The sequence below is a fragment of the Nonomuraea sp. NPDC003214 genome (assembly GCF_053590035.1).
This window is the reverse complement of record NZ_JBSFSX010000010.1, coordinates 225,359-281,589: the sequence shown is the minus strand read 5'-3', so window position 1 is coordinate 281,589 and position 56,231 is coordinate 225,359. Positions and strand designations below refer to the sequence as shown.

The window sequence follows — 56,231 nt, the reverse complement described above, 5'->3', positions numbered from 1 at the left end:
GCCTGCGCCGCGTGGTGGCCGTCGGCCACGCCGCCTCCGTCGACGAGCTCGTACGCCTGTTCCGCAAGGAGCGCTACCACGGCATGGACGTCGTGGCCGCCTGCCTGCCCGACGACGCCGCCCTCGACAGCGTGGCCGAGGTGCCCGTCGCCGGCCACTTCAGCGACGTGCCGCTGGTCGTCGAGCAGGCAGGCGCCGACACGGTCGCCGTGCTCGCCTGTCCCGAGATGGACGGCCTGGCGCTGCGCCGCCTCGCCTGGCGGCTGGAGGCCACCCAGACCGAGCTCGTCGTGGCCCCCGCGCTCATGGAGGTCGCCGGGCCGCGCACCATGATCAGACCGGCCGCCGGGCTGCCGCTGTTGCACGTCGAGCACCCGGAGCTGACCGGCGCCAGGCAGCTCGTCAAGAACGTCTTCGACCGGCTGGTGGCCGCCGTCCTGCTCGTGCTGCTGGCCCCGCTGCTGGCCGGGCTCGCGGTCGCCGTACGCGCCACCAGCCCCGGGCCCGCGCTGTTCCGCCAGGTCAGGATCGGCAGGGATGGCAGGCCGTTCACGATCGTGAAGTTCCGCACGATGCGGCGCGGCTCCGAGTATCAGAAGATCACCCTGGTCAGCGACGGCGACGGCCCGCTGTTCAAGATCCGCAACGATCCCCGGGTGACGCCGCTCGGCATGTTCCTGCGCCGCCACTCGCTCGACGAGCTGCCCCAGCTCCTCAACGTGCTGCTCGGCCACATGTCGCTGGTCGGCCCGCGCCCGCCGCTGCCGGAGGAGGTCGCCGGCTACGGCGACGACGTGCGCAGACGCCTGCTCGTCCGGCCGGGGCTGACCGGGCTGTGGCAGGTGAGCGGCCGGTCCGATCTGTCATGGGAGGAATCGGTCCGGCTCGACCTGCGTTACGTGGAGAACTGGTCCCTCATGTTGGACCTGCAGATCCTGTGGAAGACTTGGTCGGCCGTCGCACGCGGGCAAGGAGCTTACTGATGACGATTCGCGACGACCACGCCCTCGCCGCCGACCTGGCGACCGAGGCGGGCGAGCACCTGCTGGCGGTCCGGGACCGCGTCGGGTTCGCCGACCAGGCCGCGCTCAAGGCCGCCGGTGACCGGGCTTCCCACGAGTTCCTGATGGAGGCGCTGGCGAGGCTGCGGCCCAGCGACAGCGTGCTGTCGGAGGAGGCCACCCGCGAGGAGCGGCTCGACCCGCGCAGGCTGTCGGCCGACCGGGTGTGGATCGTCGACCCGCTCGACGGCACCCGCGAGTTCTCCGAGGAGGGCCGCGCCGACTGGGCCGTCCACGTCGCGCTGTGGGAGCGCGGCACGCTGAGCGCCGGGGCCGTGGCGCTGCCCGCCCAGGGCCGCACGCTCGGCACCGCCGAGCCGCCCAAGCTGCCCGCCCACGAGGGCGGCCGCTTCCGCATCGCGGTGAGCCGCACCAGGCCGCCGGAGTTCGTGCAGAAGCTCGCCTACCTCGCCGGGGCCGACCTGGTGCCGATCGGCTCGGCCGGGGCCAAGATCTGCGCGGTGCTCACCGGAGAGGTCGAGGCGTACGTCCACGCCGGCGGCCAGTACGAGTGGGACTCGGCCGCGCCGGTCGCCGTCGCGCTGGCCGCGGGAGTTCACGCCAGCCGCGTCGACGGCTCAACCCTGACCTACAACCAAGCCGACCCCTCCCTACCGGATATTCTGGTTTCCCTACCGGACTTGGCGTCTACCCTGCTCGCCGGGATTCGGGACCTGCACCGCTAAAAACGCCCCGAGGAGAGCGCTTATGCTCCAGCGCGACTACACGACGTCGCAGCTCGACGTACTCGAAGCCGAGGCCATCCACATCATGCGCGAGGTGGCTGCCGAGTTCGAGCGCCCCTGTCTGCTCTTCTCCGGCGGCAAAGACTCCATCGTCATGCTCCGCATCGCGGAGAAGGCGTTCTGGCCCGCGCCGATCCCGTTCCCGCTCATGCACGTCGACACCGGCCACAACTTCGACGAGGTCATCGAGTTCCGCGACCGCCGCGTCGAGGAGCTGGGCGCCAAGCTGATCGTGGCCTCCGTGCAGGAGTCCATCGACCAGGGGCGCGTCGCCGAGCAGACCGGCCGCCGCGCCTCCCGCAACCGCCTGCAGACCACGACGCTGCTCGACGCCATCGAGGCCAACCGCAACGACGCCGTCTTCGGCGGCGCCCGGCGCGACGAGGAGAAGGCCAGGGCCAAGGAGCGCGTCTTCTCCTTCCGCGACGAGTTCGGCCAGTGGGACCCGAAGAACCAGCGCCCCGAGCTGTGGAACCTCTACAACGGCCGCATCGCCCAGGGCGAGCACATCCGCGTCTTCCCGCTGTCCAACTGGACCGAGCTCGACGTGTGGGACTACATCCGGCGCGAGGGCATCGAGATCCCGTCGATCTACTTCGCCCACACCCGCAAGGTGTTCGAGCGTGACGGCATGCTGCTGCCCGACGCCGAGGTGGTCCAGCGAGGCGACGACGAGCCGCTGTTCGAGGCCGTCGTCCGCTACCGCACCGTGGGCGACATGACCTGCACCGGCGCCGTGCAGTCGACGGCCGCCACGGTCGAGGAGATCATCGAGGAGATCGCGGCCACCCGGATCACCGAGCGCGGGGCCACCAGGGCCGACGACCGCGCCTCGGAGGCCGCCATGGAGGACCGCAAGCGGGAAGGTTACTTCTAGACCGATGGACATTCTGCGTTTCGCCACGGCGGGAAGCGTCGACGACGGCAAGTCCACCCTCATCGGGCGGCTCCTGTTCGACTCCAAGGCGATCTTCGAAGACCAGCTCGAGGCCGTCGAGCGCACCTCGCGCGACCGCGGCACCGAATACACCGACCTGTCGCTGCTGACCGACGGCCTGCGCGCCGAGCGGGAGCAGGGCATCACGATCGACGTCGCCTACCGCTACTTCGCCACGCCCCGGCGCAAGTTCATCATCGCCGACACGCCGGGCCACATCCAGTACACCCGCAACATGGTCACCGGCGCCTCCACCGCCGACCTGGCCATCATCCTCATCGACGCGCGCAAGGGCGTGCTGGAGCAGTCGCGCAGGCACGCCTTCCTGACCTCGCTGCTGCGCGTCCCGCACCTGGTGCTCGCGGTCAACAAGATGGACCTGGTCGACTACTCCCAGGAGCGCTTCGAGGAGATCCGCGAGGAGTTCACCGCGTTCGCCTCCAAGCTCAACGTGGCCGACCTGACGTTCATCCCGATCTCCGCGCTCAACGGTGACAACGTGGTGTCCCGCTCCGAGAACATGCCCTGGTACCAGGGCACCTCGCTGCTCCACCACCTGGAGAACGTGCACATCGCCTCCGACCGCAACCTGACCGACGTGCGCTTCCCGGTCCAGTACGTGATCCGCCCGCAGCGGGCCACCGACCACGCCTTCCACGACTACCGCGGCTACGCCGGCCAGGTGGCGGGCGGCGTGCTCAAGCCCGGCGACGAGGTCGTCCACCTGCCGTCCGGGCTCACCACCCGGATCGCCTCCATCGACACCTTCGACGGGCCGGTGGAGGAGGCGTTCCCGCCCATGTCGGTGACGCTGCGCTTCGAGGACGACCTCGACATCTCGCGCGGCGACATGATCGCCAGGCCCAACAACCAGCCGCAGGCCGCCCAGGACCTGGAGGCGATGGTCTGCTGGATGGCCGACACCTCCAAGCTGACGCCGCGCTCCAAGCTGACGATCAAGCACACCACCCGCACCGCGCGGGCGCTGGTGCGCGACCTGCAATACCGGCTCGACGTCAACACCCTCCACCGTGACGAAGAGGCCACCGCGCTGGGCCTCAACGAGATCGGCCGGGTGACGCTGCGGGTCACGCAGCCGCTGTTCGTCGACGACTACGGGCGCAACCGGCTCACCGGCGGTTTCATCCTGATCGACGAGACCAGCAACAGCACCGTGGCGGCGGGCATGGTCATCGACTCCCGCTGAGCTTCGCTCCCGAAACGGCCGGTCGCGCTTCCCGCGGCCGGCCGTTCCGCGTTAGGTAGATCATTTCCGGTTCCTTGGCCGATTGATTACTCTCCGCGCTAGTGTCTCCACGTTCCGTGTTGGCGATGCGAGAGTCCATGCCCGTGAGCGAACCGCGCGTGATCTTCCTTGGCGGCCTCGGCCGCAGCGGCACGACACTGCTCGAACGGCTCCTCGGCGAGCTGCCCGGCGTCGTGCCCCTGGGCGAGGTCGTCCACCTGTGGGAGCGCGGCGTGCTGGCCGACGAGGCGTGTGGGTGCGGCCGGGCGTTCAGCGTCTGCCCTTTCTGGGTGCGCGTCGGCGACCGCGCGTTCAACGGCTGGACGGCCATGCTCGCCGAACGGGTCGTCGCCCTGCGCCACCGCGTCGACCGCACCCGGCGGGTGGCCCGCATCGCCCACGCCGACCTGGCCGAATACGTACGGGCCTACCGTCGCGTCTACCGCGCCGCCGCCGAGGCCGCCGGCGCCCGCGTGGTGATCGACTCCAGCAAGCACGCCTCCCTCGCCTACTGCCTGGTCGAGGCCGGGGTCGACGCCCAGGTCGTGCAGGTGGTGCGCGAGCCGCGCGCCGTCGCCCACTCCTGGAGCCGCAGCGTGGCCAGGCCCGAGGACGGGCAGCCGATGACCCGCTGGACCCCGCTGCGCACCGCCGTCCACTGGAACGCCCAGAACTTCGCCCTCGAAGTCCTCGCCCGGCGCGGCGCCCCCGTCACCCGCATCCGCTACGAGGACCTGCTGGCAGCGCCGGAGGCCACGCTGACCGGGCTCGCCGGGGTGCTCGGGCTCACCGGGTTCCGGCTGCCGTTCCTCGACGGCACCACCGCCTACCTGACCACCAGCCACACCTCCTCGGGCAACCCGATGCGCTTCAAAGTGGGCCGCGTCGAGCTGGCCCGCGACGACGCCTGGCGGCAGGGGCTGCCGCGCCACCACCGCGGGCTGGTCGCCGCGCTCACCTGGCCGCTCCGGGCCCGCTACGGCTACGGCAGGGCGACCGCATGACCGGTCCCGTCGGCGTGGTCGTCCCCACGCGCGGCGACCGGCCCGGCCTCCTGCGCGAGGCGGTGCTCGCCGCGCTCGCCCAGGACCACCCGGTCGACGTGGTCGTCGTCGCCGACGGCGTGCCGCCCGAGACCGTGCGGCGGCAGGTGCCCGACCAGGCGAGAGTGATCGGCAACCGGCTCAGCCCGGGGCTGCCCGGGGCGCGCAACACCGGCATCGCCGCCTGCGACACCGAGCTCGTCGCCTTCTGCGACGACGACGACCTCTGGCTGCCCGGCAAGCTCGCCGCCCAGGTGCGGCTCGCCGCCACCGGCGCCGAGTTCGTGAGCTGCGGCATCGAGATCGAGTACGGCGACCGCCGCGTCACCCGGCTGGCCGGGGCCGACCGGGTCACGGCCGCCGACCTGACCCGGTCGCGCATGGTCATGGTGCACTCCTCCACGTTCCTGTTCCGGCGCGGCGCGCTCTGGGTCGACGAAAGCGCCCCCGCCGGGCAGAACGAGGACTGGGACCTCGCGCTCCGCGCCGCCCGGCGCCACCCGATCGCCTGCGCCGACCGGCCCCTCGTCCGGGTCCGGTGGGGGGCCTCCCACTACGCCGCCCGCTGGGCCGACCGCATCGCCGGGCTGGAGTGGATGCTCGCCCGGCATCCCGAACTGGCCGTGGATCCACGCGGCGCGGCACGGATCTACGGCCAGCTCGCCTTCGCCCACGCGGCGCTCGGCCACCGCCTCGACGCGGCCCGCTGGGCTTCCCGCGCCCTGTCGGCCCGCCTCGGCGAACCCCGCGCCCCCATCGCGCTGGCCGTCGCCGCCGGCCTCATCCCCGCCCCCCGCGTCCTCGCCCTCCTCCACCGCCGAGGCCACGGCATCTGACCCCGCCCCACCGGACAACGGACCCCACCATGCCCTCACCCACCCACCCCTTCCCACCCCCTTCGGCCCCGCCAACCCCCGGCATCCACGACACCCCGAGCGCCCCACCGCCTCCCGGAGCCCTCCACCGCCTCCCGGACACGCTCACCCGACCACGCGACACCACCCCGGAGGCCGACTCCCCAACGGAGACACGCCCGCGTGCCGCCGTCCTGGACGCGGCGGGCTCTGGGGCGCTGGGGCGGGGCGCGGCTGTGGATGGACGTCGCCCGCAGGCGCCCCAGGAGGCGCTGCCCGGCAGGCGGCCTGCTCCCTCTGCGGAGGCCGACTCCCCAACGGAGGCCCGGCCGCGTGCCGCCGTTCTGGGTGGGCGTCGCCCGCTCGCGGCCGGGGAGCCGTTGGGCGGTGAGGCGCTGCCCGGCGGGCCGCCTGCCGCTGTCCTGGAGGGGGCGGGATCAGCGTCTGGGGTGCTGTCGGCTGGGCGGCGGCGGGTGGTGGTGGGCGGGGTGGGGGTGGATGCCGTCACCGAGGCCGAGGTGGTGGAGTGGGTGAGCGGGGAGGTGGAGGCGGGCCGCGGGGGCCAGATCGTGACGCCCAACGTGGACATCTGCCGGGCCGTGGCGCGGGATGCCGGGTTGCGGGAGCTGGTGCGGCGGGCCGAGGTGGTGGTGGCCGACGGGATGCCGCTGGTGTGGGCGTCACGGATCTCGGGGACACCGCTGCCGGATCGGGTCACGGGCGCGGACCTGATCTGGTCGCTGAGCGCGCGGGCGGCGCGGCGCGGCTGGCCGGTCTACCTGCTGGGCGGGCCGCCCGGGGCCGCCGAGGGCGCGGCGGGGGAGCTGGCGCGCCGCTGTCCTGGGCTCGACGTCCGGGGCGCGGTGTCGCCGCCGTACGGGTTCGACGCGCGCCCGGCGGAGCGCGAGCGGGTGGTGGGCGACGTGGCGCGGGCGCGGCCCCGGCTGGTGTTCGTGGGGCTGGGCTTCCCCCGGCAGGAGCTGCTGATCGGCGACCTGCGCCAGGAACTGCCCGGCGCCTGGTTCCTGGGCTGCGGGGCGGCGATCGCGTTCGCGGCCGGGATGGTGCCGCGCGCTCCGGGGTGGATGCGGCGCGCCGGGCTGGAGTGGGCGTTCCGGCTGGGGTCGGAGCCGGGCCGGTTGGCCAGGCGCTACCTGGTGGACGATCTGCCGTTCGCGGTGCGGCTGCTGCTGGAGGCCAGGCGCGGGGTCATGCGGCGGTGAGGGCGCGGACGCGGGCGATCTCCGCCGGGGTGAGGCCGCGGGCGGCGGTGCGCAGAGCCTGGCGGGAGTCCATCGGCCGGTAGGCGGTGCGGGAGAGCCCTGTCCAGGTGAAGCTCCGGGCGGGCCCGGTGGGGGCGGTGCAGGCGTGGGTGATGCGGCGTTCGGCGGCGGGGGTCCAGGTGAGCCCGGCGTGGTCGTACAGGGTCCGGAAGCCGGGCAAGGGGTCGGCGGCGAGGTCGTCGTACGAGGTCACGTGGATGCCGGGGAGGCGGGAGAGGATCGTGCGCGTCACCCGCCACAGCGCGGCGGCCTTGGCGAGCCGGTCCTGGGAGCCGATCAGCGGGCGCAGCAGCTCGACCTCGGGGTGGTCGCGGACGAGGAGGGGCTGTTCGAGCAGCTCGTGGAAGTAGACGGTCCAGCCGAGCCGCTGCCAGCTTGCCACGAAGGCGACGGGGTCGCGGACGAGTGCGATGACGCGGCAGCCGAGCCGGGTGGCGAACCAGCCGGCAGACAGCACCGCGAACGGGTCGTCGAGCAGGGCCCGCCGCCCGGTCAGCCGCCCGTACCCGAACGCGGCGCCGTAGCGGATCATGCGGGCCAGGTCGTACGGGGTGCGGTTGGCCCGCAGTTGGGTCGCCCAGCGGTAGCGCAGGGCGACGGTGTCGCGGAAGGCGGGCAGCCAGGCGTCGGCGTTGTCTTCGCAGATGTACTGGAACCGGTGGGTCACGTGGGCGCGCAGCACGCCGGGGGAGCGGCCGGGCGGGTGTTGCGGGTTGAGCGGTTCGTTGACGTAGACGAGTTCGCCGCCGGCGGCCAGCATCTTGCCGGTCCAGCTCGTACCGCTTCTGGGCAGCCCGGTGACGAGCACGGGCGGGTTCACGCGGCGGCCCAGGCGCGGAGGCGGAGGGCGCCGAGGCTGTGGCGGCCGAAGGGGCGCAGCCCGTAGCGGCGGTGGAGCTGCCAGAGCGGCAGGGCGTTCTTGACGAGCAGCCCGCCGGCCCAGCCGAGCGCGGCGCCGAGCGCGCCGTGGGCGGGGATGAGCGCGAGGTCGAGCAGCACGGTGACGCCGAGCGCGGCGAGCAGGTTGAGCAGGCTGCCGGTGGTGTGCCCGGCGGCGGTGAGGACGACGTCGACCATGCCGCACGCGGTGGCCGCCATCATGGCGGCGGCGAGCACCAGGGCGACGGGCGCGGCGGCGTCGTAGCCGGCGCCGAACAGGTCGAGCAGCCAGGGCGCGAGCGCGGCGTAGCCGAGCCAGACGGGCCAGGTGAGCAGCACCAGCCACATGGTGGTGACCTGGTAGAGCTCGCGGGCGCGGGCGAGGTCGCCGTCGGCGAGCGCGCTCACCAGGCGGGGTTGCGCGGCGCGGGAGAGTCCCTGGTTGGCGAGCTGCCCGACGACCTTGAACCGGGTGGCGGCGGTGTAGACGGCGGCCTGGACGGGCCCGCCGAGCGCGGCGACGAGCACGATGTCGAGCCGCTGGAACACGGCCTGGACGGCGCCCGCCGCCGACCGGGGCGCGGTGTGGCGCCACAGGTCGCGCCCGGTGCCGGGCAGGTACGGCGTGCGGGGCGCCCGCCCGCGCAGCGCCAGCCCGGCCAGCACGGCCACGATCAGGTACGGGGCGGCCCAGGCGAGGGGCAGCGCGGAGGCGTGGGCGAGGGCGGCGGCGACGAGGGTGAGCTGGCCGACGGGCAGCACGATCCCGTCGAGCAGCACGGTGGGCCGCATCGCCCCGAACCCGCGGGTGGCCGCGAGCAGCACGTCGGCCACGGCGATCGCGGGCAGCGCCCAGGCCAGCGGCCCGAGCTGCGGGTGGAGGACGATCCCGGCCGCGGCGGCGACCACGGCGACGGGCACCACCGCTGCCTTGACATATCCGGAAACGCCGAGATAGCCGTACGTCCCGGCCCGCGCGATGAAGTACACCAGCCCGTTCCCCGCGTCCAGCTTGGCCACCCCGGCGGCCAGCAACGCCAGCGCGGTCACCGCGAAGAACTCGCCCGCCTGGGCGGCAGGCAGCCCCCTGGTCACCACCACCACGAGCGCGAACTGCGCCAGCGCCCCCACCGCGGCCCCGGCCAGCCCTGCCGCGCCGCTGCGCGCCAGACCCGTCACCGCCACGACGGCGCCCCTCCCAGCCAGCGCACCAGCCGCGCGTCGTCCGCCTCGAACCGCTCGCGCAGCGCCCGCCGCAGCGACGCGGGCAGAGGCCTCGGCAGCGCCCGCCCGTTGTGCCGCTCGAACGCCGGGTATCCGAGCCGGGGCACGCCCAGGAAGTCCAGCACCCGGTCGTAGACCGGCTCGGGCTCGGCGAAGAACCGGTGGCTGTCGAGCACCAGGATCCGCTCCCGCCCGAACAGCGGCTCCAGCCGGTCGAGCTGCGCGGCGTAGCGGCCCCGCGCCACGTAGGCGTGATGCCGGTGTGAATGGTGCACCGAGTACGGTCGCGCCCGCAGGCTCTCCTCGGCCCCGGCCAGCCGGCGTTCCTCCAGTTCGAGCGCGTACTCGAAGCTGGACTCGGTCTCGTACCCGCGGGCGAGCTCGTGGGCGTGCGCCGAGCACGCCCGCTCGACGGGGTCGCGCACGAGCACGATCAGCTTGACCCCCGGCAGGTCGGCGGCGATGCGCTCGCCGGCCAGCGGGTGGAACAGGTAGTAGGGCGACGACTCGAACGCCTGCGCCGGGGCCCCGTGGCGGCGAGCCAGGAGCGCGGCCCCCACGCGCAGCGGGAAGTGCCCCCGGTACCACGGCAGCCCCCGCCGGTAGCCGGTGTCGAAGTAGTGGACGCCCTTGTGCAGCACTGGTTTGAGCAGCAGCGGGTGCTGGGCCAGCGCCCGGTAGAGCGAGGTGGTGCCGCACCGCTGAGCCCCGACGATGAGGAACGAAGGCAGCACGCGCGCTCCCGAGGTGAACCGCCCGGCCCCGCGCGAAACCGACAGCACGGGCCGCTTCATCGGCTTCACAGGATCGGCTCCTCGTGGTCGACGAGGGGGGACAGCCAGCGTTGCGGCGGCCCCAGCGGCTCGTGCCCGTCGGCGGCGTGCCGGTCGGCCAGCGCGACGAGGTAGAGCAGCGCCGTCCGCCTGGCCTGGGCCGCCGAGAGCCCGTAGGGCGCCAGCACCCGCAACGCCTGGGCGAGGCAGGCACGCGCCGCGGTGGGCGGGTCCATGCGCCGCAGCGCCCGCTGGAAGAAGTGGTGCATCGCGTCGAACCCGTGCGGCGCCCCGGTCGCGTAGCGCTCCCAGTCCCACACGAGCAGCCGCCCGTCGGCGGCGGGCGCGATGTTCCACGGCGCCAGGTCGCCGTGCCACGCGCCGTCGCCGGTGGCGGCGATCTCCTTGACGGCGCGGACGAGCAGCGGCTCGGGCACCCGGCCGCGCCGCGCGGGCAGCGGCGACAGCGCGAGCACGCCGAGCCCGCGCCAGGTGCCGTGGTAGAGCACGCTGGGCGCGACGACGCTCTTGAGCGGCCGGTCGGCCAGCCGTGCCAGCACGGCGGCCTCGTTGGCGACCAGCGCGCGCGCCCGCTCGCTGTCGCCGACCTTCACGTACGCCAGCCGCGCCCCCGCCGAGTACGCCTCCAGGACCGGTTTGCGGTTGGCCCGGCGGGCGGGCCGCACGTGCACGACGAGCTCGACCGGCGTGCCGAACACCTCGCCCAGGTGGTCGCCGATCGAGCCTTCGGCGGGCAGCATCACCCTCGGCCCGGGATGCCACCACCGGCGCGGAGCCAGCCGCCGGGGCAGGTAGGGGTGGGGCAGCACCGTGTAGGGGCGCGGTGACCCGGTGCCGGGAAAGAGCAGGTCGAGCGTGTCGCCGAGATAGCGCAGCCGGATCCTATGGTCGTGCATGCGTGTTCCTCCACAGGAGGGCGAAGGAGATGAAGTAGAGGCTCAGCGGCGTGACCAGCCCGTCGTAGACGAACATGTAGAGCAGCACCAGGCACATCACGAGCACCCCGGCCAGCCCGATCGGCGTCCGGTCGGGCCAGTGGCGGCGGATCGCCCCGGCGAAGAACGCCACGTAGAGCACGGCCCCGGTGAACCCCTGGGTGATCATCAGCAGCCAGAGCTGCCCGTCGGCGCCCAGCGGCGGATGGCCGCAGCCCGCGCACCAGCCGGTCTTGCCGGTGGTGATCGTGCGATGGTTGCCGAGCGCGTTGCGCGTGTTGCCGTAGCCGGCGACGGGGGAGTGGGTGGCGGCCTCGATCGTGGCCGACACGGTGAACGCCCGGATGTCGTTGGAGTGCGGTTTGTCCAGGCGTTGCATGACGAGCCCGGCCAGCGGGCTGAGCGCGAACACCAGCGCCGCCGCGACCGCCCCGGCGCACAGCATGAGCCTGGTCCGGCCGCCCACCCGGACGATCAGGTACGCGACGGCCAGCCCGAGCCCGATCCACAGGCCGCGGTTGAGCGAGTAGACGATCGGCACGGCGGCCAGCGCGACCAGCGCCACGGCGAGCACCCGGCGGCGGCGCGACCCGTACACCCACCAGCCGACCACGAACCAGATCAGCAGCACCGACACGTTGCTGCCCCACGCGTTGGCCCATTCGTAGGGGGCCTCCGGGCGCGGCATGGAGTAGCCGAGCACCTTCTGCGTCTGGGAGGCGGTCGGGTGGATGAGGTTCTGCACGAACGGGTTGCCCGCCAGCCAGTCGGGCAGCAGCATCTCCACCGGCGAGGTGAAGGAGAACCCGGGCGCGAGCAGCCCGAGCAGCCCGCCCGCCACGGTCGTCACGAACAGCACGCCGAGCATCCGCACCAGCCGGAGCTGCGGCAGCTCCCGCTCGGTGAGGTTGCCCAGGTAGAGCACCATGACCATGAGCGACAGGTAGAGCGCCAGCCGCATCGCGTAGCCGGCCAGCCGGCCCGCGCCGAGCTCGCCGTAGGTGCCGGGCGGCATCTCGCCCAGCATCAGCGCGCTGATCAGGTAGCCGCCGATGAGCAGCGCCCACAGCCCGAACCCGCGCGGCACCCGCACCGGCCGCCGCCGGAACAGGATGACGGCCATGGGCACGGCCAGCACGACCACCGACAGCCCGCCGAAGCCGAGCGCCCACCAGACCGGATAGCCGAGCAGCAGCGCGCCGATGGGCCAGGCGGGCCCTTTCACGTCGGCTTGCCCAGCGAGCCCACCGGGCGGTTCACGGGCTTGTGCGCGGGGGTGTGCACAGGCGTGCTCATCGGCGTCGTCAGGGCGCCGCTCTCGGCGAGCTCGCCGCTCGCGACCAGCTTGCCGAGCGTGTTGGGCCGGCGCGGCTCGGGCACGGGCGCGGGCGTCAGGTCCGTCGTCGTCACCACGCCGATGACGGGCACGCGGTGCCGGCCGACCTGCCGTACGGCGGCCGCGACCTGCTCGGCGGTGGCCTCGCCCAGCCCCACGAGCAGCACCGCCGCGTCGGCCCGGCCGAGGTCGCCCACCTCGGCGCCGTTGAGCACCGACAGCGGGGCGCTGGCGGCCAGCGGCGCGATCACGGACGCGGTGCCGAGCTCGGCGGGCACGGCCTTGACCAGCAGCCACTTGCCGGGGCAGGCGGAGACGACGGAGGTGGCGAGCTCGGCCGGGCGCGCCAGGTCGGCCAGGACGGGCAGCCCGGTCAGCCGTTCGACGTCGGCGGCGGTGCGCAGCCGGGTGTCGAGCCGGTCGCGCAGGCTCGCCGCGCCGGCCCCGGCCAGCAGCCCGGCGACGAGCCCGGAGGCCAGGTGGAGCGGCAGGCTGGGCGAGCTGGGCGCGGACGGCGGCTCGGCCGGGCTGATGACCGAGCCGGGCGTCACCGGGACCGTCTTGAGCGCGTCGTACTTGAGCGTGAGGCTGTTGGCCTGCCGGTTGAGCACGCCCTGCCGGTGGAGCGCGAGCGTGTGCTCGGCGGTGCCGCGGCGCAGCCCGCCGAGCTGTGTGACGGCCTTGGCGAGCGCGGCGTTGACCTGCTTGAGCTTGGCCAGGATGAGCTTCTGCTGGGAGGTGATGGCGGCCTGCGCGCCGTCGGCCCGGTGGGCCAGGTAGGCGTCGGCGTAGGCGCGCGACTGGGTGGCGGCGGCGACGGGGTCGGGCGCGGTGACGGTCATGAGCAGGACCGCCGAGTTGGGCGGCACCGTGACCTCGACGGGCTCCGGCTCGGCGATGCCGGCGATCTGGGCGGCGGCAGCGGCGACGACGCCGGAGCGGGCGATCTGCGCCTCGGTGTCGAGGTTGAGCTGCTCGCGCTGCCTGGCGGTCACCTGGTTGCCCTGCTCGGGCACGCCCACCGGGGTGACGAGGACCTGGGTGGTGGCGGTGTAGGCGGGCGGGGTGAGCCGCATCAGCGCCAGCCCCATCGTGCCGCCGGCCAGGAAGCAGCCCAGGAACAGCAGCCAGCGCCTGCGGAGCAGCGAAAGGTGCGCCCCCAGCTCGGTGCCGGAGCGGTGGGCCGGGCAGTCCGGCGTCGAGCTCATGGAGGCGCGTCTCCCTGAAGTGCGTAGCGGATTGTCGCGCTTCTGCGACTCTGCGTCACGTGCCGAGGTGTGCGCCCACTATAGGCGGGCCGGATATTACCCAGGTCGATTACCCAAGATTTTCTCCCGTACGGGCGGGAATTCGTCCTTCAATAACCGGCGATAAAGGGATTTGTACGGCGGGCCGCACCGCCCCTGATCTGCGGTCTCGGCTGACGATCCGGCATGGGCGTGGCATGGTTCAGGGTTGACGGGCGGGGGCTTGAATGAGGGGGGCGGGTCATTTTGCCGCATAATTCGCCACATATCATCGCGTGGGCTCTGGTGCCGGCGCTGGTCGTCGTGCTGTCCGCCTGCTCGGCGGCCGACGAGACACCGGTCGCGGCCCGGGCGAGCCTGCCGCCGGTGGTGGCGACCCCGCCCGAGTGCGCCGTCACCAGCAGGCTCATCCCGTCCTGCGGCGCCTGGTGGGGGATCGCGCCGGAGATCTTCACCGGCGCGGGCGTGACCCGGGCCCTGGAGAACGCCGAGCACCGCATGGGCGCCAAGGCCGACATCCTGCACGTCTACCACCGGGGTAGGGAGCTGTTCCCGACCGACGAGGAGATCCGGCTCGCCCGCGACCCGGCCAGGCCCCGGCTGCTGCTCATCAACTGGAAGCCGTCGTTCGGCCACACCTGGGCGGAGATCGCCGACGGGGCCATCGACTCCCGGATCGACCGGCTGGCCCGCTACCTGCGGCGCACGTTCCCCGAGCGGTTCTTCCTGACCATCCACCACGAGCCGGAGAACGACGTCGACGCCGCGGCCGGCTCCGGCATGCGGGCCGGCGACTACGCCGAGATGTTCCGCCACGTCGTGCTCCGGCTGCGCGAGCGCGGGGTGAAGAACGCGGTCACCGTGATGACCTACATGGGCGCGCCCAACTGGGCGTCCAAGCCGTGGTTCGAGGAGCTCTACCCGGGCGACGACGTGGTCGACTGGGTGGCCATGGACCCCTACGCCGACGGCCGGGTGCAGGACTTCGGCACGCTGGTCAACAAGACGCGCGAGGACTTCGACGAGTGGCCCGGCTTCTACCGGTGGATGCAGTGGCGCTTCCCCGGCAAACCGGTCATGGTCGCGGAATGGGGCGTGTTCGAGCGGGCCGACGACCCGGCGTTCAAGCGGGCCTTCTACGAGTCGGTGCGCCGGCAGATCCGCCGCTATCCGCAGATCAAGGCGCTGGTCTACTTCGACTCGCCGCACGCCCCGAGAGGCAACACCAGCTTCGACACCGAGCCGACGGCCGACCGGGCGTTCACCGAGCTCGCGAGAGATCCGCACTTCCGCGCGACTCGCGTGCCGCGGCCCTGACCCGCCACCGCCAGCCCGCCACGACGACCGCCGTCGCCGCCACCAGCGCGACCACGGTGACCGTGTTGGGCACGTCGAGCAGCTTGAGCGCCGAGGCCAGCAGCACGATCGCGAGCATCGCCCTGATCAGCCCGCCCGGCGCCCGCGAGGAGATCCGCGCGCCCAGGTAGACGCCGGGGATCGAGCCGACGAGCAGCGAGAGCGTCAGGTCGGCCTGGAAGTCGCCGAACAGCAGGTGGCCGAGCGCCGCCGACACGACCAGCGGCACCGCCTGGACCAGGTCCGTGCCGACGAGCTGGTTGGCCTTGAGCGCCGGGTAGAGCGCGATCAGCGCCACGATGATGAGCGACCCGGAGCCCACGGACGACACCCCGACGACCAGGCCGCCTACCATACCGACCAGTAGGGTCGGTATTGGGCGCACGACGATCTCCCGGGCCTCCGCCGTTCCGCCCCGGTCGCCCAGCCACGCCTTGGCGGCCAGCCCGGCGACCGCGAGCAGCAGGGCGACGCCGAGCGCGTACTTGACCCCGTCGCCCACCGCGAACGCCCGCGCCAGGAACACCCCGCAGAACGCCGTCGGCACCGAGCCCGCGCAGAGCCAGCCGACCAGCTTGAGGTTGACCGTGCCCCGGCGCAGGTGGACGACGCTGCCGACCGGCTTCATCACCGCCGAGGCCACCAGGTCGCTGGAGACCGCGGCCAGCGGCGGGACGTTGAAGAACAGCATCATCATCGGCGTCATCAGCGCGCCGCCGCCCATGCCGGTCAATCCGACGACGATCGCCACCAGGAACGACCCGGCGATGAGCGGGAGGTCGATCATCGCACCCACCCGCCGCCGCGCAGCGTGTCGAGCACCCGCCCGACGGCCGCCTCGACCGACAGGTGCGTGGTGTCGATGGTCAGGTCGGCGTCGTCCGGTTCCTCGTACGGATCGGAGACGCCGGTGAACTCGGGGATGAGCCCGGCCCGCGCCTTGGCGTACAGGCCCTTGCGGTCGCGGCGCTCGCACTCCTCCAGCGGCGTGGCGACGTGCACGAGCAGGAAGTCGGCGCCGACCGACTCGGCCATCTCGCGGACCTCGGCCCGCGTCTCCGCGTAGGGGGCGATGGGGGCGCAGATGGCCAGGCCGCCGTGGCGGGCCGCCTCGGCGGCCACGAACCCGATCCGCCGGATGTTGAGGTCACGGTCGGCCTTGGAGAACGTCAGCCCCTTGGACAGCAGGTGGCGCACCACGTCGCCGTCGAGGTAGGTGACCGTGCGGGTGCCCAGCTCCAGCAGCGCGTCGCGCAGGCCGCGGGCGATCGTGGACTTGCCCGACCCCGACAGGCCGGTGAAGAACACCACCAGGCCGCGCCGGTGCGGCGGCCCGGGGATGCGCACCGGGTCGGGCCCGGCCAGGTGCTCGCTCGCGCCGTAAGCGAAGGCGACGTGCTCGCGCAGCTCCAGGTCGATCTCGGGCTCGTCGCGCGGCGCCAGCGGCACCGGGACCACCATCGTGCCCTCGGGGAGCTGGTCCCTGGCCCGCAGCGCGGCCCTGACGACGCCCGGCCCGGCCTCGCCGTACGCGAGGGGGAGCAGCAGGATGACGGCGCCGAGCTCCTTGGCGGTGGCGACGATCTCGCCCAGGTCGTCGAGCGGCCCGCGCATCGTGACGGCCAGCGCGTCGCGCCCGCCCAGGTCGACGCGGACCTCGTCGGGCGTGCGGCGCAGCCGCGCGAACGGGCCGTGCTCGGGCGCGCCGAGGCCCTTCACCGGGCCGGCCGCCAGCCCGTCGTGACCCCGCTCGGTCACGCTCAGCACGGCCAGCGGCACGCCCTCGGGGTCGAGCAGCGTGACCTCCTCGCCCGGGGTCACCTCGTCGGGCAGGGTGATCGTGACGGGCGCGGGCCACGGGGTGCCGTCGGCCAGCGTGCCGCGCTCGTGCACCGTGTGGAGGTCGTCGTGGCCGAGAAACCCCGTCAGCGGCTGGAACGCCCCCGAAAGCAGCAGCTCAAGATCGGCCAGCTCGCGCGCGTCGGGGGTCCACTCCACGATCGTTCATCCCAACTATCCCGATTACATTGGTAGGAAAAAATACCACTGTACTCGGTGTGGCCGCTAGATCAGACGGGCGAAGTGATACTCGGGCTTCCTGATGACCATCGTGATCTCGTCGTGGGTGGCAGGGTATCGCCCGCGGGTCAGCCGGGCGGCCAGGCCGACGAGCGCGCCGCCCACCCGGCCCATCGCGGGCCCGCTGGTCGCGGTCTCCTCGTCGGTGATCAGCAGGCCCCGGGTCAGGCAGAACGCGTGCATCCCGTCGGCCGAGGCCAGCGGCCCGTGCACGACCGGGAGCGGCCCCGGGGTGCCCGGCACGACCAGCCGCCGCCACAGCAGCCGCCGCACCCAGGCCGGCGTGAGCCGCTCCAGCAGCGCGTAGGCCGAGTTCCTGTCGCGCATCCGCAGCAGCACCAGGCCGCCCGGCCGCAGCGACTGCAGCAGCCGGTCGAAGACCAGCTCCGCGTGCTCGATGCGCTCCAGCAGGAAGGAGAGCTGGATCACGTCGTACGCCCGGGGCGGCAGCGCCGCCGAGCGCAGGTCGCCGAGCGTCCAGGCGACCAGGTCGGCCCGCTCCTCGACCACTCTGCGTATCGCGGGCAGGTCCTCGTCGACCCCCGTGACGCGGACGTCGATGCGCCCCAGCGCCAGCGGCTCGTCGTGGGCGCACCCGGCGACCAGCACGTCGAGGCGCCGGCCGAGCTGACCGGTCCACTGCTCGCGGATCCGCTGAACAAAGAGATCGCCCCCTTGGGCGACCGACCGCACGTCAGACATGTGACCCACAGTAATCAATAACTGCCGAAGAGTAAGGGACATCGGTCCCTCGCGAGCGTTTCCGCGCGTGATGGCGGCGGACGGGTGAGGGGCACCCGGCCAGTAGTCTGGAACGACCACACCCCCGCTGCCGTTCGGCCGGGGGTAGTCGTGTTGCCATGGGGCTGACTGATGAGTCTTTCCGGACTGCTTGACCTTGTCTCCGCCGACCCGAGCCTGGCCGCCGCCCTCGAACAGGGCGGCGACGTGGCCCTCGTCGCGCCCGCCGCGCTGCGGCCCTTCGGCGTGGCCGCGCTGGCCGGGCACGACCAGCGCGCGGTCCTGGCCGTCACCGCGACGGGCCGCGAGGCCGAGGACCTGGCGGCGGCGCTGACCAGCCTCATCGAGCCCAGCACGGTCGCGGTGTTCCCGGCCTGGGAGACGCTGCCGCACGAGCGGCTCTCGCCCCGCTCCGACACCGTCGGCCAGCGGCTGGCCGTGCTGCGCAGGCTGGCGCACCCGGTCAAGGGCGACAGCGCCGCCGGGCCGCTCAACGTGATCGTCGCGCCGATCCGGGCGCTGTTGCAGCCGATCGTGAAGGGCCTGGGCGACCTGGAGCCGATCCGGCTGCGGGCCGGCGACGACGCCGACCTGGACGCGGTCGTGGCCAACCTGGTGGGCAACGGCTACCACCGGGTCGACATGGTGGAGAAGCGCGGCGAGGTCGCGGTGCGCGGCGGGCTGCTCGACGTGTTCCCGCCCACCGAGGAGCACCCGCTGCGGCTGGAGTTCTGGGGCGACACGGTCGAGGAGATCCGCTGGTTCAAGGTGGCCGACCAGCGCTCGCTGGAGGCGGCCGAGGACGGGCTGTTCGCGCCGCCCTGCCGCGAGCTGCTGCTGACCGGCGAGGTCCGGGCCAGGGCGCGGGAGCTGGCCGAGCGGCACCCGGCGCTCGCCGAGGTGCTCGACCAGCTCGCCGACGGCACGCCGGTCGAGGGCATGGAGGCGTTCGCCCCGGCGCTGGCCGGGGAGATGGACCTGCTGATCGACCACCTGCCGGACCGGGCGGCGGTGTTCGTCTGCGACCCCGAGCGGATCAGGAGCCGGGCCGAGGAGCTGGTGCGCACCTCGCAGGAGTTCCTGGAGGCGTCCTGGATCAACGCGGCCGCCGGCGGCGAGGCGCCGATCGACCTCGGGGCCGCCGCGTTCCGCTCGCTGGAGGAGATCCGCGACCACGCCGGCTCCCTGGGGCAGCCGTGGTGGTCGATGGCGCCGTTCGGCACCGGCGTCGAGCTGGCCGCGCACGACTCCGAGGCCTACCGGGGCGACACCCGCAAGGCGCTGGAGGACGTCAAGGGCTGGCTGGCCGAGGACAAGGCGGTCGTGCTGCTCAGCGAGGGGCACGGCCCGGCCGAGCGCATGGTCGAGGTGCTGAAGGGCGTCGACGTCCCCGCCCGTCTCACGAAATATCTGGACAAGGCGCCGGAGCCGAAGGTCGTCCACGTCACCACCGGCCTCCTGGAGCACGGCTTCGTCACCCCCGGCCTGGCCGTCCTCACCCACCTCGACCTGGTGGGCCAGAAGGCGTCCACCAAGGACATGCGCCGCCTGCCCTCGCGCCGCCGCAACATGGTCGACCCGCTCCAGCTCAAGGTCGGCGACCACGTCGTGCACGAGCAGCACGGCGTCGGCCGCTACGTGGAGATGGTCCAGCGCACCGTCCAGGGCGCCACCCGCGAATACCTCGTCATCGAGTACGCCAAGGGCGACCGCCTCTACGTGCCCACCGACCAGCTCGACGAGGTCACCCGCTACGTCGGCGGCGAGGCGCCCACGCTCAACCGGATGGGCGGCGCCGACTGGGCCAAGGCCAAGTCGCGGGCCAAGAAGGCGGTCAAGGAGATCGCCGGCGAGCTCATCCGCCTCTACTCGGCGCGCATGGCCTCGCCCGGCCACCCCTTCGGCCCCGACACCCCGTGGCAGCGCGAGATGGAGGACGCCTTCCCCTACGCCGAGACCGGCGACCAGCTCGAAGCCATCGACGAGGTCAAGCGCGACATGGAGCGCGGCGTCCCGATGGACCGGCTGATCTGCGGCGACGTGGGCTACGGCAAGACCGAGATCGCAGTGCGCGCGGCCTTCAAGGCGGTGCAGGACGGCAAGCAGGTGGCCGTGCTGGTGCCGACCACGCTGCTGGTGCAGCAGCACATGTCGACGTTCACCGAGCGCTTCTCCAGCTTCCCCGTCACGCTCAAGCCGGTCTCCCGCTTCCAGACCGACGCCGAGATCAAGGGCACGCTCGACGGCCTGCGCACCGGCGCCGTCGACGTGGTCATCGGCACCCACCGGCTGCTCAGCCCCGAGGTCAGGTTCAAGGACCTGGGCCTGATCATCATCGACGAGGAGCAGCGGTTCGGCGTCGAGCACAAGGAGGCCATGAAGCACCTGCGCACCCAGGTCGACGTGCTGGCGATGTCGGCCACGCCGATCCCGCGCACGCTGGAGATGGGCCTGACCGGCATCCGGGAGATGTCCACGATCCTCACCCCGCCGGAGGAGCGCCACCCGATCCTCACCTTCGTCGGCCCGTACGACGAGAAGCAGATCGCGGCGGCGATCCGGCGCGAGCTGATGCGCGACGGGCAGATCTTCTTCGTGCACAACCGGGTCGCCTCGATCAACCGGGTGGCCGCGCGGCTGCGCGAGCTGGTGCCCGAGGCGCGCGTCGCGGTGGCGCACGGCCAGATGAACGAGCACCAGCTCGAAAAGATCATGGTGGGCTTCTGGGAGCGCGAGTACGACCTGCTCGTCTCTACCACGATCGTGGAGTCGGGGCTGGACGTGCCCAACGCCAACACGCTCATCGTCGACCGGGCCGACAACTACGGCCTGTCGCAGCTCCACCAGCTCCGCGGCCGGGTCGGGCGAGGGCGCGAGCGCGGCTACGCGTACTTCCTCTACCCGCCGGAGAAGCCGCTGACCGAGACCGCGCACGAGCGGCTGGCCACGATCTCGCAGCACACCGAGATGGGCGCCGGCATGTACGTGGCGATGAAGGACCTGGAGATCCGCGGCGCCGGCAACGTGCTCGGCGCTGAGCAGTCGGGCTTCATCGCGGGCGTCGGCTTCGACCTGTACGTGCGGCTGATGGCCGAGGCCGTGCAGGAGCAGAAGGCCAAGCTGTCGGGCGCCGAGCCGGTCGAGGAGGTGCACGACGTCAAGGTCGAGCTGCCGATCAACGCGCACATCCCGCACGACTACGTGACCTCCGAGCGGCTGCGGCTGGAGGCGTACAAGCGGATCGCGGCGATCTCCGCGCCGATCCACATCGACGAGGTGCGCGCGGAGCTGACCGACCGCTACGGCAAGCCGCCCGTCGAGGTGGAGAACCTGCTGGAGGTCGCCAGGTTCCGGATCAAGGCGCGGCAGGCGGGGCTGACCGACGTCACGCTCCAGGGGCAGAACATCAAGTTCGGCCCGGCCGTGCTGAAGGAGTCGCAGCAGGTCCGGCTCGACCGGCTCTACAAGAAGGCCGTCTACAAGCAGGCGGCCGAGACCCTGCTGGTGCCGGTGCCCAAGACCAAGCCGCTGGGCGGGCAGCCGCTGCGGGACCTGGACCTGCTCAAATGGTGTGGCGACCTGGTGGAGGCGATGTTCCTCGAGCCGGCGCGGGTAAGCTAGCGGCGATTTTTGTCGAAGGGATGCACGTGAAGTCGATACGAGCGGTTTTGGTCGCTGCCGCGGCGGGAGCCAGCGTCCTCGCGCTGACCGCCTGCTCAACCCCTGTCGAGGCCGGCGCGGCGGCCGTGGTCGGCAACCAGCGGATCTCGGCCAGCGATCTCACCCGGAACGTCCAGGAGTTCGAGGCCGCGCTGAAGAAGGCCAACATCACGCCCGAGCAGCTCGGCGTGCCGGTCACCCAGTTCGTGCTGTTCCGGATGACCAACCAGGCCCGCTACCAGCAGCTCGCCGCCAAGCACGGCATCACGGTCACCGAGACCGAGGTCGACGCCGCGCTCCAGCAGCCCGGCCAGCAGCAGTCGCCGGAGATGAACCTGCTGTCCAAGGGCGTCGCCCCGGCCAGCGCGCGCCCCTACCTGCGCGCCGAGCTGGGCGCGGCCAAGCTGATCGAGAAGTTCGGCGGCACCCAGAGCCAGCAGGCCGCGGCCAAGTGGGCCGAGGAGTACAACTCCATCAAGACGCAGTTCAGCCCCCGCTACGGCACCTTCCAGCAGGACCAGGGCTTCGTCGACCCGGGCCGCTTCGGCAAGCCGCTGCAGCCCGCCCAGCCACAGCAGCAGCCGCAGGGCTAGGCATGCCACTCGTCGTCGTCACCACCTCGCCGCGCGTCGCGCCGGGGCTGCTGAGCCACCAGGCGTGGCAGGCGCTGCGCTCCGGCCCGGTGCTGACCGGCTCCGCCGATCACCCCCAGCTCCCCTACCTGGCCGAGGCCGGGGTCGAGGTCGACGTGGTGACGCCGGACCCGGCCTCGCTGGCCAGGCGGGCCGTGACCGACACCGTCGTGTGGCTCGCCTCCGGTGACGACGAGGACTTCATGCGCGCGCTCGGCCACGCCGCCGTCGCGCTGGCCGACCCGCCCCTGATCGAGGTCGTGCCCGGCTCCTACGACCTGCCGGGCGCCCGCGTCCTCGACCTGGTCGCGGTCATGGACCGGCTGCGCGTCGAGTGCCCGTGGGACCGCAAGCAGACCCACGAGTCGCTGGTCCCGTACCTGCTCGAAGAGGCGTACGAGGTGCTGGAGGCCATCGAGGAGTCCGACTACCCGGCGCTCCGCGAGGAGCTCGGCGACCTGCTGCTCCAGGTGGTGTTCCACGCACGGGTGGCCGACGGGTTCGACATGGACGACGTGGCCGCCGGCATCGTCGACAAGCTGGTGCGGCGCCACCCGCACGTGTTCGGCTCGGTCCGGGCCGAGACCGCCGACCAGGTCAACGACAACTGGGAGGCCATCAAGGCGGCCGAGCGGGCCTCCAAGGGCGGCGAGTCGCTGCTCGACGGGGTGCCCATGGGCCAGCCCGCGCTGTCGCTGGCGGCCCAGCTCGTCCGGCGGGCCGAGCGCGGCGGGGCGCCCGGGAGCCTGGCCGCCGCCGTGGGCCAGGGGGTCGCCCGCGAGCTGTGGGACCTGGTGCGACGCGCCCAGGAGGCCGGGGTCGACGCCGAGGCCGAGCTGCGCGCCGCCGCACGCGCCTACCGCGACAGGGTGCGCGCCTGGGAGTCGCGAGAGGGCCGATAGGCTCTAGACCCATATTGCCTTTCGATTTAGGAGCGCATCCCGTGGCTACCATCGAGGTCGTATACGCGCGCGAGATCCTCGACTCCCGGGGCAACCCGACGGTCGAGGTCGAGGTGATCCTCGACGACGGCAGCACCGGCCGCGCCGCGGTGCCGAGCGGCGCGTCCACCGGCCAGTTCGAGGCTGTGGAGCTGCGCGACGGCGACGACCGCTACAACGGCAAGGGCGTGCAGAAGGCCGTCCTCGCCATCACCGACGAGATCTTCGACGAGATCCACGGCGTCGAGGCCGAGGACCAGCGCATCGTCGACCAGATCATGATCGACCTGGACCGCACGCCCAACAAGGCCAAGCTGGGCGCCAACGCCATCCTGGGCGTCTCGCTGGCCGTGGCCAAGGCCGCCGCCGACAGCGCCGAGCTGCCGCTGTTCCGCTACGTGGGCGGCCCCAACGCGCACGTGCTGCCCGTGCCGATGATGAACATCCTCAACGGCGGCGCCCACGCCGACACCAACGTGGACATCCAGGAGTTCATGATCGCGCCGATCGGCGCGCCGACGTTCCGCGACGCCGTCCGCATGGGCACCGAGGTCTACCACGCGCTCAAGTCCGTGCTGAAGGAGAAGGGCTACGCCACCGGCCTGGGCGACGAGGGCGGGTTCGCGCCCAGCCTGCCGTCCAACCGCGACGCCCTCGACCTGATCCTCGTCGCGATCGAGAAGGCCGGCTACCGGCCCGGCGAGGACATCGCGCTCGCGCTCGACGTGGCCGCCTCCGAGTTCCACAAGGACGGCGTCTACACCATCGACGGCAAGGGCCTGTCCGCCCAGGAGCTCATCGCCTTCTACCAGGACCTGGTCGACAACTACCCGCTCGTCTCCATCGAGGACCCGCTCGACGAGGAGGACTGGGAGGGCTGGCGCGCGATCACCGAGGCGCTCGGCTCCCGGGTGCAGCTCGTCGGCGACGACCTGTTCGTCACCAACCCGGAGCGGCTGGAGCGCGGCATCAAGGCCGGCACCGCCAACGCGCTCCTGGTCAAGGTCAACCAGATCGGCACCCTGTCGGAGACCCTCGACGCCGTCGACCTGGCCCACCGCAACGGCTACAAGTGCATGATGAGCCACCGCTCGGGCGAGACCGAGGACACGACGATCGCCGACCTGGCCGTGGCGGTCAACTGCGGCCAGATCAAGACCGGCGCGCCGGCCCGCTCCGACCGGGTGGCCAAGTACAACCAGCTGCTGCGCATCGAGGAAATCCTCGACGACGCCGCCCGTTACGCGGGTCGTGACGCTTTCCCGCGGTTCCAGCGCTAGTTTCGGGTACGGCCCGCGGTGGGCGAGTCCTGCCGCGGGTCCCGTCGCCGTCTGAGGGGGTAGTGCGTTGGCGAAGAGACCGCAGCTGACCGGGCGAGCCGCCATCCTGGCGATCGTGGTGTGCGCGATCGCCATGAGCCTGGCCTACCCCGTGCGCGAGTACATCGCCCAGCGGCGCAACATCGCCGAGCTCCGTGAGGAGAAGGCGCGGGTCGAGGCCGAGCGCCAGCGCCTGCTCGCCGAGGCGCAGCAGGTGCGCGACCCCAACTGGATCAAGCGCACGGCCAAGGAGCGGCTGCACTACTGCGGGCCGGGCGAGAAGTGCTACGTGGTCATGGGCGCCGACCCGGGCAAGGGCACGACGGCGGTCAAGCGGCCGGCGGCGCCGCCGCCGTGGTATCAGACGCTCTGGGAGTCGGTGCAGGCCGCCGACGACGGCACCGGCCGCCGGGCGGGCGTAACCGACCCGGCCGACACGACCGGCGAAACTGACACGTCCGGCAAGGCTGGCAAGACCGGCGAAACTGACACGACCGGCGAAGCTGACAAGACCGGTGAGGCCGGCACGGCCGGCGAGGGGGAGTAGGAGAGCGTTGGAGAGCAGTGACGTCGAGGCGGTCCAGCGGCAGCTGGGGCGGCCTCCCCGAGGGTTGCGCGGGGTGGCGCACCGCTGCCCGTGCGGCAACCCCGACGTGGTCGAGACCGCGCCGCGGCTGCCCGACGGCTCGCCGTTCCCCACGCTCTACTACCTGACCTGCCCGCGGGCCGCCTCCGCGATCGGCACGCTGGAGGGCTCCGGGCTGATGCGCCGGATGCAGGACCGGCTGGCCGACGACCCCGAGCTGGCCGCCGCCTACCAGGCGGCGCACGACGACTACGTCGCCCGGCGTGACAAGGCCGCCGAGGAGGAGGGCCTGGAGCCGCTCCCGCGTGACATGCAGAGCACCGGCGGCATGCCGCTGCGGGTCAAGTGCCTGCACGCGCTCGTGGCGCACGAGCTGGCGGTGCCCGGCAGCAACCCGTTCGGCAGGGAGGCGCTGGACGCGCTCCCCGACTGGTGGAGTGACGGACCATGCGCGTAGCCGCCGTCGACTGCGGCACCAACTCGGTGCGGCTGCTGATCGCCGATGTCGGCGACGACTCGCTGACCGAGGTCGAGCGGCGGATGGAGATCGTCCGGCTCGGCGAGGGCGTGGACCGGACCGGGCGGCTGTCGCCCGACGCGCTGGAGCGCACGTTCGGCGCCATGCTGCGCTACCGCGAGCTGATCGACCGGCACGGGGCCGTCGCCACGAGGGTGGTGGCGACCAGCGCCACCCGTGACGCCGGCAACCGCGACCGGTTCACCGACGGCGTCCGGGAGATCTTCGGCGTCGCGCCGGAGGTGGTGACGGGCGCGGAGGAGGCGGAGCTGTCGTTCACCGGCTCGACGCGGGGCCTGCTGCGGCTGTCGCCGGAGACCGAGGTGCCGCAGGGCCCGCTGCCGCCCTACCTGGTCGTCGACATCGGCGGCGGCTCGACCGAGTTCGTGGTCGGCTCCCGTCACGCGGAGGCGGCGATCTCCGTCGACATCGGCTGCGTGCGGCTGACCGAGCGTCACCTGCGTGACGCGGGCGACCCGCCGTCGGCCGAGGCGCTGGAGTCGGTGGTGGCCGACGTCGAGAAGGCGCTCGACCGGGTCGAGGCCGAGGTGCCGGTGCGCCAGGCGCACACGCTGGTGGGACTGGCCGGTTCGGTGACGACGGTCGCGGGCGTCGCGCTCGGGCTCCCGGAGTACGACCCGGCGCGCATTCACCATGCGCGGATCTCCGCCGAGCAGGTGCACGAGGTGACGCGGCGGCTGCTGGCGATGACGCATGGTGAGCGGGCGGCGCTGGGCGTGATGCATCCGGGCCGGGTGGACGTCATCGGCGCGGGGGCGCTGATCCTGGACCGCATCGTGAGGCGGTTCACATTTGCGCAGGTAGTAGTGAGTGAGCATGACATTCTCGATGGAATTGCGTGGTCCCTGGCCTGAAAAGTGGCTAAATCGGGACATAACTCGCTTGCGTTCGTGTTGAGCGTGCAATCAGTTCTGTGCTTTAGTGATCGTGCATAACGGGGGCTTTGCCATATTGCGCGACACAAGAGGGCTGTCGGCGTGGCAACCGTTCCCGAGCGCATCTCTTCCCTCACGGAATGGAGCCTCATTCATGAAGTCCTCTGTGTTAGCGCGGAAGGTGGCGGCGTTCGGCGCCTCCACTTTCGTGCTGGCCGGCCTGGTGGCCGGGCTGGTGTCCAGCCCCGCTCAGGCCGCCACGGCCTCCTCCGCGACCGCTGGGGCAGCGGCCGCCAAGACGAAGGCCAAGGTCTCCGTCTCCACGCCGAAGGTGTCGGAGCGTGACTACGTCGGCGCCTGTCCGGTGTCGGTGACGTTCTCCGCCACGGTCAAGGTCTCCAGCAAGGCCAAGACCACGCTGGCCTACCGCTGGCTCCACGGCGACGGCTCGAAGAGCAAGGTCAAGACCGTCAAGGTCAAGGGCACGAAGTCCGTGAAGGTCACCGAGAAGGTCACCTTCAAGGGCGACGTCAAGGGCTGGCAGGCCCTGCAGGTCCTCGGCCCGCGCACGGTGACCTCGAAGAAGAGCTACTTCTCGGTCAACTGCATGAAGCTCGAGGGCACCCGCGACGACGTGCGGGTCTCCGCGCGCGCCTGGGCGAGCCCGTCCCACTACGTGGGCTCGTGCGACCCCGGCAAGCGGATCCACTTCGCCGGCCGGATCACCGTGAACCGCCCGGCCTGGGTGCGCTACCGCTGGGTCGTCAACGGTGACGTCGTGGACTACGGCAAGGTCAAGGTCTGGGACTCCCGCAAGGTCTACGCGGGCATCACCGCCCGTCACAGCCAGCGCGGCTCCGCGGTCCTGCAGATCCTGAGCCCGGACCGTGAGTACTCCAACCGGGCCTACTACAAGGTCTGGTGCAAGGACTACACCCCGCCGGCCCCGGCTGTGAAGGTCTCCGCCTCCGACCTGGTGACGGCGACCAACCACGACGGCTGCAAGGTCAGCGCGCACGCCAACATCAACCTCAACCGCGCCGCCGACGTCCGGTGGGTCTGGTCCGTGAACGGCCAGGCGGTCGAGCAGGGATCGCGCTACTTCGGCAGCGGCACCAAGAACGTCTCGCTCTCGCAGCGGGCGCTGCACGGCGCCGCGAAGAACGGCGGCAAGATCACACTGTCGGTCTACGGCCCGAACAACAGCGACTCCATCACGCAGTCCTACGCTGCGTGTGACGAGCCCAAGCCCGAGCCCTCCTACGAGGTCTCCGGCGCTTCGGTGACCGCGAGCGAGAACACCTGCCCGTCCGGCACCCTGTCCGGTTCGGCCACGGTGACCGGCAAGAACGGCTTCAAGGGCCAGGCCGTGTGGACGTACGAGGGCACGCACCTCGGCGACGCGAACATCGGTGACGGCTCCACCACGGTCTCCTTCTCGCAGAACTTCAACGATCTGACGAAGGACGGCGTGGCCGAGCTGAAGATCTTCGACCCGAGCGGCAAGCTCCTGAAGGTGGTCCCGGCCTCCTTCCAGGCGCCCTGCAAGAAGGCCTGAGATCGCTGAACCGGGTGGCGCCTGGCGCCACCCGGTTTTCCTTTTGCCACTATTACGCTTTGCACAGTAGTGTGCATGGCGTGGATAGCAGCCAGTTGCTCAAGGGCGTGCTCGACCTGGCCGTCCTGGCGGTGCTCGACGACCGCGACGGCTATGGCTACGACGTCGTCCGCCGCCTCAGGGAGGCCGGGCTCACCGAGGTCGGCGACGCGTCCGTCTACGGCACGCTGCGCCGCCTGTTCAAGGCGGGCGCGCTGACCTCGTACGTGGTCGCCTCCGACGAGGGGCCGCACCGCAAGTACTACGGGCTCAACGACGCCGGACGCCGGCAGCTCGCCTCGTCGGCGGCGACCTGGACCTCGTTCGCCGCCACCATGGACTCCCTGCTGAAGGAGGGGCCGCATGACTGATCACGATGCTTACGCGCGGGCCGTGCGCGAGGCTCTGGCACGCCATCCCGAGCGCGAGGAGCTGCTGGAGGACCTGGACGACCATCTGGCGGAGATCGCCGCCGAGTCGGACGCGTCGCTGGAGGACCGGCTCGGCCCGCCCGGCGCCTACGCCGAGGAGCTCCGGGCCGCCTACGCGGGCCGCCCCGAGGCCGTCAGCGGCCGCAGGAGGCCGCGTGAGATGGCCGCGGGGTTCGTGGCCCGGGTGCGGCGGCACAGGCTCTACGGGGCCGCCACGGGCTTCCTGCGGGAGCTGCGGCCGGGCTGGTGGGTGCTGCGGGGCTACGCGCTGGGCATGGCGGCGCTGGCGCTCAATCCGGGCCCGGCGGCCGAGGGCCCCGGACTCGTGCCGGGCGGCGCCGTCGAGATCCTGGTGGTCGCCGTGGCCGTGGCGGCGTCGGTGTGGTTCGGGCGGCGCCGCGGGGGATGGCCGGTCCTCTCGCTGGCCGTCGCCGTCAACGCGGCGGCCGCGGTGGCGCTGCTGGCGGGGGTGCTCGCGGGCGCCGCACCCGTCCCGGAGCAGGCGTTCTCCCCGACGCCGCAGTCGGTGCGGCCCGATGTCGTGCTGGTCGGCTCGGGATCGCCGTTCGCCGCCGCCGTCACCAACATCCGGCTCTACAAGGACGGCAAGGCGCTCGTGGGGGTGGACATCTACGACCAGGACGGCAGGCCGCTCGTGCTGTCGCCGGAGGAGCACGGCCTGGAGATCGACCCGGCGTGCGGCGACGTGATCCGCAACCGCTACCCGCTGCCCCTGGTGACCGCCGAGGAGGCCGAGGCCAGGCGGCTGCGCGAGCTGGAAGGCGGCAAGGCCGACGTGGTGCCCGCGCCGTCGGCCTGCGCGACGTCCGAGCCGCGCTGATCGGGCACCAGCTGATCGGGCACCATCGGTGTCATGAGCTACGTACCTCCCGGCACCGGCTGGCCCGACGACCCCGCGACCCCCGCCACGCCCGTGGCCGCCGGCCCGGCGGACGTGCGCGCGCTGGCCGACTCCAGCCGCGACCTGGCCGACCTCACCGCCCGGCAGTCGGTCTGCCGGGCCTGCCCGCGCCTGGTGGCCTGGCGCGAGGAGGTGGCCGACGTCAAGCGGCGGGCGTTCGCGGACGAGACCTACTGGGGGCGGCCCATCGCCGGGTGGGGCGAGGAGCACCCGCGGATCCTGCTCGTCGGCCTGGCCCCGGCCGCGCACGGCGGCAACAGGACCGGCCGGATCTTCACCGGCGACCGCAGCGGCGACTGGCTGTTCGCCTCCCTGCACCGCACCGGGCTGGCGGTGCAGGCGACGAGCACGTACGCCGGTGACGGTCAGAAGCTGGTAGGCACGCGGATGCTGGCGTCGGTGCGGTGCGCGCCGCCCGCGAACAAGCCGCTGCCCGAGGAGAAGGCCACCTGCTTCCCGTGGATGGCCCGTGAGATCGCGATGGTGGCCGACAGCGTGCGGGTGGTCGTCGCGCTCGGCGGCTACGCCTGGCAGGCGATGTGGCCGGCGCTGCGGGAGGCGGGCTACGCGCTGCCGCGCAGCAGGCCGCCGTTCGGGCACGGCGCCGAGGTCGAGGTCGCGTACGGGAGCGCGCCCGTGACGCTGCTGGGCTGCTACCACCCGAGCCAGCAGAACACGTTCACCGGCAGGGTGACGGCCGACATGCTCGACGGGATCTTCACGCGGGCGGCCGAGCTCTCGGTGTGACGCGTTGCACCATCCCCGCGTTGGCCTTCGCGGATAAGCGTGGCGTAAGCTTGTGAATGCTTTCACAAGCTATCCATCAAGGGATGGGGCCATGAACAAGCACATCTTGATCGTCGGCGGCGGTTACGTCGGTCTCTACACGGCACTGCGTCTGCAGCGCAAGCTCTCCCGGGAGCTGCGCGCCGGCGAGGTGCGCATCACGATCATCGACCCCCAGTCCTACATGACCTACCAGCCGTTCCTGCCGGAGGCGGCGGCGGGCAACCTGTCGCCCCGGCACATGGTCGCCCCGCTGCGGCGGGTGCTGCCCAAGGTGAGCATCCTCAACGGCCGGGTGACCAAGGTCGACCACGCGGCCCGCACGGTCACCTTCCAGCCTGCCGAGGGCGCGCCGCGTGAGGTCGCCTACGACGTCATCGTCATGGCCGCGGGCTCGATCTCGCGCACGCTGCCCATCCCCGGGCTCACCGACATCGGCATCGGCTTCAAGACCGTGGGCGAGGCCATCGCGCTGCGCAACCGGGTGCTGCACCTGCTCGACGTGGCCGAGTCGACCGAGGACCCGGAGGTGCGCCGCAGGGCGCTGACGTTCGTGGTGGTCGGGGCGGGCTTCGCCGGCGTCGAGGCGCTGGCCGAGCTGGAGGACATGGCCAAGCACTCGACCCGCTACTACCGCAACATCAAGCCTTCGGACATCCGCTGGGTGCTCGTCGAGGCCACCAACCGGGTGCTGCCCGAGGTGGGGCCGGAGATGGGCAAGTGGACGCTGGAGCAGCTCCGCGAGCGCGGCATCGACGTCAAGCTGGACACCCGGCTCGAATCGTGCGTCGGCGGTCACGTGGTGCTCAGCGACGGCTCGGAGTTCGAGGCCGAGACGCTGGTGTGGACCGCGGGCGTCAAGCCCAGCCCGGTCGTCGCCGACAGCGACCTGCCGCTCGACGAGCGCGGCCGGCTGAAGACCACGACCAAGCTCACGCTCGCCGGCACCCGCGACGCGTTCGCCGCCGGTGACGCGGCCGGCGTGCCCGACGTGACCAACCCCGGCCAGTACTGCGCGCCCAACGCCCAGCACGCCGTCCGTCAGGCGAAGGTGCTCGGCGACAACATCGTCCGCCACCTTCGCGGGCAGGAACTGGTCGATTACCGCCACAAGTACGTCGGATCGGTCGCCGGTCTCGGCCTGCACCAGGGCGTCGCGAACGTCTACGGCGTCAAGCTTCGCGGATTCCCTGCGTGGTTCATGCACCGCACCTACCATCTGTCGCGGGTGCCTACGCTGAACCGCAAGGTCCGTGTCGTCGTCGACTGGACCCTGGCCCTGTTCTTCAAGCGCGAGACGATCTCGCTGGGTGAGATGGAGCACCCGCGCGAGGGGTTCAGGGCAGCCGTCGCCACCATGCGACGCTAGCCCAGGCACGGCAGCGCCCCGGCGGTCCCGCCGGGGCGTTCCGGCACCCGCTGACGGAACTAGAAAGGGGTGCCGCCGGTGGGGCTATCAGCGGTGACCGTGCTCGGCGTCGACAGGCCAGGCGTGATCGCCGAGGTCACCGGCGCGCTCGCCGACTGCGGGGCGAACATCCACGACTCGACGATGACGCTGCTCGGCGGCCACGTCGCGATGATGCTGCTCGTCTCCGGCGACCTCAGCTCCGACGACCTGCTGGAGAGGCTGTGCGTGCCCGACGCGGTGGTGACCGCCTCCGCCGTCGAGGCCAGGCGCTACTTCCGCGCCCACACCAACGGGATCGGCTACGTGCTCACCGTGCACGGCCCCGACCGGCCGGGGATCATCTCGGCGATCAGCGCGGTGCTGGCCGCCGACGGCGGCAACATCACCGGCATGAGCACCCGCCTGTCCGGCCGCCTGTACGTGCTCATCGCCGACGTCGAGCTGCCGGAGAAGGTGGACGTGGCCGCGCTCATGCGCAGGCTGGCCAACGTCGGCGCGGGCCTCGACTCGGAGATCACCTTCCGTCCCGTCGAACCGGACCTCCTGTGAACGTACGGCCGGGGACCGCCCGTACGCTCCTCGGCGCCCCGCACCCGCTGCTGTCGTCGCCCGCCGAACAGGTCGACCCCACCGCTCCCGAGGTCGTCGCCGCCGCGGCCGACCTCCTCGCCACGCTGCGTCACGAGCCCGCCAGGACCGGCCTGGCGGCTCCCCAGATCGGGCTGAGCTGGCGGCTGATCGCCTTCGACGCCGGCCGCCACCCTCGGAGCCGTTCGTCGGCCGGGGAGCTCGTCATCGTCAACCCTCGCCTCACGGGGGCGTCCCACTGGGACCGCGGCCGCGAGGGCTGCGCCTCCATAGCGGGCCTTTTAGGAGATGTACGGCGAGCGTCGCGTATCACCGTACATGGGCGTTTGCCAGGAACCGGGAAGCCCGTCACCATCGAAGCGGATGCATTCGAAGCTCGGTGTATTCAGCACCAACTGGACCATCTGGACGGCGTACTCTTCCTGGACAGAGTGTCTGGAGCCCTATCACTTCACCGCAGACTTCACACTTGTGACGCCTGATGCGAAGTTGTGCTCCTCGGAAGCATGGTCCGTTTCGTATGATTGCGGCGCCCCCGTAGCCCAATGGCAGAGGCAAACCCCTTAAAAGGGTTGACGTGCGGGTTCGAATCCCGCCGGGGGCACCGGCTTCTACCATGGGAAATGCTTCTTTCTCGGCCGCGGAGGCCTGGGAACTTCCGCGGCGCGGCGTTCGTTGACCTCCCGGCTGAAGTCTCGAAACTACATAGATCCGAGCGCGAGTTGACCTAGGTGCCGTCCGGTCCCATAGGCTCGGCGCACAGGAGGCAGCGATGGAGAGCAAGAACCCCGTATTCAGCAGATCGCGGCAGCAGACCGGCTGGGGCGGCCAGGCGCCGACCCCCGACCAGCTGCAGCACATGTACGACGCTCCGTCGTACACCCCGCCGGCGCCCCCGGCCTTCCGCACGATGACGATCGACGACGTCGTGGTCCGCGGCTTCATGACGCTGGGCGCGCTCGTCGTGGCGGCCGGCGCGGCGTGGTATCTCAACGTGTCCATGGGCGTGGCCATCGGCGCGGCCATCGTCGCGCTGGTGCTCGGCCTCATCGCCTCGTTCAAGCAGAGCACCAACCCGGCGCTGATCCTCGGCTACGCCGTCTTCGAAGGCGTCTTCCTCGGCGCGCTCAGCCGGGTCTTCGAGGGCGCGATCAGCGGCATCGTGGTGCAGGCGGTCCTCGGCACCGCGATGGCGTTCGCCGGCATGCTGGCCGTCTACACGCTGCGCATCGTCCGCGTCACCCCGAAGATGGTCAAGTTCGTGATCGCCGCCGCGATCGCCGCGCTCGGCCTGGTCCTGGTCAACCTGCTGGCCGGCCTCTTCGTCGACGGCGGGCTCGGGCTGCGCGAGGCCGGCCCGCTCGGCTACGTGTTCAGCGCCGCGATGATCCTGCTCGGCTGCTTCTTCCTGCTCCTCGACTTCGACGCCATCGAGCAGGGCGTCAAGCAGGGCGCCCCGGAGAAGTTCGCCTGGCAGTGCGCCTTCGGGCTCACGCTGAGCCTGGTCTGGATCTACCTGGAGGTGCTCCGGTTCCTGTCCTACTTCACCAGTAGCGACTGACCCCCGGACCGTCACGGAAAGGGCCCCGCCGGTGACCGGCGGGGCCCTTTCGCTGCGCGACCGGAAATCTACCCGCCGTGACAAGATCCTCCGGGCTTGGGGCCTTGCCATATCTCTGCCTGTGTTGCAGTGTCAACAAAAGGCCTTAATCCGTGGAGGTGCCCATGTCCTTGAACCACTCACCGGAGACGCAGACCAAGCTCATCGCCAGAGTCCCGACCATCACGGGACGCGAACTCCCCGAGTGGTTCCAAGCCATCGACAACGGCCCGGCATTCCTGAGGTGCGACGAGCGGGCCAACTGGCTCGCCGACGAGCACGGGCTGACCCACGGCTACGCCGCCGCGATCGTGCACGAACACGAGCGGCACCGCCGTAACCGCATGGGCTTCATCTAAGCCCTCCCCGTCGACCCGCGCCCGTGCCCCGCACGGGCGCGGACCCATGACGCGGACCCTGACACGGCCGCGCGTGCTGGCACCCACGGAAGCGAGCACGCGATCATGGCCGCATGGATCTCGACAGAGCACGTGACTTCCTGACCCGCAACCACCGGGCCATCCTCCTGACCACGCACGCCGACGGCCGCCCGCAGATGTCGCCGGTGGTCGTGGGGGTCGACGACGCCGGGCGCGTCGTCGTCAGCACCCGGGAGGCGGCTGCCAAGACGCGCAACGCCCGCCGCGACCCCAAGGTCGCCGTCTGCGCCTTCACCGACGGCTTCTTCGGCGAATGGGTGCAGGTCGAGGGCACCGCCGAGATCGTCTCGCTGCCGGAGGCCATGGACGACCTGGTCGCCTACTACCGGGGCATCTCGGGCGAGCACCCCGACTGGGACGACTACCGCGAGGCGATGAGGCGCGAGCGCCGCGTCATCATGCGCATCACCCTGGACCGGGCCGGCCCCGACGTCCACCGCTGACCGTCGCGTACCGGAGATCCGGCGGGCGCCGCGAGGACGCCCGCCGGACGGATCAGCTCAGGCGCTCCAGGATCATCGCCATGCCCTGGCCGCCGCCCACGCACATCGTCTCCAGGCCGATGCTCTTGTCGTGGTGCTGGAGGCTGTTGATCAGCGTGGAGGTGATGCGGGCGCCCGTCATGCCGAACGGGTGACCGACGGCGATCGCGCCGCCGTTGACGTTCAGGCGGTCCAGGTCGATGCCCAGGTCCTGGTAGGACGGGATCACCTGGGCGGCGAACGCCTCGTTGATCTCGACCAGGTCGACGTCCTCGATCGCCATGCCGGCGCGCGCCAGCGCCTGCTTGCTCGCCTCCACCGGGCCGAGCCCCATGATCTCCGGCGACAGGCCCGTGACGCCCGTCGACACGATCCGGGCCAGCGGCGTGATGCCCAGCTCGGCCGCCTTCACGTCGCTCATCACCACGACCGCCGCCGCGCCGTCGTTGAGCGCGCAGCAGTTGCCCGCCGTGACCGTGCCGTCGGGGCGGAAGACCGGCTGCAGCGCCGCCACCTTCTCGTACGTGGTGCCGGCGCGCGGGCCGTCGTCCTTGTTCACCACGGTGCCGTCGGGCAGCGTCACTGGCGTGATGTCCTTCTGCCAGAAGCCGTCGGCCAGCGCCTTCTCGGCCAGGTTCTGCGACCGCACGCCGAACTCGTCCTGCTCCTTGCGGCTGATCCCCTTGAGCTGGGCCAGGTTCTCCGCCGTCTGGCCCATCGCCACGTAGATGTCGGGGACCGTCCCGTCCTCGCGCGGGTCGTGCCAGGTGCGGCCGCCTTCGGCGAACGCCTTCGTCCTGGCCCGTGCCTCGCCGAACAGCGGGTTCATCGTGTCGGGCCAGGCGTCGGAGTTGCCCTTGGCGAACCGCGACACCGTCTCCACGCCGGCCGAGACGAACACGTCGCCCTCGCCGGCCTTGATCGCGTGGAACGCCATCCGCGTCGTCTGGAGCGACGAGGAGCAGTAGCGGGTGACCGTGGTGCCCGGCACGCCGTCCAGGCCGAGCAGCACCGCCACGACGCGGGCCATGTTGAAGCCCTGCTCGCCGCCGGGCAGGCCGCAGCCGAGCATGATGTCGTCGATCGTCCCCGGGTCGAGCTGGGGCACCTTGGCGAGCGCGGCCTTGATCATCTGGACGGTCAGGTCGTCGGGGCGGATCTCCTTGAGCGACCCCTTGCCGGCCCGTCCGATGGGCGAGCGGGCGGTTGCGACGATGACTGCCTCGGGCATGGCCCCTCCTTTGTCAGCACAGTGACTAGAACTATATTCCAATACCTCCGAGTCATCACGCCCCGCCCTCCGGTTCTTCGGAGAGCGGGGCCGTTCAGGGGGGTTCAGGGCCGTTCAGGGGCCGTGCGGGAAGGTCAGCCGTACATTCCGGGGGCGGTGGCGGTGCGGTCGTTGGTGGCGTGGACGTGGCCCTTCTCGTCGCGCCAGAGCCGCCAGCCGTCCTGGCTGCCGGTGTACCAGGCGGGCGGGGTGGCCGCGCCGCGCACGCGCTTGCCGGTGGCCAGGTCGTACTCGCACAGCGCGGCCGTCGAGTAGAAGCCCGGGGCCTGGCCGCGCAGCGGGAGGGGCTTGGGGTCGGTGACGCAGAAGGACCAGCCGCGCTGGTCGTCGACGGGGACGGACTTGCCGGTGACGAGGTCGAAGGCGGACCCCTTGTGGCCGTGCTTGAGGAAGCCGAGCTTCTCCATCCGGCTGGGGAAGGCCAGCCACCAGCCGGAGCCGGGCACGTCGGAGGCGGTGATCTGGCCGACGACGCGGCCGGTCTCGGAGTCGAGCCGGGCGAAGCCGCCGTAGGCGCCCTGCTGGTCGACGGGCCGGACGACGGGGGCGAAACCGGGGCTGCCCGAGGGGTAGACGCGCACGACGGAGGGCCGCATCCAGTTGATCGTGCCGTCGCCGATCTTGATGGAGAACAGCCCGAACGCCGAGACCTTCTTCGTCTTGGGGTTGGTGTAGGGGGCGACGTAGCCGATCAGGTTGTCGCCGGTCGAGCCGAACGCCCAGCCGCCGGACATGTCGATGCCGGGGCCGAGCGCCTGCTCGATCGGCTGCTGCCACTGGAGCTTGCCGGTCTTGAGGTCGTACGACTCGATCATGGGGTTGGCGGCGAGCCGGAGCATGAGGACCCGGCTCGCGTCGGACCATTCGACCTCGGCGATGCCGGGCAGCTTCCACATGAGCTTGCCGGTGGCGGGGTCGAGGACGACGACGCGGGCCTTGGACAGGGCGGTGTGCTCCGACAGGCAGATGTAGGGGCCGCAGCGCTGGGGGCCGAAGGTGGAGTGGATGGGCCGGGTCCACAGCTGCTTGCCGGTGCGGGCGTCGCGGGTGATGAGGGTGGCGTTCCAGCGGCCCTTCTTGGCGGGGTCGAGTGCGGCGATGACGGCGCCCTTGCCGGTGTCGACGAGGGCGGGGGGCGAGACGCCCATGCCGGGCAGGCGGCCCGCCATGGTGGCGGGGTGGGCCCAGAGTTTCCTGCCGCTGGCCTGGTCGAGGGTGACGGTCTCCAGCGTGCCGTCGGGCTTCATGGCGGTGGCGGTGACCACCCCGCCGGCGGCGGCCATCCGGCTGACGGCGTTGATCTCGTTGTTGTGCCAGGTCGGGAAGCTGGCTGTGGCTGCGTCGCTGTTGGAACAGCCGGCCAGGGCCAGGGTTCCGGCGAGGGCGAGAGCCGGTTTCGCGAGAGGCCGGAGCACGGGCAATTCACTCCAAAGGTGGACGACGAGTGACGGCCCCGGCTCGGAGGGTGACCGGGTTCAGGCGTCGTTCAGCCCCTCCCCGAGGCGACGGCGGAACAGGTTGGCCCACTTGCCGTGGGTGCCGCTGGCCCGCCCGTCGACCCGGGTCGCGGAAACCTCGGTGCCGGGCTCCTCCGCGGCCGTGGCCGCCGCAAGGTAGATCGGTTGCAGTCCTTCGCCGCGCGCGGGCCGAGGCTCGGGCCACAGTCCTAGCGCGGCGCATACAGAAGGTAGCACCGCGTAAGCGGCCTGGGCGTAACCTCGGTCAGATGGATGGAAACGATCCGGTCCGAACATTTCGCCCGGATTTGCGTGGAATTCCTCGCCGAGGAGGTCGGCGAACGCCACCGTACGGCCGCCCGCGTCGACCACGCCGACCGTCTGGGCGGCGGCGATCTGGCGGCTCCACCGCCGCGCCACCCAGCGCAGCGGCTGCGCGATGGGCCGGACCGTGCCCAGGTCGGGGCAGGTGCCGACGACCACCTCGGCCCCGGCCTCACGCAGCCGCCTGACGGCCTTGGTCAGGTGACGCACGGCGGTGGCGGGCGAGGTCTGGGTGATGACGTCGTTGGCGCCCACGAAGATCACTGCCACGTCGGGGCGGAGTTCGAGCGCGGCGTCCACCTGCTCGGCCAGCTCGGCCGAGGCCGCGCCCGACTTGCCGACGACGCGCAACCGTACCGGACGCTCGGCGACGGCGGCGAGGCCGCACGCGATCAGCACCCCGGGGGTCTTGCCCGGATCGGTGAGGCCCAGGCCGACCGAGGTGGAGTCGCCCAGCATGGCCAGCTTGAGCGGCTCGCCGGGGAAATCGCCGTAGTCGCCGTCGGAGAAAGGGCCGTCCATGCCGTGCGGGCGCCCGATCGTCTTGCGGGCCAGCATGCCCTCCGCGATCAGCAGGCCGTAGGCGGTCGCGCCGAGCGCCGTCAGGCCTCCTCCCCCCAGCGCGGCGGCTGTCGCGATCCTGCGCGCCGCACGCGCCATGCCCGCTGGCCAGACCACGTGTGTCCTCCCAACCGAACTCGGCGGTAGCGTTTGCATGAAACTAGCCGAGGGCCTGCCAACCGTACGGGATCTCGGCCCCGGACCAGCTGACCAAGCTTCGGTAAAGAAGGTGAACACCTCGGTGCGCGTTTATGATTCCCTGGTCGAGCTGATGGGCAACACTCCGCTCGTCCGGCTGCACAAGGTCTCGGCGGGGTTGCCGGCCCAGGTGCTCGCCAAGGTCGAATATTTCAACCCCGGCGGATCGGTCAAGGACCGGATCGCGGTCCGCATGATCGAGGCCGCCGAGGCGTCCGGCGAGCTGCGCCCCGGCGGCGTGATCGTCGAGCCGACCTCGGGCAACACCGGCGTCGGCCTGGCCATCGTGGCCCAGCAGAAGGGCTACCGGTGCCTGTTCGTGGTGCCGGACAAGGTCGCCGGTGACAAGATCTCCGTCCTGCGGGCCTACGGCGCGGAGGTCGTCGTGTGCCCGACCGCGGTCTCGCCCGACCACCCGGAGTCCTACTACTCGGTCTCCGACCGGCTGGCCCGCGAGATCCCCAACGCCTGGAAGCCCGACCAGTACTCCAACGTCAACAACCCCGAGTCCCACTACCACTCCACCGGCCCCGAACTGTGGGAGCAGACCGACGGCGGCATCACGCACTTCGTCGCGGGCATCGGCACCGGCGGCACGATCAGCGGCACCGGCCGCTACCTCAAGGAGGTGTCCGACGGCCGCGTCCGGATCATCGGCGCCGACCCCGAGGGCTCCGTCTACTCGGGCGGCTCCGGCAGGCCGTACCTGGTCGAGGGGGTCGGCGAGGACATCTGGCCGGCCACCTACGACACGGACATCTGCGACGAGATCATCGCGGTGTCCGACCGCGACTCCTTCAACATGACCCGCAGGCTCGCCCGCGAGGAGGGGCTGCTCGTCGGCGGCTCGTGCGGGATGGCCGTGGTCGCGGCGCTCCAGGTGGCGGCCAAGGCCGGGCCCGACGACACCGTCGTGGTGCTGCTGCCCGACGGCGGCCGCGGCTACCTGTCGAAGATCTTCAACGACGACTGGATGGCCGACTACGGCTTCCTGACCACCGCCTCCGAGGAGGGCCGGGTCGGCGACGTGCTCGCCCGCAAGGGGCCGGGGCTGCCGGAGTTCGTGCACGCCCACCCGCACGAGTCCGTCGGCACCGCCATCTCGATCATGCGCGAATACTCGGTGTCGCAGCTCCCGGTCATGAAGGAGGAGCCGCCCGTCATGGCGGCCGAGGTGGTCGGCTCCATCGTCGAGCGCGACCTGCTGGAGGCCCTCTACCACGGCAAGCTCTCCTCCGACGACCTGATCTCGCAGCACATGTCGTCGCCACTGCCCATGATCGGCAGCGGCGAACCCGTGTCCCGCGCGGTCGAGGTGCTGGAGAAGGCCGACGCCGCCGTGGTGCTGGAGGACGGCAAGCCCGCCGGGCTGCTCACCCGGCAGGACCTGCTCGCGTTCCTGGCCGGCCGTTAGGGCTTCATGATCGACTTGATCACGGTGCCCAGGCCCTCATGTCCGCGCCCCTCGGCGTCGGCGCGCTGGAACAGCCGGCGCAGGGCCTGCGGCACCGTGGTCTCCAGCCCGGCGGCCTCCAGCGCCGCCACGGCGTGGCCGAGCCCCTCGGCCTGCATGTGCAGGCTGTTCAGCTCGCCCGGGTAGACGCCGGCCTCGAACTCCTCGGCCAGGATCTTCGCGAAGCCCATCGGCCCGTCGGAGCCCAGGCCGGTGAACGTCTCCCGGGCGAACGGCACGAACTCCGACGGCGCCACCCCGGCCGTGCGCAGCAGCGCCATCGCGTGCATGTAGCTCGTCAGCGACGACCAGAAGACCAGCAGCTGCGCCTGGTAGTACAGCATCGCCAGACCCTGGTCGTGGCCCACGTACGTGACCTCCGACAGCGCCTCCAGCGTGCTCGCGTGCCGGTCGAGGATCGGCTTGGGGCCGCTGTAGAAGGCGTACGCGCCGGGCTTGCCGATGCCGGGCGGCGGCACCATGATCCCGCCCGTCACCAGCGTGCCGCCCCGCCCGGCCACCCACTCGGCCGCCTCCCGCAACGCCTGCGGCGTGTCCGAGGAGAGATTGACCACCACCTTCCCGTCCAGCCTGGCGTCGCCGAAGCTGTCGTACATCGCCTGATAGCTGATCTGGCTCACCACCAGCAGCTCGCCCGTCACCGGCGAGTCCGCCCACTTGGCCCCCCGGGCCACCAGCGGGTCCGCCTTGCTCGCCGTACGGTTCCACACCGTCACGTCATGGCCCGCGGCCAGGAACGTCTCGGCCATCGTCGCGCCCATCGGCCCGAGGCCGATCATCGTCACTTCACTCATGGGTTCACCCTGACCGCAGGCGCTTCGGAATTCCTTCCGGTCCGCTACGGGTTGGCACTGACGTGGTGCGATTCGGGGTGCTCGGCCCGCTGGCCGTGTGGGACGACGACGGCGGCACGGTGCGCGTGCCCGAGGCCAAGGTCCGGGCGCTGCTCGCCGACCTGCTCGTCTACGGCGGCGCGCCCGTGCCGGTGGACCGGCTCGTCGACGACCTGTGGGGCGAACGGCCGCCGCGCAACCCCGCCGGCACCCTCCAGGCCCGGGTCTCCCAGCTCCGCCGCGCGCTCGGCGACCCCCGGCTCGTCGTGCACGGGCCCGCCGGCTACCGGCTCGCCGCCGCCGACGTCGACGCGGACCGCTTCCGCGAGCTGTGCCTGCGGCAGGCCGCCGGGGCCGAGGAGCGCGCCGCGCAGCTCGACGAGGCGCTGAGCCTGTGGCGGGGGGCCGCGTACGCCGACTTCGCCGACGACGGGTTCGCCCAGGCGGAGATCGCCCGCCTGGAGGAGCTGCGCCTCACGGCGCTGGAGGAGCAGGCGGAGGTACGGCTCGCGCTCGGGGCACGCGTCGACCTGGGCGGGCTCGTCGCCGCGCACCCGTTGCGCGAACGGCTCGTCGCCGCCCACATGCGCAGCCTCTACCGGGGCGGGCGGCAGGGCGAGGCGCTGGCCGCGTTCACCGCGCTGCGCGAACGCCTGGCCGACGAGCTCGGCGTGGACCCCTCACCCGCTCTCTCGGCCCTCTACCAGGCCGTCCTCCGCCAGGACCCCGCCCTCCCCTCCGAAGCCGACGGCACGGCCCGCACGGCCCCGCCCACGGGACGCGGGCCGGTTGCGCGCGAACCCGGCCCTGCCGCCGGACCGCCCGGGCGGGGGAACCTGCCCGCTCCGGTGGGGGACCTGATCGGGCGGGACGCGGAGGTGGCCGAGGTCGCCGGGCTGCTGGCCGCCCACCGGCTGGTGACGCTGACCGGGCCCGGCGGGGTGGGGAAGACGCGCCTCGCCCTGGAGACCGCCCGGGGCGTACGGCCGCCGACGGCCGGGGAGGTGTGGCTGGTGGAGCTGGCCGGGGCCGCGGACGTCGGCGAAGCGCTGGCCGCCACGCTGGGCGTGCGCGACGACGGCGCGGCCGGGCTGGTGCAACGGCTGGCCGGGGCGCTGGCGGGCAAGCACGCGCTGCTGGTGGCGGACAACTGCGAGCACCTGGTCCAGCAGGCCGCCGAGGTGGTGTCCGCGCTGCTGCGGGCCGCGCCGGGGCTGCGCGTGCTGGCCACGGCCCAGGAGCCGCTCGGCGTCACCGGCGAGGTCGTCCGCGTCGTACAGCCGCTCACCGAGGCGGCGGCGGTGCGGCTGTTCACGGCGCGGGCCGGGATCGAGGCCGGGCCCGCCGTCGCCACGATCTGCCGGCGGCTCGACGGCATCCCGCTCGCCCTGGAGCTGGCCGCCACGCGGGTGCGGACGCTCGGCGTGGAGGAGGTGGCCCACCGGCTGGACGACCGGTTCCGGGTGCTGACCGCCGGCATGCGCGACGCGCCCGCCCGGCAGCGGACCCTGCGGGCGACCCTCGACTGGAGCTGGGAGCTGCTGCCCGAGCACGAGCGGATCGTGCTGCGCCGGCTGGCCGCGCACGCCGACGGGTGCACGCTGGAGGCGGCCGAGGAGGTGTGCGCGGAGCCGGGCGTGGACGTGCTCGACGCGCTCGCCCGGCTGGTAGACCGGTCGCTCGTCACGCCGGGGCCGCGCTACGGGCTGCTGGAGTCCGTGGCCGCCTACTGCGCCGAGCGGCTGCGGGAGGCCGGGGAGCAGGAGACGATCCGCGAGCGGCACGCGCGCTACTACACGGCCCTCGCCGAACGGGCCGAGCTGCGGGGGAGCCGCCAGCGCGAATGGCTGGACCGGCTCGACCGGGAGGCGGCCAACTTCCGGCTCGCGCTCGCCGGGCCCCGGCCGTTGCGGCTGGTCAACGCGCTGGCCTGGTACTGGTTCCTGCGCGGCAGGCTCGGCGAGGCCCGCAGGTCCATCGCCGCCGCGCTGGCCGCCACGCCGCCCGGCGCCGGGCCGGAGCAGGAACGGCAGGCGGCCGTGGCGTCCGTGTGGCTGGCCGGGATCACGCTGGCCATCGGGGAGGCGGCGCCCGCCATCCGCCGCGACGGGCTCGACCGGGCGGGGCAGGCGCTGGCCGACTGGCTCCCGGCGCAGGTGCGCTGGGCGTACGGCGACCAGCGGGCGCACGAGGAGGCCGTGGAGCGGGCGCTGCGCGCGTTCGAGGAGCTCGGCGACCGCTGGGGCGTCGCGGCGGCGCTCCAGCTCCGGGCCAAGCTCGCGGCCGTGCGCTCCGACCTGGACGCGATGCGGCGCGACGGCGAGCGCAGCCTGGCGATCTTCCGCGAGCTGGGCGACGGGTGGGGGCGCATCGAGGCCATGGACGCGCTCGACCGGCTGGCCGAGATGCGCGGCGACTACGCCGAGGCCGCCCGGCTGCGGGAGGAGGCGCTGGGGCTGGCCGAGGAGCTCGGGTTCGAGGTGGCGTTCCGGCTGTCGGCGGTGGGCCGGGTGGCGCTGCTGGAGGGCGACTACGCGCGGGCCGACGACTACCACGAGCGGGCCCGCAGGCTGGCCGTGGAGCAGTCGTACAAGTCGGCCGAGGAACACGCCGTGCTCGGGCTGGCCATGAGCGCCCGGCGGCGCGGGCGCCACGCTGAGGCCGAGGCGCTGCTGCTGCCCTGGCTCGGCTGGCTGGAGGAGGTGCGCGGGACGCCGGGGATCGCGTTCGTGCTGGCGGAGCTGGGGTTCGCGGCCGAGCAGCGCGGCGACGCGGACACGGCGGCGGCCCGGCAGCGGGCGGGCCACGCGGCGGCGCGGGAGTCGGGCGACCCGCGGGCGGTCGCGCTGGCGCTCGAAGGGCTGGCCGGGGCCGAGGCCCTGGCGGGCGACGCCGTACGGGCCGCCGAGCTGCTCGGCGAGGCCGCGGCCCTCAGGCGGTCGGTCGGCACGCCGCTGGCCGCGGGGGAGCGCTTCGACGTCGACCGCATCACCGCCGCGGCCCGGGCCGCGCTGGGCGACGACCGCTTCCGCCACGCACACGCCACCGGCGCCACCCGCGCCCCGCGCGGCACCCCAGGCCCCCCGCCACCCAGCGCAGCGGACGGGAACTGACGCACCCCGCCATCCACCGCCCCGGGACGGGGACTGACGCACCCCACCATCCACCGCCCCGGACGGGGACTCAGGCGAGGCGTGGGCCCCGGGGCTCAGGTGGGGAACTCGGCCAGGACTTCCCAGGCGCCCTGGGGGGTGGGGCCGGCGCGGAGGCGGCCGCCCAGGGCCTCGACGCGCTCGGCCATGCCGACCAGCCCGAAGCCGCCGCCCAGCCGGGCCACGCGGGGGTCGGCGGCGGAGCCGTAGTTGCGCACCCGCAGCACCACGGCGGCCTCGTACCGCTTGAGCGACGCCTCGATCCACCGCGTGTGCGGCGCGTGCTTGCGGACGTTGGTGAGCGCCTCCAGCAGCACCCGGTGCAGCGTCGTGATCACCTCGGGCGCCAGCGTGCCGTCGCCGAGCCCGGGCCCGATCTCGAAGGCGACCTTCGGCCCCTCCGCCGAGAACCGCTCGGTGAGCAGCCGCAGGTCGCCCAGCGAGGTGCCGGGGGTGCGCGAGGCCTCCTCGGCGCGCAGGACCGTGACCATGCGGCGCATCGAGGTGAGCGCCTCGCTCCCGGCCGTGGCGATGGCGTCGAGGGCGGGCACGACGGCGTCCGGGCTGGTCTGCGCGACGGTGCGGGCGGCCTGGGCCTGCACGACGATGCCGGTGATGTGGTGGGCGACCAGGTCGTGCAGCTCCCGGGCCAGCTCCAGCCGTTCGGCGCGGCGTACGGAGTGGACGGCCTCGTTGCGGCGTTCCTGCTGGAAGCGCAGGTAGCCGCCGGCCCCCGCGACCGTCGACCAGCCGACGAACAGCATGAAGGAGAAGACGAACGCCTCGTTGCCCCCGGAGCGCCAGATCGTCTCGGCCATCAGGACGACCAGCCCGGCGCAGGCGAGGATGGCGGCGTTGCGCACGGGCTCGACGTGGCGGAGCACGCCGATGATCAGGATGAGCATCGCGCCGGTCTCGGCGGTGCCGGGCACGCCCTCGACGCCGTCGAGCGAGAGGATCAGCGAGGACAGGAACGACAGGCCGAGCAGGGCGGCGTAGGACTCGATGCGGTAGCGGCGGCGCAGCACCACGGCGGTGATGCCGGCCACGCCGCACAGCACGGCGAGGAACTGCAGCCCGCCCGCGCCGACGGCGATGACCAGGTCGAGCATGAGCATCATGCCCAGCCAGCCGAGCATCGCGATCTCGCTCAGCCGGCGGATCCAGTAGACGGCGCGTTTGGATTCCCCCACGGCCTTGAGCCTAAGCCGCAAGTCGGACAGCTCGTATCGACCGATCGGCCGACCCCGGGGCCGAGGGACCGGCCCTTCAGCCGAGGTGGCGGCGGGGGCGCGCGGCGCAGCATGGAGGCATGGTCTTCATCGGATTCGTACTGCTGGGTGTGGGGCTGGTCATCGGGGTGCTGCTGGCGCTGTCGGACCCGGTCCTGCTGTCGCGCATCAACGGCGAGGAAGCCCAGGGGCAGAGCGGCAGGCACATCCACGTCGCCCCACCCCAGGAGCGGGAGGAGGAACGGCGCGCCGCGTCCGTTACCGTGGCCGTATGACCAACGGTTTCGAAACCCTGGCGATCCACGCAGGTCAGGAGCCTGACCCCGTGACCGGCGCCGTGGTGCCCCCGATATACGCCACGTCCACCTACAAGCAGGACGGCGTGGGCGGCCTGCGCTCCGGCTACGAGTACAGCAGGTCGGCCAACCCGACCAGGACCGCCCTGGAAGAGGCGCTGGCCGCGGTGGAGGGCGGGGCGCGCGGGCTGGCGTTCGCCTCCGGGCTGGCCGCCGAGGACACGCTGCTGCGCGCTGTGTGCAAGCCCCAGGATCACGTGATCATCCCCAACGACGCCTACGGCGGCACCTACCGGCTGTTCGCCAAGGTGAACGAGCGCTGGGACCTGCACTACGACCCGGTCCCGCTGGGCGACCTCGACGCGGTGGCCGCGGCGATGACGCAGAAGACGCGGGTCGTGTGGGTCGAGACGCCGACCAACCCGCTGCTCGGCATCGCCGACATCGCCGCGCTCGCCCAGCTCGCCCACGACAACGGCTCGCTCCTGGTCGTCGACAACACCTTCGCCTCGCCGTACCTCCAGCAGCCGCTCTCGCTGGGCGCGGACGTGGTCGTGCACTCGACGACCAAGTACGTGGGCGGCCACTCCGACGTCGTCGGCGGCGCGCTGATCGCCCGCGACCGGGGGCTCGGCGACGAGCTCGCCTACCACCAGAACGCGATGGGCGCGGTGGCCGGGCCGTTCGACGCCTGGCTGACGCTGCGCGGGCTCAAGACGCTGGGCGTGCGGATGGACCGCCACTGCGACAACGCCGAGCGGGTCGTCGACCTGCTGCTCGCGCACCCGCGCGTGACGCAGGTGCTCTATCCGGGGCTGGGCGAGCACCCCGGCCACGAGGTCGCCGCCAAGCAGATGAAGCGGTTCGGCGGCATGGTGTCGTTCCGGGTGGCGGGCGGTGAGGAGGAGGCCGTCGCGATCTGCGACCGGACCGAGCTGTTCACGCTCGGCGAGTCGCTGGGCGGCGTGGAGTCGCTCATCGAGCACCCGGGCCGGATGACGCACGCCTCGGCGGCGGGCTCGCCCCTGGAGGTGCCCGGCGACCTGGTGCGCCTGTCGGTCGGGATCGAGACGATCGACGACCTGCTCGCCGACCTGACGCGGGCGCTCGGCTAGCTGCCCGGCACGACCATCAGGAAGAGGATCACCAGCCAGATCACGGTCAGCAGGCCGCTGATGGCGGCGATCCGGCCGACCTGCACCTTCGCGTCGTCGTCCGCGGCCTCGCTCTCCAGGGCCTGGACGGCGCCGCGCAGGTCGCGGTCGACGATGACGAGCAGCACGATGGCGACGATGAACAGCGTCATCGACGCCGTCATGTACCAGGCGCCGAGCAGCCCGCCGCCCATCACCACGCCGAGCACGATGCCGAAGACCAGCACGCCCAGCGAGCCGACGCTGTAGATCCTGGTCATGCGCTGGATGGTGCGGACGACGGGCACGTTCTTCGTACGGATCGCGCGCGGCGCGGCGTGGGTGGCGGCGGTGATCGGCCCGATCGTGAAGATCGCGAAACCGATGTGCAGCCACAGAAGCAGGTCCGTCATGCGGAAGAGACTAGTCGCCGACGATCTCGGTGGGGGACTCGACACTCTCTTTGCCGTCAGGGGAGCCGAGCATGATGAGCTCGGTGACGGCGATGGTGACGACCATCACCAGGATCAGGACAATCATGGCGAGCATGGGACACCCCTCCTTTCCCCCCTGCCGGATGTGAATCCGCCGGACGTAAATATCGTCCGTAATGACTAGACGGCCTGGCAACGGAATAAGTTCGCCCCGGGTAAGGTGGATGGCCGCTGGTCTTTCCTTACCGTTTGGGCACAAGGGGGTGCCGTCCGTGGCCATCAGGCACGTCGAGCCGTATTCCGACGAGTGGCTGCAGCAGCCGTTCTGCTACGTGCGCCGGGTCGTCGAGCTGCTCGGCGCCGAGGCCGACGGCTGGTGGGAGGGCCCGTGCGAGCCGCGTGAGGCGACCGTCAGGCTCGCCGACGGCGCCGCGCTGGTGTGGGACGAGGAGAGTGGATGGCGGCTGGGCCGCTTCGTCTCGGGCGCCCCGGGTCAGCACACGGAGCTGTCCGGCGTCCGCTATCTCGGCGGCGGGCTGCTGCCCCGGCCGGAGCGGGTGCCCGCGGCGCTCGCCGACGCCCGCGCCGGGGTGGGCGCGAGCAGCGCCTGGCGTCCCTGCTACCGCTCGCACCGCAACTGCCGTGACGGGTTCGACGTCGCGCTCGACTTCTACGCGCGGCTCGTCGAGGCCTAACGCGCCCGGCGCACCCGCAGGAAGTCGCTCACCACATACTCGCCGAGCCGGTCGGCGCTGGGCGAGAAGACGCGCCCGCCGTTGCGCCGCGCCACCTCGTCGACGAACTCCTTGAGCCGGTCGTCCCCGGCCAGCATGAAGACGTTGATCGTGGCCCGGCGTCTGGTCATCTTGTCGACCTCGGCCAGCGTGAGCTCCAGCGTCTCCGGCGAGGGCGGCCACTCGAACGCCGAGCGGCCGTTGCGCAGCAGGTGCGCGGTCGGCTCGCCGTCGGTGACGACGAGCACGACGGGCTCGAAGTCGGGGTGGCGGTCGAGGTGCCGCCCAGCGATCAGCAGCGCGTGGTGCAGGTTGGTGCCCTGGACCATGTCCCAGTCGAGCCCGGCCAGCTCGTCGGGCTGCAGCACGCGGGCATAGTTGGAGAAGCCGATGATCTGCACGGCGTCCTGCGGGAACTTGGAGGCGACCAGGGCCTGCAGGGCGAGCGCGGTCTGCTTGGCGGCGGCCCAGGTGCCGCGCAGGGCCATCGAGTAGGACAGGTCGACGAGCAGGCAGACGGCGGCGGCGCTGCGCCGCTCGGTCTCGGCCACCTCGAAGTCGTCCACGGACAGCTTCACCGCCGTACGCCCCCCGCCTGCCGGGTCCGTACGCAGGCCGCCGGCGCGGACGGCGTTGACCAGGGTGCGGACGACGTCGACGGGCTGCTCGTCGCCGAAGCGCCACGGCCGGGACGACCCGGTGAGCTCGCCGGCCGAGCCCGCGTCGTGCTGGTCGTGGTCGCCGCGGCGGCCGGCGTCGAGCGAGGAGAAGACACGGCGCAGCGCGGTCTCGCCGAGCCGCCGCACCGCCTTGGGCGTGAGCTCCAGCTTGCCGCGGCGGCGCAGCAGGTAGCCCTGCTCCTCCAGCTCCCGTTCGATGCGCTTGAGCGCTTCGAGGTCGTCGACCGCCGAGCGGCCGAGGGCCCGGCGCACGGCGGCCTCGTCGATGTCGTCGAGCCGGGCCCCGGGGTAGTCCTGGCGCAGCGCGCTCTCCAGCCCGCTGAGGTCGGCCAGCTCCTCCAGGGCGGTGACGGCGTCGCCCATGCCCAGGGGCTCCTCGCCGGTCAGCCGTTCGGTGGCGTCCCAGGCGAGGTCGGGGCGGCGCGCGTACAGGGCCTCGCCGAGCCGCCGCATCTGGTCGGCGAGCCCGGCCTGGTCGAGCGTCTGGCTCATGAGGTTGCCGAGCTCCTCGCGCTGGCGCGGGGTCATCGAGGCGAGCATGCGCTGGGTGGCGGCGGCCCGCCGGGCGAGGATGTCGACGAGCTCGTCGAGGTTGCGCGGTTTCTCCGGAAAGAGGTCACCATATTTCGCCATGAAGGAGTCGAAGTCCGCCTGCGTGTGCTCGCCCCGGGCGTCCTTCTCCAGCATGTCGTTCAGGTCGGCCATCATCTGGCGGACCCGTTCCATCGCCGCCGGGTCGGGGTTCGCCAGCGCCTCGCGCAGCCCCCTGAACTGGGCGTCCAGCACCTCGCGCCGCAGCAGGTCGCGCAGCTCCTCGAAGGTCTGCCTGGCCGCCTCCGAGCGCCACTGGTAGGTGCTCAGCTCCTGGATGGCCCCGGCCGTGTCGTCCGGCAGCGCGTCGAGCTCGGCCTCGCGCAGCCGGGCGTCGTCGGCCGGGTCGGGGAACAGCTCGGCGCGCTCCTGCCCGATGGCCTTGTCCAGCAGCGCCCTGGCCTTCTCCAGCGTGCCGTCGAGCCTGCCGCTCTCACGCAGGTCGCGGCGGCGCCGCCGGACCTCCCTGAGCATGTCGTCCAGGCCGCGCCGGTCCTGGGCGCCCGGCAGGCCGCGCTTGAGCAGGTCGCGCAGGGCGTGGACGGGCGTGGAGCCGGACAGGATGGCGTCGCCCATCTCGTCGAGTGCCGCGCGCACGTCGTACGGCGGGGCCAGGGGGTCGGGGCCATCGTGGTACTCGCCATAGCGGTAGGCCGTCACGCACCCACGCTAACCCGAGATGCCCTGCTATGCGTCGCCGAACACCTCCCACACCTGGAACACCTGGCCGCTGCGCGGCTGATAGTCGATCTGGACCAGCACCGGGTGGCGCAGCTTCTTCAGCGCGGCGGTGAAGTCACCCGCGCCGCAGTGCTTGGTGCCCAGGCCGTCGCGGTCGGCGTTGACCGGCCTGCCGGTGAGCCAGCCCGCGCCGCAGCGGGACGTGACGCGGCTGAAGGTGAGCGCGTGCGTGTAGCCGAGCTTGACGGTCGTCCCGCCCCTGGTGAACAGCAGCGTCCGGTCGCCGGCCCGCTTGACCGTGCCGCGCACGACGCTGAGCTTCGACGGGTACGGCAGGAACTCGGTGACCTTGACCGCCTGGCCGCCGGAGTGGTGGACGCGCACCGCGACGGGGCCGGACGCGAGGCTGTCGGACAGGTCGGCGGCCCCGCACCGGGTCCGGCCGAAGTTCTTGGCGTCGAGCGCGACCCGGCCCTCGGTCTCCTTCAGGCCGCAGGCGACCGCGACCCGCAGGTAGGCGGCCTTGGTGTAGCCGAGGCGCAGCTCCTTGGCCCCCCGGATGGCCTTGAGCCGGTAGCTCTTGCGGACGGCCGTGGCCGACTGCGGCAGGATGCGCAGATGGCCGGCGCCGTCGGCCCAGGCGTAGCCGTACACGACCTGAGGAGAGGTCTCCGCCGAGGCGGGGGTGGCGTAGGCGCTCAGGGCGCACAGGGCGAGGGCGGTGGTGGCGCTGGCGAGCAGTCGCATGGGCGGTTCCCCCCCGGACGAAACGGTCAGTCGTCCAATACGACGTGCGGAACCGCCCCAATGTTCACGTCCGGTAGACGGCGACTCCGTCGAGGTCGTCCTTCGACAGCCGGCGCATGAGGTAGAGGCCCTCCATCGCGAACTCCAGCGCCGCCGCCGCGTGCCCGGGCGACTCGTCGCCGGCTCCCATGCCGAGCTTCGACATGATCTTGGCCAGGCCGTCGACGGGCCCGATGCGGCGCAGCAGCTCACCGGCGGCGACCAGCTCGCCCGACTCCACCTGGGCGCCCTCGGCGAACTTGTCGGTCAGCGGCGACAGGTCCATCGCGCCCAGCCGGGTGCGGAACGTCTCGGCCGTGGCGCGGCGCAGCAGGTGGGCCAGGATCTCGGTCTCCCTGCCCTCCTCGCTGACCTCGAACTCCACCTTGCCCCGTAGGCTGTGGACGACCGGCGCCAGGTCGCACACCCGGGTGACGGCCTGGTCCTCGCCGGTGATCGCGGCCCTGCGCACGGCCGAGGCCGCGGCGGTCTCGGCGGCGGCGATCGAGAAGCGCGCCGACACGCCGGAGCGGGCGTCGACAGCCGTGGACTCGCGGACCAGCCGGGTGAAGCGGGCGATCACCTCGACGAGGTGCTCCGGGACGTCGGCGCCGATGTCCGGCATGGACTCCTGCCGGATCAGCGTCAGCTCGTCCTCGATCGTGAGCGGGTAGTGGGTGCGGATCTCGGCGCCGAAGCGGTCCTTCAGCGGGGTGATGATCCGGCCCCTGTTGGTGTAGTCCTCGGGGTTGGCGCTGGCGATGAGCAGGATGTCGAGCGGCAGCCGCAGGTTGTAGCCGCGGACCTGGATGTCGCGCTCCTCCAGCACGTTGAGCAGCGACACCTGGATGCGCTCGGCCAGGTCGGGCAGCTCGTTGACGGAGAAGACGCCCCGGTTGGTGCGCGGGACCAGGCCGTAGTGCACGGTCTCGGGGTCGCCCAGCCTGCGCCCCTCGGCGATCTTGATCGGGTCGATGTCGCCGATCAGGTCGCCGACGGAGGTGTCGGGGGTGGCGAGCTTCTCGCCGTAGCGCTCGTCGCGGTGCTTCCACGCCACCGGCAGCTCGTCGCCCAGCTCGGCCGCGAGGGCCCGGCAGCGTCCGCAGGCGGGCGCGTACGGGTGGTCGTTGATCTCGCAGCCCTCGACCACCGGGGTCCACTCGTCGAGCAGGCCGGTGACCGTGCGGATGAGCCGGGTCTTGCCCTGGCCGCGCTCACCGAGCAGGACCAGGTCGTGCCCGGCCAGCAGGGCGCGTTCGAGATGGGGCAGGACGGAGTCGTCGAAGCCCACGATGCCGGGAAAACGGGGCTCGCCCGCTCTGAGCTTGACCAGCAGGTTTTCGCGGACCTCGGCTTTGACGGTGCGATGAACGTGGCCGCTCTCTCGCAACTCGCGGAGGATACGAGGCTGATGCACGGGATCGACCCTACGTCCCCGGCGCGCGAAGTGGCAGGGGTTTCGCATCTGGCGGATATTTCGGATCTTGACCATTGCGTGGCGGTTCGTGTGCGTGCTTGTCCCTTTAGTGGGGAGAATCGGGCCTAGGGAACTTGGACCTGCCGAGGGAGGCGAGAGGCGTGGCAGTCATGACGAGCCGCTTCGCCGACGGCCTCGCCGTGGATTCCGACCTGGTCGAAGCCGCGGAGAGGGCTGTCGGCCAGGCCCTGGCGAGGCTCAGCGGTCAGGCCGACCTGGTCTGCTTCTTCATCTGCGGCGACGATCCCGAGGACGTCGCCAGGGCGGGGGAGCGGGCGATGCGGATGGCCCCCGAGGCGCACGTGATCGGTTGCAGCGCCACCGGCGTGATCGGCGACGGGCAGGGCGTGGAGCTGACGCCCGCCGTGAGCGCGTGGGCGGCCACCCTCGACGGGGCCGAGCTGACCACGTTCGCGCTGGAGACGCTCACGGCCGAGGACAGGTTCGTGGTGGTCGGGCTGCCCGAGCGGACGGCCGACGACCACGTGGCGATCCTGCTCGCCGACCCGTACTCCTTCCCCACCGACGCGTTCGTCGAGCGCTCGGCGGAGGTGCTGGGCGACCTGCCGCTGGTCGGCGGACTGGCCAACGGCCTCCAGGGCAGGGGATCGGTACGCCTGTTCGCCGACGGCGAGGTCTACACCGAGGGCGCCATCGGCGTGCTCATCAGCGGCGCCATCCGGGTGAGCACCGTGGTCAGCCAGGGCTGCCGCCCGATCGGGCCGAGCATGGTCGTCACCCGCTGCGAGGAGAACCTGCTGCTGGAGCTCGCCGGCCAGCCCGCCCTGTCCCGCCTGGAGGACATCGTCAGCGACCTGGACGAGGACGACCGCGAACTGGTCGCCGCCGGGCTCCAGATCGGCCTCGCCATGGACGAGTACGCCGAACGGCACGAACGCGGCGACTTCCTCATCAGAGGCGTGATCGGCATCGACCCGGAGCGGGAGGCCGTGGCCATCGGCGACATCGTGGACATCGGGCGGACCGTCCGCTTCCAGGTGCGCGACGCGGCCACCGCCGACGAGGACCTGTACGACGTCCTCGACGCGCACCGGGAAGAGCTCGGCCGCGTCGACGGGGCGCTGCTGTTCTCCTGCAACGGGCGCGGATCGGCGATGTTCGGCACCGCCGACCACGACCCCGTCGCGCTGCGGGACACGCTCGGGCCGATCGGCGTGGCGGGCTTCTTCGCCGCCGGCGAGGTCGGCCCGGTCGCCGGCCACAACCACGTCCACGGCTTCACCGCCTCCGTGCTGGTGTTCTCCTCGGCGAGCGGCGGGTGATCCTCGCCCTCGACATCGGCGGCACCAAGATGGCCGCCGCACACGTGGACCACGACGGCGCCGTGCTGCGCACCCTCCGCGCGGCCACCCCGCAGGACGCCGACGCCGAGACCCTGTGGAAGACCCTCGCCGGCCTCGTCGAACCGCTCGCCGCCGGCGTGACCGCCGTCGGCATCGGCTGCGGCGGCCCGATGACCTGGCCCTCGGGCGAGGTCTCACCGCTCAACATCCCCGGCTGGCGCGACTTCCCGCTGCGCGCCCGGCTTTCCGGCCGCTTCCCCGGCCTTCCCGTACGCATCCACAACGACGCCGTCTGCGTGGCCCTGGCCGAACACTGGCGAGGCGCCGGCCGGGGCGTCGCCGACATGCTCGGCATGGTGGTGTCCACCGGCGTGGGCGGCGGCCTGATCCTGGGCGGCAGGCTCATCGACGGCGGCACCGGCAACGCCGGGCACATCGGCCACATCGTGGTCGAACCCGACGGCGGCCCGCCCTGCGGATGCGGCGGCCACGGCTGCCTGGAGGCCGTCGCGCGCGGCCCCGCCCTCACCGAGTGGGCGCTTGCCCGCGGCTGGACGCCCGGCACCGCCTCCGCGGGCGACGGCCTCTACCAGGAGGACCGCGCGGTGACCGGCCGGGCGCTGGCCGCCGACGCCCTGGCCGGGGACGAGGTGGCGCTCGCGGCGATGCGCCGGGCCGGGCGGGCGCTCGGCATCGCCATCGCCTCCGCCACCCACCTGTGCGACCTGGACCTGGTCACCATCGGCGGCGGGCTGTCCCAGGCGGGCGAGCCGCTGTTCGGGCCGCTGGAGGAGGCGCTGCGCGAGCACGCCAGGATGGCCTTCGCCCGCCGCCTGCGCGTCCTGCCCGCGGCGCTCGGCCAGGAGGCCGGGCTGGTGGGTGCGGCGGCCCTGGTGCTGACGGAGGAGCGCTAGGAGCCCAGGCCCCACTCGTCCCGGAGCCGGTCCGTGGCGGCCCGGTGCCGGGGGTGGTAGGCGGGGAAGAACTCCTTGCCGCATTCGAGGTCGTCGAGCGCCGAGCTGATCTCCTCGCGCAGGTGGGGCATGGCCTCCTCGGGAGTGAGCGCGGGCATGACCTCCATGCCGGGCTCGGCGCCGGGGTTCTGCTCCCGGCCCAGCGCCGACAGCTTGGCCCGGAAGCGCTCCTCCTCCAGGTGGCTGATCTGGCTCGGCTTCTCCGTGGACACCGGGTATCCCTTCGCGCGCAGGCAGGCCGCGTAGTCGCGCGCCAGAGCCACGAGGCGGGGGTCGCTGTCGAACTCGCGCTCGTCGAGGGCCCGGTGCGCCGCCCCGTGCAGCCGGTAGAGGTCGTCGACGGCGGTGACGTCCCTGCCGAGCACGGCCTTGACCGCGCGGGTGAAGCACTCCTGGTCGGCCTGGTGGTAGGCCGTCTGCTGGCTGGCGGACAGGGCCGAGATGTAGCGGTCGTTGGGGAAGGAGGGGTGCAGGTCCACGCCCCCGGCCTCCTGCGTGGTGCGGTGGACGTAGCCGGAGAAGACGCCGTGGCCGTACCTCTCCCGGTGCCGCCGCATCGACGCGTAGTGGCCGTCGGCGCGCCGCAGGGCTTCGGGCGTCAGCGTGCGGTCCGGCACCCACATCTCGTACTTGAAGCCGCGCTCGGCCATGCAGGCGGCCTTCAGGCTCTCCCAGCGCCACCGCTTGCCGGTGCCGCCGGCCTCGGCGCTGGAGACCGCGCAGCCGGTCAGGGCGAGGAGCACGACGAGCGCGAGGGCCCTCACAGGACGAGCCTTCGCCGCGCGGTCGCCGGGGCGACCGCCGAGGCCGCGGTGAGGACGGCCAGCAGCGCCCAGTGGGCGATCTCCTGGCGGGAGGCCAGGGACAGGTGCTCGCCGAGCACCGCCGTGGCCGGCAGCAGGTAGACGGCGGCGGCGATCGCCCAGCGGCCGTCGCGCGTCAGGCGGCCCGCGTAGACGGCGGTCACCAGGAGGGCCGCCTCCAGGACGACCCGGACGACGGTCTGCGCGCTCGGGCTCGCCAGGTCGTCCCAGCCGGGATCCAGCCCGGCGGCCACCGGCAGGACGGCGAGCCACCACCACGACCGCGGCCGTGGCCGTTCGCCTCGTGCGGCCAGCACGAGCAGCCCCAGCACCACCAGCGCGCCGGAGGTGGCCGTGGCGACCGGCCCGGCGTTGCCGTACAGGGCGGGGCCGTCCGCCCACGGGCCGCCCGGGAAGACCGGCAGGAGCGTGCGGTCGAGCCAGGGCTGCCCGAGCGTGACCGCCACGGCCTTGCTGCCGGTGAGCATCATGACCGGCAGCGCGAGCCCGACGCGCCCGCGCAGGACGGCGAGGAAGCCGAGCGCCGCCAGCGCCGTCCACAGGCCCGTCTCGGCCGTGTACGGGATCAGCGCGGCCAGGTTGACCAGCGACAGCGCCAGCACGCCGAGATGCAGGCCGTCGGCCCAGGCCGGGCCGGCGGCCGACTCGGTGAGCCGGGCGCGCATCCCGCCCAGCAGCAGGGCGCCCGCCTCGCGCGCCGGCGGGCGGGCCCGGCCGGGTCCGGCGGCGTCGAGAAGCACGTCGAGCAGCTCGTCGCCGTGGTCGGAGCGGTAGCCGGAGGGGTAGGCCCGCAGGAGTAACCGGTAGTGCCGCTCCAGCGGGCTCATCCCGCCGTCGCCCCCAGGTGCCGCCGGGTCACCACGGCGGCGGCCTGCTGCATGCGCCGGGCCTCGGCCTGGACCAGGCCGGTGCCGTCGTCGGTGATGCGGAAGTAGCGGCGCTTGCGGCCGTTGACGATCTCCTCGCGCTCGACCTCGATGACGCCGTTGGCCGCGAGCCGGTCGAGCGCGCCGTAGAGGGTGCCGACCGCCAGCGTGATCCGGCCGTCGGACAGCTCCACCACCCGCTTGAGAATCGCGTGCCCGTGGAGCGGCCCGTCGAGGAGCGAGGCGAGCACGAAGTAAGCCTGCTCGCTCAGGCCCGTCGATCCCTTCGGCATGCGGGCACCATACTTCGATGCCCGAAGTGCGGCAAGAAGATCATGCCGGGCGGCGCGGCTGGAAGAG

General features: G+C 72.5%; 55 protein-coding genes and 1 tRNA gene (2 of these 56 running past the window's edge). 33 read left to right on the top strand and 23 right to left on the bottom strand.

Translation table 11 applies throughout. The annotated features are described in order from the left end of the window. From ACWDXC_RS31660 to ACWDXC_RS31630, 7 genes are all read left to right on the top strand, one after another. Positions 1–983, top strand: partial view of a sugar transferase gene (locus ACWDXC_RS31660; RefSeq protein ID WP_219500396.1) — the 3' portion only. Its footprint begins 370 nt before the window's first position; the window shows 983 of its 1,353 coding nt (coding positions 371–1,353); its start codon lies off the left edge, out of view; it ends in the stop codon at positions 981–983. Next, positions 983–1,747, top strand: a complete 765-nt coding sequence (locus ACWDXC_RS31655) for a 3'(2'),5'-bisphosphate nucleotidase CysQ (protein WP_449987804.1) — start codon at positions 983–985, stop codon at positions 1,745–1,747. The genes ACWDXC_RS31660 and ACWDXC_RS31655 overlap by 1 nt, the downstream gene beginning before the upstream one ends. Before the next feature lie 22 nt (positions 1,748–1,769). Further along, positions 1,770–2,684 (top strand): sulfate adenylyltransferase subunit CysD, encoded by a 915-nt coding sequence (cysD, locus tag ACWDXC_RS31650; protein WP_449987801.1) that lies wholly within the window; start codon positions 1,770–1,772, stop codon positions 2,682–2,684. A 4-nt stretch (positions 2,685–2,688) separates the two neighbouring features. Next, the gene (gene cysN / locus ACWDXC_RS31645) at positions 2,689–3,951 is read left to right on the top strand and encodes a sulfate adenylyltransferase subunit CysN (protein ID WP_219500360.1); all 1,263 of its coding nucleotides are present in this window, start codon (positions 2,689–2,691) and stop codon (positions 3,949–3,951) included. 143 nt (positions 3,952–4,094) lie between these two features. Then, positions 4,095–4,994 carry a sulfotransferase gene (locus ACWDXC_RS31640; RefSeq protein ID WP_449987798.1) on the top strand — a complete coding sequence of 300 codons (900 nt, stop codon included), beginning with the start codon at positions 4,095–4,097 and terminating at the stop codon, positions 4,992–4,994. Then, positions 4,991–5,869: a glycosyltransferase family 2 protein gene (locus ACWDXC_RS31635; RefSeq protein WP_449987795.1), complete on the top strand. Its 879-nt coding sequence runs from the start codon at positions 4,991–4,993 to the stop codon at positions 5,867–5,869. Before ACWDXC_RS31640 ends, ACWDXC_RS31635 begins: the two co-directional genes overlap by 4 nt. A gap of 506 nt (positions 5,870–6,375) precedes the next feature. Beyond that, the gene (locus ACWDXC_RS31630) at positions 6,376–7,110 is read left to right on the top strand and encodes a WecB/TagA/CpsF family glycosyltransferase (RefSeq protein ID WP_449987792.1); all 735 of its coding nucleotides are present in this window, start codon (positions 6,376–6,378) and stop codon (positions 7,108–7,110) included. Here the strand turns inward: ACWDXC_RS31630 and ACWDXC_RS31625 are convergent. From ACWDXC_RS31625 to ACWDXC_RS31600, 6 genes are read right to left on the bottom strand one after another with little or no spacing between them, the layout of a single operon-like run. After that, positions 7,097–7,990, bottom strand: a complete 894-nt coding sequence (locus ACWDXC_RS31625) for a sulfotransferase (protein WP_449987787.1) — start codon at positions 7,988–7,990, stop codon at positions 7,097–7,099. The genes ACWDXC_RS31630 and ACWDXC_RS31625 overlap by 14 nt on opposite strands. Then, on the bottom strand, positions 7,987–9,234 hold the full coding sequence (locus tag ACWDXC_RS31620) for a lipopolysaccharide biosynthesis protein (protein ID WP_449987783.1): 1,248 nt from the start codon (positions 9,232–9,234) through the stop codon (positions 7,987–7,989). Before ACWDXC_RS31620 ends, ACWDXC_RS31625 begins: the two co-directional genes overlap by 4 nt. Continuing rightward, positions 9,225–10,067 carry a sulfotransferase family protein gene (locus ACWDXC_RS31615; protein ID WP_449988044.1) on the bottom strand — a complete coding sequence of 281 codons (843 nt, stop codon included), beginning with the start codon at positions 10,065–10,067 and terminating at the stop codon, positions 9,225–9,227. Before ACWDXC_RS31615 ends, ACWDXC_RS31620 begins: the two co-directional genes overlap by 10 nt. A gap of 5 nt (positions 10,068–10,072) precedes the next feature. Further along, the gene (locus ACWDXC_RS31610) at positions 10,073–10,963 is read right to left on the bottom strand and encodes a hypothetical protein (RefSeq protein ID WP_449987780.1); all 891 of its coding nucleotides are present in this window, start codon (positions 10,961–10,963) and stop codon (positions 10,073–10,075) included. Beyond that, positions 10,950–12,227, bottom strand: coding sequence for a hypothetical protein (locus ACWDXC_RS31605; RefSeq protein ID WP_449987777.1), 1,278 nt, complete (start codon positions 12,225–12,227; stop codon positions 10,950–10,952). Before ACWDXC_RS31605 ends, ACWDXC_RS31610 begins: the two co-directional genes overlap by 14 nt. After that, a complete protein-coding gene (locus tag ACWDXC_RS31600) occupies positions 12,224–13,546 on the bottom strand; it encodes a Wzz/FepE/Etk N-terminal domain-containing protein (RefSeq protein WP_375073906.1) in 1,323 nt (440 codons plus the stop codon). The genes ACWDXC_RS31605 and ACWDXC_RS31600 overlap by 4 nt, the downstream gene beginning before the upstream one ends. A gap of 324 nt (positions 13,547–13,870) precedes the next feature. On the opposite strand from ACWDXC_RS31600, the gene ACWDXC_RS31595 reads away from it, so the two are divergent. Then, the gene (locus ACWDXC_RS31595; RefSeq protein ID WP_449987774.1) at positions 13,871–14,902 is read left to right on the top strand and encodes a glycoside hydrolase family 26 protein; all 1,032 of its coding nucleotides are present in this window, start codon (positions 13,871–13,873) and stop codon (positions 14,900–14,902) included. On the opposite strand, the gene ACWDXC_RS31590 is transcribed toward ACWDXC_RS31595, so the two are convergent. From ACWDXC_RS31590 to ACWDXC_RS31580, 3 genes are all read right to left on the bottom strand, one after another. Further along, complete coding sequence (locus ACWDXC_RS31590) at positions 14,847–15,728, bottom strand: sulfite exporter TauE/SafE family protein (protein WP_364176995.1); 882 nt, start codon at positions 15,726–15,728, stop codon at positions 14,847–14,849. The genes ACWDXC_RS31595 and ACWDXC_RS31590 overlap by 56 nt on opposite strands. Beyond that, the gene (gene cysC, locus ACWDXC_RS31585; protein WP_219505087.1) at positions 15,725–16,939 is read right to left on the bottom strand and encodes an adenylyl-sulfate kinase; all 1,215 of its coding nucleotides are present in this window, start codon (positions 16,937–16,939) and stop codon (positions 15,725–15,727) included. The genes ACWDXC_RS31590 and cysC overlap by 4 nt, the downstream gene beginning before the upstream one ends. Before the next feature lie 66 nt (positions 16,940–17,005). Continuing rightward, the gene (locus ACWDXC_RS31580; RefSeq protein WP_449987770.1) at positions 17,006–17,722 is read right to left on the bottom strand and encodes a class I SAM-dependent methyltransferase; all 717 of its coding nucleotides are present in this window, start codon (positions 17,720–17,722) and stop codon (positions 17,006–17,008) included. Positions 17,723–17,893: 171 nt separating this feature from the next. Between ACWDXC_RS31580 and mfd the strand changes: the two genes are divergently transcribed. The 18 genes from mfd (at position 17,894) to ACWDXC_RS31490 (ending at position 34,530) form a co-directional block, all read left to right on the top strand. After that, complete coding sequence (gene mfd, locus ACWDXC_RS31575; protein WP_449987768.1) at positions 17,894–21,382, top strand: transcription-repair coupling factor; 3,489 nt, start codon at positions 17,894–17,896, stop codon at positions 21,380–21,382. 26 nt (positions 21,383–21,408) lie between these two features. After that, on the top strand, positions 21,409–22,014 hold the full coding sequence (locus ACWDXC_RS31570; RefSeq protein WP_449987766.1) for a SurA N-terminal domain-containing protein: 606 nt from the start codon (positions 21,409–21,411) through the stop codon (positions 22,012–22,014). A 2-nt stretch (positions 22,015–22,016) separates the two neighbouring features. Further along, a complete protein-coding gene (locus tag ACWDXC_RS31565) occupies positions 22,017–22,955 on the top strand; it encodes a MazG family protein (protein WP_449987764.1) in 939 nt (312 codons plus the stop codon). A 41-nt stretch (positions 22,956–22,996) separates the two neighbouring features. Continuing rightward, entirely contained in the window at positions 22,997–24,274 is a 1,278-nt protein-coding gene (gene eno / locus ACWDXC_RS31560) for a phosphopyruvate hydratase (protein WP_219505077.1), read from the top strand. A 67-nt stretch (positions 24,275–24,341) separates the two neighbouring features. After that, positions 24,342–24,860, top strand: coding sequence for an FtsB family cell division protein (locus tag ACWDXC_RS31555; RefSeq protein ID WP_449987761.1), 519 nt, complete (start codon positions 24,342–24,344; stop codon positions 24,858–24,860). Positions 24,861–24,867: 7 nt separating this feature from the next. After that, positions 24,868–25,356 carry a DUF501 domain-containing protein gene (locus tag ACWDXC_RS31550; protein WP_357586246.1) on the top strand — a complete coding sequence of 163 codons (489 nt, stop codon included), beginning with the start codon at positions 24,868–24,870 and terminating at the stop codon, positions 25,354–25,356. Further along, the gene (locus tag ACWDXC_RS31545) at positions 25,347–26,291 is read left to right on the top strand and encodes a Ppx/GppA phosphatase family protein (protein WP_449987758.1); all 945 of its coding nucleotides are present in this window, start codon (positions 25,347–25,349) and stop codon (positions 26,289–26,291) included. The genes ACWDXC_RS31550 and ACWDXC_RS31545 overlap by 10 nt, the downstream gene beginning before the upstream one ends. A 187-nt stretch (positions 26,292–26,478) precedes the next feature. Beyond that, entirely contained in the window at positions 26,479–27,870 is a 1,392-nt protein-coding gene (locus ACWDXC_RS31540) for a hypothetical protein (protein WP_449987755.1), read from the top strand. Between the two features lie 80 nt (positions 27,871–27,950). Beyond that, complete coding sequence (locus ACWDXC_RS31535; RefSeq protein WP_219505061.1) at positions 27,951–28,280, top strand: PadR family transcriptional regulator; 330 nt, start codon at positions 27,951–27,953, stop codon at positions 28,278–28,280. Then, positions 28,273–29,181 carry a hypothetical protein gene (locus ACWDXC_RS31530; protein ID WP_449987753.1) on the top strand — a complete coding sequence of 303 codons (909 nt, stop codon included), beginning with the start codon at positions 28,273–28,275 and terminating at the stop codon, positions 29,179–29,181. The genes ACWDXC_RS31535 and ACWDXC_RS31530 overlap by 8 nt, the downstream gene beginning before the upstream one ends. Before the next feature lie 33 nt (positions 29,182–29,214). After that, entirely contained in the window at positions 29,215–30,009 is a 795-nt protein-coding gene (locus ACWDXC_RS31525) for a uracil-DNA glycosylase (RefSeq protein ID WP_449987750.1), read from the top strand. Positions 30,010–30,100: 91 nt separating this feature from the next. Continuing rightward, the gene (locus tag ACWDXC_RS31520; protein ID WP_219505055.1) at positions 30,101–31,417 is read left to right on the top strand and encodes an NAD(P)/FAD-dependent oxidoreductase; all 1,317 of its coding nucleotides are present in this window, start codon (positions 30,101–30,103) and stop codon (positions 31,415–31,417) included. A gap of 78 nt (positions 31,418–31,495) precedes the next feature. Then, positions 31,496–32,008 (top strand): glycine cleavage system protein R, encoded by a 513-nt coding sequence (locus ACWDXC_RS31515; RefSeq protein ID WP_219505053.1) that lies wholly within the window; start codon positions 31,496–31,498, stop codon positions 32,006–32,008. Next, positions 32,005–32,529 carry a peptide deformylase gene (locus tag ACWDXC_RS31510; RefSeq protein WP_364176956.1) on the top strand — a complete coding sequence of 175 codons (525 nt, stop codon included), beginning with the start codon at positions 32,005–32,007 and terminating at the stop codon, positions 32,527–32,529. The genes ACWDXC_RS31515 and ACWDXC_RS31510 overlap by 4 nt, the downstream gene beginning before the upstream one ends. Positions 32,530–32,578: 49 nt before the next feature. Beyond that, positions 32,579–32,651 (top strand) — tRNA-Leu (locus ACWDXC_RS31505). Between the two features lie 168 nt (positions 32,652–32,819). Then, complete coding sequence (locus ACWDXC_RS31500) at positions 32,820–33,608, top strand: Bax inhibitor-1/YccA family protein (protein ID WP_357586256.1); 789 nt, start codon at positions 32,820–32,822, stop codon at positions 33,606–33,608. A gap of 164 nt (positions 33,609–33,772) precedes the next feature. After that, positions 33,773–34,006 (top strand): DUF4287 domain-containing protein, encoded by a 234-nt coding sequence (locus ACWDXC_RS31495; protein WP_043628756.1) that lies wholly within the window; start codon positions 33,773–33,775, stop codon positions 34,004–34,006. A gap of 113 nt (positions 34,007–34,119) precedes the next feature. Next, complete coding sequence (locus ACWDXC_RS31490) at positions 34,120–34,530, top strand: PPOX class F420-dependent oxidoreductase (protein ID WP_364176950.1); 411 nt, start codon at positions 34,120–34,122, stop codon at positions 34,528–34,530. A 52-nt stretch (positions 34,531–34,582) separates the two neighbouring features. On the opposite strand, the gene ACWDXC_RS31485 is transcribed toward ACWDXC_RS31490, so the two are convergent. The 3 genes from ACWDXC_RS31485 to ACWDXC_RS31475 form a co-directional block, all read right to left on the bottom strand. After that, positions 34,583–35,800, bottom strand: coding sequence for an acetyl-CoA C-acetyltransferase (locus tag ACWDXC_RS31485; protein ID WP_449987744.1), 1,218 nt, complete (start codon positions 35,798–35,800; stop codon positions 34,583–34,585). A gap of 134 nt (positions 35,801–35,934) precedes the next feature. Further along, positions 35,935–37,275 (bottom strand): outer membrane protein assembly factor BamB family protein, encoded by a 1,341-nt coding sequence (locus ACWDXC_RS31480; protein WP_449987741.1) that lies wholly within the window; start codon positions 37,273–37,275, stop codon positions 35,935–35,937. Between the two features lie 60 nt (positions 37,276–37,335). Beyond that, positions 37,336–38,301, bottom strand: a complete 966-nt coding sequence (locus tag ACWDXC_RS31475; RefSeq protein WP_219505116.1) for an SGNH/GDSL hydrolase family protein — start codon at positions 38,299–38,301, stop codon at positions 37,336–37,338. 142 nt (positions 38,302–38,443) lie between these two features. Here ACWDXC_RS31475 and ACWDXC_RS31470 point away from each other — a divergent pair, with 142 nt between their 5' ends. Beyond that, positions 38,444–39,814: a cystathionine beta-synthase gene (locus ACWDXC_RS31470; protein WP_219505045.1), complete on the top strand. Its 1,371-nt coding sequence runs from the start codon at positions 38,444–38,446 to the stop codon at positions 39,812–39,814. Here the strand turns inward: ACWDXC_RS31470 and ACWDXC_RS31465 are convergent. Continuing rightward, complete coding sequence (locus ACWDXC_RS31465; RefSeq protein WP_449987738.1) at positions 39,811–40,668, bottom strand: NAD(P)-dependent oxidoreductase; 858 nt, start codon at positions 40,666–40,668, stop codon at positions 39,811–39,813. The genes ACWDXC_RS31470 and ACWDXC_RS31465 overlap by 4 nt on opposite strands. Before the next feature lie 62 nt (positions 40,669–40,730). On the opposite strand from ACWDXC_RS31465, the gene ACWDXC_RS31460 reads away from it, so the two are divergent. Beyond that, positions 40,731–43,820, top strand: coding sequence for an AfsR/SARP family transcriptional regulator (locus tag ACWDXC_RS31460; RefSeq protein WP_449987735.1), 3,090 nt, complete (start codon positions 40,731–40,733; stop codon positions 43,818–43,820). 95 nt (positions 43,821–43,915) lie between these two features. Here ACWDXC_RS31460 and ACWDXC_RS31455 read toward each other — a convergent pair whose 3' ends face one another. Continuing rightward, entirely contained in the window at positions 43,916–45,052 is a 1,137-nt protein-coding gene (locus tag ACWDXC_RS31455; protein WP_449987732.1) for a sensor histidine kinase, read from the bottom strand. A 119-nt stretch (positions 45,053–45,171) separates the two neighbouring features. Between ACWDXC_RS31455 and ACWDXC_RS31450 the strand changes: the two genes are divergently transcribed. Together ACWDXC_RS31450 and ACWDXC_RS31445 are read left to right on the top strand one after the other, a co-directional pair. Further along, positions 45,172–45,366, top strand: coding sequence for a hypothetical protein (locus ACWDXC_RS31450; protein WP_219505040.1), 195 nt, complete (start codon positions 45,172–45,174; stop codon positions 45,364–45,366). Further along, complete coding sequence (locus ACWDXC_RS31445) at positions 45,363–46,502, top strand: cystathionine gamma-synthase (protein WP_375073913.1); 1,140 nt, start codon at positions 45,363–45,365, stop codon at positions 46,500–46,502. The genes ACWDXC_RS31450 and ACWDXC_RS31445 overlap by 4 nt, the downstream gene beginning before the upstream one ends. Here the strand turns inward: ACWDXC_RS31445 and ACWDXC_RS31440 are convergent. Together ACWDXC_RS31440 and ACWDXC_RS31435 are read right to left on the bottom strand one after the other, a co-directional pair. Continuing rightward, on the bottom strand, positions 46,499–46,933 hold the full coding sequence (locus ACWDXC_RS31440; RefSeq protein ID WP_219505036.1) for a DUF2269 family protein: 435 nt from the start codon (positions 46,931–46,933) through the stop codon (positions 46,499–46,501). The genes ACWDXC_RS31445 and ACWDXC_RS31440 overlap by 4 nt on opposite strands. Positions 46,934–46,943: 10 nt before the next feature. Beyond that, positions 46,944–47,069, bottom strand: coding sequence for a hypothetical protein (locus ACWDXC_RS31435; protein WP_281426989.1), 126 nt, complete (start codon positions 47,067–47,069; stop codon positions 46,944–46,946). 157 nt (positions 47,070–47,226) lie between these two features. Between ACWDXC_RS31435 and ACWDXC_RS31430 the strand changes: the two genes are divergently transcribed. Then, complete coding sequence (locus tag ACWDXC_RS31430) at positions 47,227–47,649, top strand: DUF6292 family protein (protein ID WP_449987727.1); 423 nt, start codon at positions 47,227–47,229, stop codon at positions 47,647–47,649. On the opposite strand, the gene ACWDXC_RS31425 is transcribed toward ACWDXC_RS31430, so the two are convergent. The 3 genes from ACWDXC_RS31425 to ACWDXC_RS31415 all read right to left on the bottom strand — a co-directional run bounded on the left by ACWDXC_RS31425 (position 47,646) and on the right by ACWDXC_RS31415 (position 51,891). After that, the gene (locus ACWDXC_RS31425) at positions 47,646–49,619 is read right to left on the bottom strand and encodes a vWA domain-containing protein (RefSeq protein ID WP_449987725.1); all 1,974 of its coding nucleotides are present in this window, start codon (positions 49,617–49,619) and stop codon (positions 47,646–47,648) included. The two genes, ACWDXC_RS31430 and ACWDXC_RS31425, sit on opposite strands and share 4 nt — an antisense overlap. A 27-nt stretch (positions 49,620–49,646) precedes the next feature. Beyond that, entirely contained in the window at positions 49,647–50,387 is a 741-nt protein-coding gene (locus ACWDXC_RS31420; RefSeq protein WP_449987722.1) for a hypothetical protein, read from the bottom strand. A gap of 64 nt (positions 50,388–50,451) precedes the next feature. Further along, positions 50,452–51,891, bottom strand: a complete 1,440-nt coding sequence (locus ACWDXC_RS31415; protein ID WP_219505029.1) for a sigma 54-interacting transcriptional regulator — start codon at positions 51,889–51,891, stop codon at positions 50,452–50,454. Positions 51,892–52,013: 122 nt separating this feature from the next. On the opposite strand from ACWDXC_RS31415, the gene ACWDXC_RS31410 reads away from it, so the two are divergent. Both ACWDXC_RS31410 and ACWDXC_RS31405 read left to right on the top strand, forming a co-directional pair. Then, on the top strand, positions 52,014–53,186 hold the full coding sequence (locus ACWDXC_RS31410) for an FIST signal transduction protein (protein WP_357586321.1): 1,173 nt from the start codon (positions 52,014–52,016) through the stop codon (positions 53,184–53,186). After that, positions 53,183–54,121, top strand: coding sequence for an ROK family protein (locus ACWDXC_RS31405; protein WP_449987719.1), 939 nt, complete (start codon positions 53,183–53,185; stop codon positions 54,119–54,121). Before ACWDXC_RS31410 ends, ACWDXC_RS31405 begins: the two co-directional genes overlap by 4 nt. Here ACWDXC_RS31405 and ACWDXC_RS31400 read toward each other — a convergent pair. The 4 genes in view from ACWDXC_RS31400 to ACWDXC_RS31385 are tightly spaced (at most 40 nt apart) and all read right to left on the bottom strand, a layout consistent with a single transcriptional unit that may run on beyond the window. After that, a complete protein-coding gene (locus tag ACWDXC_RS31400) occupies positions 54,118–54,945 on the bottom strand; it encodes a hypothetical protein (RefSeq protein ID WP_449987717.1) in 828 nt (275 codons plus the stop codon). The genes ACWDXC_RS31405 and ACWDXC_RS31400 overlap by 4 nt on opposite strands. Then, on the bottom strand, positions 54,942–55,832 hold the full coding sequence (locus ACWDXC_RS31395) for a hypothetical protein (protein ID WP_449987715.1): 891 nt from the start codon (positions 55,830–55,832) through the stop codon (positions 54,942–54,944). Before ACWDXC_RS31395 ends, ACWDXC_RS31400 begins: the two co-directional genes overlap by 4 nt. Further along, positions 55,829–56,164 carry a PadR family transcriptional regulator gene (locus ACWDXC_RS31390; RefSeq protein WP_219505021.1) on the bottom strand — a complete coding sequence of 112 codons (336 nt, stop codon included), beginning with the start codon at positions 56,162–56,164 and terminating at the stop codon, positions 55,829–55,831. The genes ACWDXC_RS31395 and ACWDXC_RS31390 overlap by 4 nt, the downstream gene beginning before the upstream one ends. A gap of 40 nt (positions 56,165–56,204) precedes the next feature. Then, positions 56,205–56,231 carry the 3' portion of a M1 family metallopeptidase gene (locus ACWDXC_RS31385; protein WP_364176903.1) on the bottom strand. It continues 1,377 nt past the right edge of the window, so only the last 27 of its 1,404 coding nucleotides appear in the window; its start codon lies off the right edge, out of view; its stop codon occupies positions 56,205–56,207.

Coding starts and splice junctions, on each gene's coding strand:
- ACWDXC_RS31590 (WP_364176995.1), bottom strand. CDS start 15,728: ATGATCGACCTCCCGCTCATCGCCGGGTCGTTCCTGGTGGCGATCGTC.
- ACWDXC_RS31410 (WP_357586321.1), top strand. CDS start 52,014: ATGACGAGCCGCTTCGCCGACGGCCTCGCCGTGGATTCCGACCTGGTC.
- ACWDXC_RS31545 (WP_449987758.1), top strand. CDS start 25,347: ATGCGCGTAGCCGCCGTCGACTGCGGCACCAACTCGGTGCGGCTGCTG.
- ACWDXC_RS31615 (WP_449988044.1), bottom strand. CDS start 10,067: ATGAAGCGGCCCGTGCTGTCGGTTTCGCGCGGGGCCGGGCGGTTCACC.
- ACWDXC_RS31580 (WP_449987770.1), bottom strand. CDS start 17,722: ATGTCTGACGTGCGGTCGGTCGCCCAAGGGGGCGATCTCTTTGTTCAG.
- ACWDXC_RS31520 (WP_219505055.1), top strand. CDS start 30,101: ATGAACAAGCACATCTTGATCGTCGGCGGCGGTTACGTCGGTCTCTAC.
- ACWDXC_RS31495 (WP_043628756.1), top strand. CDS start 33,773: ATGTCCTTGAACCACTCACCGGAGACGCAGACCAAGCTCATCGCCAGA.
- ACWDXC_RS31445 (WP_375073913.1), top strand. CDS start 45,363: ATGACCAACGGTTTCGAAACCCTGGCGATCCACGCAGGTCAGGAGCCT.
- ACWDXC_RS31500 (WP_357586256.1), top strand. CDS start 32,820: ATGGAGAGCAAGAACCCCGTATTCAGCAGATCGCGGCAGCAGACCGGC.
- ACWDXC_RS31420 (WP_449987722.1), bottom strand. CDS start 50,387: ATGCGACTGCTCGCCAGCGCCACCACCGCCCTCGCCCTGTGCGCCCTG.
- ACWDXC_RS31465 (WP_449987738.1), bottom strand. CDS start 40,668: ATGAGTGAAGTGACGATGATCGGCCTCGGGCCGATGGGCGCGACGATG.
- ACWDXC_RS31440 (WP_219505036.1), bottom strand. CDS start 46,933: ATGACGGACCTGCTTCTGTGGCTGCACATCGGTTTCGCGATCTTCACG.
- ACWDXC_RS31475 (WP_219505116.1), bottom strand. CDS start 38,301: ATGGCGCGTGCGGCGCGCAGGATCGCGACAGCCGCCGCGCTGGGGGGA.
- ACWDXC_RS31635 (WP_449987795.1), top strand. CDS start 4,991: ATGACCGGTCCCGTCGGCGTGGTCGTCCCCACGCGCGGCGACCGGCCC.
- ACWDXC_RS31525 (WP_449987750.1), top strand. CDS start 29,215: ATGAGCTACGTACCTCCCGGCACCGGCTGGCCCGACGACCCCGCGACC.
- ACWDXC_RS31655 (WP_449987804.1), top strand. CDS start 983: ATGACGATTCGCGACGACCACGCCCTCGCCGCCGACCTGGCGACCGAG.
- ACWDXC_RS31450 (WP_219505040.1), top strand. CDS start 45,172: ATGGTCTTCATCGGATTCGTACTGCTGGGTGTGGGGCTGGTCATCGGG.
- ACWDXC_RS31490 (WP_364176950.1), top strand. CDS start 34,120: ATGGATCTCGACAGAGCACGTGACTTCCTGACCCGCAACCACCGGGCC.
- ACWDXC_RS31565 (WP_449987764.1), top strand. CDS start 22,017: ATGCCACTCGTCGTCGTCACCACCTCGCCGCGCGTCGCGCCGGGGCTG.
- ACWDXC_RS31395 (WP_449987715.1), bottom strand. CDS start 55,832: ATGAGCCCGCTGGAGCGGCACTACCGGTTACTCCTGCGGGCCTACCCC.
- cysD (WP_449987801.1), top strand. CDS start 1,770: ATGCTCCAGCGCGACTACACGACGTCGCAGCTCGACGTACTCGAAGCC.
- ACWDXC_RS31485 (WP_449987744.1), bottom strand. CDS start 35,800: ATGCCCGAGGCAGTCATCGTCGCAACCGCCCGCTCGCCCATCGGACGG.
- ACWDXC_RS31415 (WP_219505029.1), bottom strand. CDS start 51,891: ATGCGAAACCCCTGCCACTTCGCGCGCCGGGGACGTAGGGTCGATCCC.
- mfd (WP_449987768.1), top strand. CDS start 17,894: ATGAGTCTTTCCGGACTGCTTGACCTTGTCTCCGCCGACCCGAGCCTG.
- ACWDXC_RS31600 (WP_375073906.1), bottom strand. CDS start 13,546: ATGAGCTCGACGCCGGACTGCCCGGCCCACCGCTCCGGCACCGAGCTG.
- ACWDXC_RS31610 (WP_449987780.1), bottom strand. CDS start 10,963: ATGCACGACCATAGGATCCGGCTGCGCTATCTCGGCGACACGCTCGAC.
- ACWDXC_RS31435 (WP_281426989.1), bottom strand. CDS start 47,069: ATGCTCGCCATGATTGTCCTGATCCTGGTGATGGTCGTCACCATCGCC.
- ACWDXC_RS31530 (WP_449987753.1), top strand. CDS start 28,273: ATGACTGATCACGATGCTTACGCGCGGGCCGTGCGCGAGGCTCTGGCA.
- ACWDXC_RS31390 (WP_219505021.1), bottom strand. CDS start 56,164: ATGCCGAAGGGATCGACGGGCCTGAGCGAGCAGGCTTACTTCGTGCTC.
- cysN (WP_219500360.1), top strand. CDS start 2,689: ATGGACATTCTGCGTTTCGCCACGGCGGGAAGCGTCGACGACGGCAAG.